Origin of the sequence: Burkholderia territorii (assembly GCF_902833055.1) — a bacterium.
Lineage (GTDB): Bacteria > Pseudomonadota > Gammaproteobacteria > Burkholderiales > Burkholderiaceae > Burkholderia > Burkholderia territorii.
On the sequence record NZ_CADFEJ010000004.1, the window covers coordinates 336524 to 392683 of the forward strand.

The following is a 56160-nucleotide window of genomic DNA, read 5'->3' on the forward strand; positions in this document are numbered from 1 at the left end:
GATGCGATTCGACGGCGCACGGGCGGGCTGGCGCGAAACGCCCCGGCCCGGCTGCACGCTCGATCAGCGCGACTGGCTGACGCGCGGCGGTTCGCTGACCGCGCATCTGGCGCGGCTCGGCAGCGTGAGCGTGCGCGTGACGCGCGAGGCCGTCGATTGCCCGTGGTTCGACGAACCCGATGCGCTCGACAGTGCGCCGCGCGCGCCGATGTGGGTGCGCGAGGTGATCCTGTCGGTCGACGGCATCCCGTACGTCGCCGCGCACAGCATCGCGCCGCTCGCGGCCAGCAAGGGTGTATGGCAGGCGATGCGGCGGTTGCGCACGCGGCCGCTCGCGGAGCTGCTGTACAGCGATCCGCAGGTCGAGCGCTCGACGCTCGTCAGCCGGCGCGTGATCGCCGGTCATCCGCTGTATGCGCTCGCGAGCCATGCGTTGCAGGGCGCGCGGGCGCCGCACGCGTTCGCCGCGCGGCGCTCGGTGTTCCAGCGCCACGGCAAGCCGCTGATGGTCACCGAGTGCATGCTGCCTGCGCTGTGGCGCCATCTCGATGCGCACGGCGACGGGCCACGATCGGCCGGGCCGCGATCGGCCGGCCCGCGCGGAGCGACGTGATGCTGCGAGGCTTTCCGCCCGTCGTCGGGCCGCACACGCATACGATGATTCTCGGCAGCTTTCCGGGCGAGGCGTCGCTCGATGCCGCGCAGTACTATGCGCATCCGCGCAATCAGTTCTGGCGGTTGCTCGGCGCGGTGCTCGGCGAGCCGGGGCTGCACGAGCTCGTGTACGACGCGCGGCTCGAGCGCGTGCTTTCGCACGGCATCGGCATCTGGGATGTCCTCGATGCGTGCCATCGACAAGGCAGTCTCGATTCGGCGATCCGCAATGCGAAGCCGAACGACTTTGCATCGTTGCGCGAGCATGCGCCGTTGCTGAGGAAAGTGTGTTTCAACGGCAAGACGGCAGGGCGGTTTGCCGACGTGATCGGCCAGGCGGGATACGACACGCTCGTGCTGCCGTCGTCGAGCCCGGCGAATGCGATGCTGTCGTTCGAGCAGAAGCTGGCGCAGTGGCGGGCGATTCGCGACTGACGCCGATCCCGACCGCTCTCCGGTCGCGCGCGAACGCCGCGCCGGCGCTCAGTCGTCCTTGCCCCATCTCCACCCGGGCTTTTCGCCCTTGATCCAGCAAACGGCAGTCAACAGCGCGACCAACACCACGATGCAGGCGCCGTACGCAATCGGCGACCGGTTGGGCGGCACCAGCCACGCGCTCGCGATGATCCCGATCGCGAACAACAACAGCACGACCCAGCCCTGCCACGCCACCGGCAATCCCCATCCCCAACCGTAGCGCTTCGCCGGAAACCAGATCCGTTTGCCGTTCGAGTTCATGCGTCCTCCTTCGGTCACGGGTGCAGCGTAGCGCGAACCGGTTTCGAAGTCATGCAGTGCAGTGCAGAGAAGGGCAGGGTATGCGGCGCGGCCGCCATCCCGCACCAATGCTATCCTCTCGTCCGCTCATCCAGCGTCACCCAGCGAGATTCAATCATGACCCGACTGATCAAGCGCGCGTCCGCCGAGGCGCGCGCGTTCAAGCAACGCAAGCCGTCCGCCTACAACGGCTCCGAAAAGCTCCAGCCGCCGCGCGTGAAGCGCCGCCCGGAGATCGACGAACACGACGACGTGCCCGTCCTCGACGCGCCGCGCAAGCCGCGCTTCGCGCCCGTCACGTTCTCGGAAGAGCGCGGCGTGCGTTTCCTGCACTTCGGTACCGAATGGGTGCAGGGTGCGATGCGGATCTCGAAGCCGCTGCACATCGAGCTCGAATACGCGCAGCAGATGATGGCATGGCTGCTGTTTCTCGAAACGCCCGCGCGAATCGTCCAGCTCGGGCTCGGCACCGGCGCGCTGACGAAGTTCTCGCACCGTTTCCTGCCGAACGCGAAGGTCGAAGCCGTCGAACTGAACCCGGCCGTGATCGTTGCTGCCCGCACGATGTTCGCGCTGCCGCCCGACGATGCACGCCTCGTCGTGCACGAAGCCGACGCATGGGATTTCGTCAACGACCCGGCCAACCGCGGCACGACGGGCGCACTGCAGATCGACCTGTACGACGCGACCGCGCGCGGCCCGGTGCTCGACAGCGTCGCGTTCTACCGCGCGGTGCGCGGCTGCCTTGCCGACGCGGGCATCGCGACGATCAACCTGTTCGGCGACCATCCGAGCTTCGTGCGCAACATGAAGCATCTGAACGCGGCGTTCGACCATCGCGTGATCGCGCTGCCGGAAGTGCACGACGGCAACCGGATCGCGATCGCGTTCTCGGGCCCCGCGCTCGACGTATCGTTCGCGCAGCTCGAAGCCCGCGCGAAACTGATCGAGGACACGCTGAAGCTGCCCGCGCGCAAATGGGTGAAAGCTTTGAAAGAAACGATCGGCGCACGCGAATCCTCGTTCGCGATCTGACGCTCATGCGCCGGCCGCATGCCGGTGCAACCGCTGGACCTGGGGGCGGATCACCTCGGGTTCGCCCCTGCTTGACCGCTCGCTCGCGGCTCCTATACTGGCGCGAAGCCAGGGGAGCCGCAGCTTACCCGTTTTGCCCCTCCTCTCGCCGCCGTACCCGCTTGACAAGATCGATAACCGGGAAAGATGAGGAGACGTCATGGCTCACGATGCCGACGCCAGCCGGGCCGCCAAGCGCTGGCTCTGGCTGCTGGTGCTGCCGCTGACCGCGATGGTCTGGGTGCCGTCGTACAGCAAGATCGAACCGCAATGGTTGGGTTTTCCGTTCTTCTACTGGTACCAGTTGCTGTGGGTGTTCATTAGCGCGGTGATCACCGCGTTCGTGTATTTCAAGACCAAGAACGCGTGGAAGGCGAGCGGCCCGCAAGGAGGTGCGCGATGAACCTCGGCGCCACCTTCGTCTTCGTCCTGCTCTTCATCGGCGTCACGATCCTCGGTTTCCTGGCCGCGAACTGGCGGCGCGGCGATCTCGCCCATCTCGACGAATGGGGTCTCGGCGGACGCCGCTTCGGCACGATCGTCACGTGGTTCCTGCTCGGCGGCGACCTCTATACGGCCTATACGTTCGTCGCGGTGCCCGCGCTCGTGTTCGGCGCCGGTGCGATGGGCTTCTTCGCGTTGCCGTACACGATCCTGATCTACCCGTTCGCGTTCGTCGTGTTCCCGAAGCTGTGGAGCATCGCGAAGCGGCACGGCTACGTGACCGCCGCCGACTTCGTGAACGCGCGGTACGGCAGCCGCATGCTCGCGCTCGCGATCGCGGTGACGGGCATCCTCGCGACGATGCCGTACATCGCGCTGCAACTCGTCGGCATCGAAGTCGTGATCGGTGCGCTCGGCTTCGACACGACGGGCTTCGTCGGCGACCTGCCGCTCATCATCGCGTTCGCGATCCTCGCCGCCTACACGTACACGTCGGGGCTGCGCGCGCCCGCGATGATCGCGATCGTGAAGGACGTCCTGATCTACATCACGATTGCCGCCGCGGTCATCGTGATTCCGGCGAAGCTTGGCGGCTTCGGGCACATCTTCGCGTCGGTGCCGCCGGCGAAGCTGCTGCTGAAGGCGCCCGACGCGGCGAGCCTGAACGGCTACAGCGCTTACGCGACGCTCGCGATCGGCTCCGCGCTCGCGCTGTTCCTGTATCCGCACTCGGTCACGGCGATCCTGTCGTCGGCGTCGGGCAACTCGATCCGCCGCAACATGGCGATGCTGCCCGCGTACTCGTTCGTGCTCGGCCTGCTCGCGCTGCTCGGCTACATGGCGCTCGCGTCCGGCGTGAAGGACATGCCGCAGTACGTGCCGTACTTCAAGGCGTTCGGCCCGAACTTCGCGGTGCCCGCGCTGTTCCTCGAGTATTTCCCGTCGTGGTTCGTCGGCGTCGCGTTCGCGGCGATCGGCATCGGTGCGCTGGTGCCGGCGGCGATCATGTCGATCGCGGCCGCGAACCTGTACACGCGCAACATCCATCGCGAGTTCGTGAACCGCAACATGACGCACGATCAGGAGACGCACGTCGCGAAGCTCGTGTCGCTGATCGTGAAGGTCGGCGCGGTGGCGTTCATCCTCGGGCTGCCGCTGACCTACGCGATCCAGCTGCAGCTGCTCGGCGGGATCTGGATCATCCAGACGCTGCCCGCGATCGTGCTCGGCCTGTACACGCGGCTGCTCGACCATCGCGGCCTGCTGGCCGGCTGGGCGGCAGGTATCGTGTGCGGCACGTGGATGGCGGTGTCGCTGAAGCTCGCGAGCTCGATCTTCACGATCCACCTGTTCGGCCTCGCCATTCCCGGCTATGCGGCCGTGTGGTCGCTGGTCGTGAATCTCGTGGTGTCGGTGGTGGTAAGCGTGCTGGTGCGCGCGATCGGCATGGCGCATGCGGAGGACCGCACGCGGCCGGAGGATTACCTCGACGTCGTCGAGAGTTGAACGGGCGGCGCGGCGGTGTGCCGCCTGCTGCTTGCCGCGCATCGTGCAGCAAAACGAACGCCCGCCACTGCGAAGTGGCGGGCGTTTTTGCAGGCGTCAGCTTTGCGCGCGTTTCGCGAGATCCTCGCGTTGCGACAGGTCCTCGACGTTGACCATCCAGTGCACGCCGAAGCGATCCTTGGCCATGCCGAAGCCGAGCGCCCAGAACGTCTTGCCGAACGGCATCGTCACTTCGCCGCCGTCGGCGAGCGCGTTGAACAGCTTCTGACCTTCTTCGACCGTCGCCGGGTTCAGCGACAGCGAATAGCCGGCGTGCGTGCCGCCGCCCGGCTGGCTGCAATCACCGTCCGAGCACATGATCATCGAGTCGCCGATCGTGAAGCTCGCATGCATCACCTTGTCGCTCATCTCCGGCGACATCGGGTAATCGGGATTCGGCGGCGCATCCTTGAAGTGCATCTTGAACATCGTCTTCGCGCCGAGCGCCTTTTCGTAGAACTGAAGGGCCTCTTCCGCACGGCCGTAGAACGTCAGGTACGGTTGGACTTGCATCGTTGTCTCCTGTTGACCGGGCCGGCGTGCCGGTGCCTGCCCGGGTACTTCCGAAGTTGACCGGGAAGAGCGCGCCGGGATGCGGCCGGCGCACTCGTGACGTGGATTGTAGTGCGCGCGCTTGACGATGGAATGAAAAATAAAAACGGCCGCGAACACGAGGTTCGCGGCCGTTCGGCGCGCGTGCTGACGGCTGTTGTCAGGCCTGCTGACAGTTCAACTGACAGCCGTCACGTGCGGCACGGCTCAGCGCAGTGCATCGATCAGCTTCTCGAGCTTCACCGCGTCGGCGGCGAATACGCGGATGCCTTCGGCCAGTTTCTCCGTTGCCATCGCTTCGTCGTTCAGCTGGAAGCGGAACGACGCCTCGTCGATCGCGACGCGCTCGGTCGGCTTGTCCTGCAGCGCATCGGGCGACAGCTTGCGCCCCACCGTGTCGGTGCTTTCCTGCAGCTTCTGCAGCAAATCGGGGCTGATCGTCAGCAGGTCGCAGCCCGCGAGCTCGGTGATCTGGCTCGTCGTGCGGAAGCTCGCGCCCATCACTTCGGTGTTGTAGCCGAACGTCTTGTAGTACGTGTAGATGCGCCGCACCGATTGCACGCCCGGATCGTTCGCACCGCCGTTCTTCGCTTCGTCCCACTCGGCGCCGGCTTGCTTCTTGTACCAGTCGTAGATGCGGCCGACGAACGGCGAGATCAGCTGCGCGCCGGCTTCCGCGCATGCGGCGGCCTGAACGAGCGAGAAAAGCAGGGTCATGTTGCACTTGATCCCTTCCTTCTGCAGCACCTCGGCGGCGCGAATGCCTTCCCACGTCGACGCGAGCTTGATCAGGATGCGCTCGCGGCCGATGCCGGCGGCTTCGTACAGCTTGATGAGCTCGCGGCCCTTGTCGATCGAGCGCTGCGTGTCGAACGACAGGCGCGCATCGACCTCGGTCGACACGCGGCCCGGGATCAGCTTCAGGATCTCGGTGCCGAATGCGATCAGCAGGCGGTCGATGATGAAATCGGTGTTTTCGTTGCGATGATCGCGGACGGTTTTCTCGAGAATCGGCTTGTACGCGTCCTTCTGGACGGCCTTCAGGATCAGCGACGGATTCGTGGTCGCATCCTGCGGCTTGTATTGCGCAAGCTGCTGGAAATCGCCCGTGTCGGCGACGACGGTCGTGTACTGCTTCAGCTGGTCGAGTGCGGTAGTCATGGCGATTCGGGAGGAGGGCGCAAGGCGCCGGGGTTCTCACGGGCCGCGCGAGCGCGGCGGCGAAGCGAGGCGGCGCCCGGCGCCGCCTCCGATCCACTATTTTAGGCCCGAATCGCGTCGCGCACGTTTTGGGCGAACCGTTTGCGGTGCGGGCCCGCGCCATGCGGCGACTACGCGGGGCGCCGTGCATTCAGGATCACCTGCGTGACGATCCCCGCGACGAGCCCCCAGAACGCCGAGCCGATCGACAGCAGCGTGAGGCCCGATGCGGTGACCATGAACGTGACGAGCGCGGCTTCGCGCTGCTTCACGTCCTGCATCGCGTTCGCGAGCCCGCTCATGATCGAGCCGAACAGCGCGAGCGCGGCGACCGACACGACGAGCGCCTTCGGCAGCGCCGCGAACAGCGCGGCGATCGTCGCGCCGAAGATCCCGGCGATCAGGTAGAACGTGCCGCACCACACGGCGGCGGTGTAGCGCTTCGCGTGATCCTCGTGCGCCTCGGGGCCCGTGCAGATCGCCGCGGTGATCGCCGCGAGGTTCACGCCGTGCGAGCCGAACGGCGCGAGCAGCAGCGATGCGAGGCCGGTGGTCGCGATGAGCGGCGACGACGGCGTCGAATAGCCGTCGGCGCGCAGCACCGCGATGCCCGGCACGTTCTGCGACGCCATCGCGACGACGAACAGCGGAATGCCGATGCTGACGATCGATGCGACCGAGAATGCGGGCATCGTGAACACGGGTTGCGCGAGCGCGATCTGGAAGCGGCTGAAGTCGAGCAGGCCGAGGCTGCCGGCCACCGCGGTGCCGACGAGCAGCGTCGTGACGATCGCATAGCGCGGCGCGAGCCGCTTGACGATCAGGTAGGTGAAGAACATGGCGAGCACGAGCGCGGTCTGGAACTGCGCGGCACGGAAGATCTCGATGCCGATCTCGAACAGGATGCCCGCGAGCAACGCGGCCGCGATGCCGGCCGGAATGCGCCGCATCAGCGTGTCGAACAGCCCGCTCACGCCGACCGCGGTCAGCAGCAGCGCGCACACGACGAACGCACCGATGGCCTCGGCATACGGCACACCGGGCAGCGACGCGATCAGCAGCGCGGCGCCGGGCGTCGACCACGCCACGACGACGGGTGCGCGAAAGCGCAGCGACAGGCCGATGGTCGTCAGCGCCATGCCGATCGACAACGCCCAGATCCACGACGAGATCTGCGCGTCGGTGAGGTGCGCGGCGCGGCCGGCCTGGAACATCAGCACGAGCGAGCTGGTGTAGCCCGTCATCATCGCGACGAAGCCGGCGACGAGCGCGGAGACGGACGTATCGGCGAAAAAGCGGCGGCCGCCGGCGCGGCCCGCGCTCGCGGTAGGCGAAGGGTTCATGCTATCTCCGGAGGAGGCCGCTGGGACGCGGCCTTCGTTTCTGCAGGGTGGGTTCGTTATTTGCTGAGTGCGCGCATCGCGGTTTCGAGGCCCGCGAGCGTGAGCGGATACATGCGCTGGCCGAGGAGGTCGCGGATCACCGCGACCGATTGCCGGTACTCCCATAGCCGCTCGGGCTCGGGGTTCAGCCACGCATGGTGGGGGAATTGGTCCGCGAGGCGGCGCAGCCAGACGGCGCCGGCTTCCGGGTTGTTGTATTCGACCGAGCCGCCCGGTTGCAGCACCTCGTACGGGCTCATCGTCGCGTCGCCGACGAAGATCAGCTTGTAGTCGGGCGTGAACTTGTGCAGCACGTCCCACGTCGCGGTGCGCTCGGAATGGCGGCGGCGGTTGTTCTTCCACAGGTGGTCGTACACGCAATTGTGGAAGTAGTAGAACTCGAGATGCTTGAATTCCGCCTTCGCGGCCGAGAACAGTTCCTCGGTGCGCTTGATGTGGTCGTCCATCGAGCCGCCGACGTCGAGCAGCATCAGCACCTTCACGTTGTTGTGACGCTCGGGCACCATCCGCAGGTCGAGCCAGCCGGCGTTCGCGGCGGTGCTGCGAATCGTGCCCGGCAGATCGAGCTCTTCGGCCGCGCCTTCGCGCGCGAAGCGCCGCAGGCGCCGCAACGCGACCTTGATGTTGCGCGTGCCGATCTCGACCGAATCGTCGTAGTCGCGGTACGCGCGCGCCTCCCACACCTTGACCGCGGTGCGGTTGCCGTTCGACGGGCCGCCGATGCGCACGCCTTCCGGGTTGTAGCCGCCGTGCCCGAACGGCGACGTGCCGCCGGTGCCGATCCACTTGTTGCCGCCTTCGTGGCGTTCCTTCTGCTCGTCGAGCAGTTCCTTCAGGCGCTCCATCAGCTTGTCGAGGCCGCCCATCGCTTCGATCTGCGCCTTTTCCTCCGGCGACAGTTCGCGCTCGAGACGCTTCTCGAGCCAGTCGAGCGGAATGTCGAACGCGTCGGACGGCAGCGCGGACACGCCATGGAAGTACGCGCCGAACGCCTGGTCGAACTTGTCGAAGTACTGCTCGTCCTTCACGAGCGTCATCCGCGCGAGGAAGTAGAACGCGTCGATCGACGGCGAGATCAGCCCGGCCTTCAGCGATTCGAGCAGCGTCAGGTATTCCTTCACCGAGACGGGCAGCTTGGCTGCGCGCAGCGCGTAGAAGAAATTGAGCAGCATGGCCGGGCCTTCGCGGGTGGGTTACCGGTTGTGCCGGTTCATGTAGACGAGGCGCTCGAGCAGGCTCAGATCCTGCTCGTTCTTCAGCAGCGCGCCGGCGAGCGGCGGCACGATCTGCTTCGCGTCGGCGCCGCGCAGCGCGTCGGCCGGGATGTTCTCGGCGAGCAGCAGCTTCAGCCAGTCGAGCAGTTCGGAGGTCGACGGCTTCTTCTTCAGCCCAGACACGCCGCGCAACTCGAAGAAGCTCTGCAGCGCCGCGTGCAGCAGCTCTTCGCGGATGTTCGGGAAGTGGACCGCGACGATCTTCTGCATCGTCGCCGCATCGGGGAACTGGATGTAGTGGAAGAAGCAGCGGCGCAGGAACGCGTCGGGCAGTTCCTTCTCGTTGTTCGACGTGATGATCACGAGCGGGCGGTGCTTCGCGCGTATCGTCTCGCGCGTCTCGTACACGTGGAATTCCATGCGGTCGAGCTCGCGCAGCAGGTCGTTCGGGAATTCGATGTCGGCCTTGTCGATCTCGTCGATCAGCAGCACGCTCGGGCGCTCGGCGTCGAACGCCTGCCACAGCACGCCCTTCACGATGTAGTTCGCGATGTCCTTCACGCGCTCGTCGCCGAGCTGCGAGTCGCGCAGCCGCGATACCGCGTCGTATTCGTACAGCCCCTGCTGCGCCTTCGTCGTCGACTTGATGTGCCACTGCAGCAGCGGCATGCCGAGCGCGGCCGCCACTTCCTCGGCGAGCATGGTCTTGCCGGTGCCGGGCTCGCCCTTGATCAGCAGCGGGCGCTGCAGCGTCAGTGCGGCGTTGACCGCGAGCTTCAGGTCGTCGGTGGCGACGTAGTGCGAGGATCCTTCGAAACGCATGGCGGCGCTCTTTCCTGGTCGCAAAAAAACCCAGTATAAGTCAGAAGGGCTGTCCGGTTGGCCCGCTGCCGCGTATCGTTGCGGGGCTGCGGCGGGGCGGACCGGGGTGCCATATGGACGCGTTCCCCGCCGACGCGGTACAATCTGGCCGTTTTTTTTGGCCTGCGTGGCGATCCGATAAGCAAAACGGCGCGGGCCGTTGCCGCTTCGGCGCCAGTTTCCCCTCAAGCTAGGTTACAAGAGCTATGAACAAATTTGTCGGCAAACACGTCGTTGTCGCAGCGCTCGTGGCGCTCGCGGGCAGCGCGCAGGCGGCCGGTGTGGTCGGCAACCCGAAGGACGGGGCGAGCAAGGCCGCCATGTGCATCGGTTGCCACGGCATCCAGGATTACCGCGCGGCGTACCCGGAGGTCTACCGGGTGCCGGTCCTCGGCGGCCAGAACCAGCAATACCTCGAGAACGCGCTGAAGGCCTACCGCAAGAAGGATCGTCACTTCCCGTCGATGAACGCGATCGCCGGTTCGCTGACGGATCAGGACATCGCGGATCTGGCGGCCTACTACGCCGCCCAGAAGGCCGACACGAAGGACAATCCCTACAAGTAAAGCGCGCGCCGCCGATTCTTACCGGCGGGACAGGAGCATTCATGAACAACGCATTCAAGACGGCAGCGGTTGCACTGGCGGCCGGCCTCGCGATCGGTACCGCGCATGCGGCGGACACCGTGAAGGGCAAGGAACTGGTCGAGTCGCACAACTGCGCGGCCTGCCACGGCGCGCAGCTGAACAAGCCGATCAACGCAGAGTATCCGCGCCTCGCCGGCCAGCACGCCGACTATCTCGTATGGGCGATGCGCCAGTACCAGATGGGCCTGACGAACCCGCTGCTCGGCCGCAACAACGCGATCATGCAGGCGCAGGTGCAGAACCTGTCGGTCAACGACATGAAGGACATCGCGGCCTACATCGAGTCGCTGAAAGAGACCGATCTCGTCTTCAAGAAGTAAGCGCGCCGGGCCTTGCCGGTCCGTGCAGCCAGCGTACCCCGCCGCGGCGGGGTATTTTTTTGTCCGCGGCGCTTAGTCGCGCGACGCGCGGCGCAGGATGCGCTGCAGGTACGCGTCCGTATCGGGCGGCGTGCCGGTACGTTGCGCTTCCCAGATCGTCTCGCCGAGGCATTCCATGATCATGTGCTGCGCCTCGTGGGTCGAGTCGAGCTTCGCGGCCAGCTTGTCGTGCGCGGCGCGGATGCCGGGCGGCTGGTCGATCGACAGCTGCTCGCTGATCGCGAGGTGCATCGACAGGTGCAGGAACGGGTTCGTGCGGCCTTCTTCGGGCGTGTAGTTGCGCGCGGCGGCGCCGTCGGCGTCCGCGAGGTCGTCGTGGTATTCGGGATGCTCGACGATCCAGTCGGCTGCCATCGCTTCCAGCGGCGTCAGGATCTCGCCGGCGCGCTGCTTGCGCCAGGTCTCGGTGAAAAAGCGACGGACCTCGTCGCGACTCGGATTGAACATGGTGGGGACGCGTGGTGATTCGGGCGGCGTCATGCCGCGTCGCGCATTGTACGCCGGGTCGGCGCACGGCGCTGGCGGCGGGTGATGCCTGGGCGGGCGGCTTGAGGCTGCCAGCCGGCGGAGCGCGCCGCGTGAACCGGCGGCGACGTCGATCCGCATTGGCCAGCGCGTGCCGCGGCGCCGCGCAACGGGTAAGCGCGGGCTAGGCCGGCGGCCGCCGGGCCGCTACACTCCGACGATTGCCGTCGTCGCGCTCACACCGTTCCATCATGTCCGCCACCGTTCGCTCATCGTCCGCCGCGCTGCAGGGCGCGTTCTATGTCGCGCTGTCCGCCGCCGCATTCGGCGCGATGGCAATCTTCGGCCGCTACGCGTATGCGGCCGGCGTCGACGTGCTCGGGCTGCTGATCGTGCGCTTCGCGATCGGCGGCGCGGTCCTTGCCGCGATCGCCCGGCACCGCCGCGTCGCGTGGCCGCGCGGTCGTGCGCTCGCGCCGCTCGTGGCGATGGGCGCGCTCGGCTACGTCGGGCAGTCGTTTTGCTATTTCAGCGCGCTCCAGCATGCGCAGGCGAGCCTCGTCGCGCTGCTGCTGTACCTGTATCCGGCATTCGTCACGCTGCTGGCCGCGTGGTGGCTCGGCGAGCGTCTCACGCGCGCGAAGGCGGTCGCGCTCGTGCTCTGTGTCGCCGGTTCCGCGCTGATGGTGGGCGGCGGCCACGGCGAGCCGCTCGGCATCGCGCTCGCGCTGGCCGCCGCGGTGATCTATTCGCTGTACATCGTCGGCGGCACGAAGGCGACGCGCGGTGTCGATCCGCTCGCGACCACCGCGATCATCTGCCTGTCGGCGACCGCGACGCTCATCGCGATCGCGATCGTGCGGACCGCCGCGTTCGGCGTGCCGCCGCGCTGGCCGGCGACGCCCGCCGGCTGGGCGTCGATGCTGGCGATCGCGCTGGTGTCGACGGTGGCCGCGATGCTCGCGTTCTTCGCAGGGCTCGAGCGGCTGGGCGCCGCGCGCACGTCGATGCTGTCGACGCTCGAACCGGTCGTGACGGTCGCGCTCGCGGCGCTGCTGTTCGGCGAGGCGCTGTCGCCGTTGCAGTGGGCGGGCGGCGTCGCGATCCTCGCGGCGGTGCTGGCGCTCGTGCGTGCGGGCGGTGCGGCCGCCGACGACGCGACGGCGACATCCAACGCATAGCAGGGAAGGGAATCCGGCGGGTGCTCAACGGCGCGTGGTGCGCGGGGCACCGGGCACGCCGGGCGCGTGATGCGTGATGCATGGCGCGCGTCACGCGCCCGCCGCTCACTCGTTCGGCGGCGGTGTCTTCGGCCGGAATTCGCACAGCGGCTCGATCGCGCAGTGCCAGCATTCGGGCTTGCGGGCCTTGCACACATAGCGACCGTGCAGAATCAGCCAGTGATGTGCGTCGTGCAGGAATTCCTTCGGCGTGAACTTCTCGAGCGCGGCCTCGACGGCTCGCACATCCTTGCCCGGCGCAAGCCCCGTACGATTCGCGACGCGGAAGATATGCGTGTCGACCGCGATCGTCGGCTGGCCGAACGCGGTATTCAGCACGACGTTCGCGGTCTTGCGGCCCACGCCCGGCAGGCTTTCGAGCGCTTCGCGATCGGCCGGCACCTCGCCGTCGTAGCGTTCGAGCAGGATGTTGCACGTCGCGATCACGTTCTTCGCCTTGGTGCGGTACAGGCCGATCGTCTTGATGTAGTCGGCGACGCCTTCTTCACCGAGCGCGACGATTTGTCGCGGGGTGTTCGCCACCGGGAACATCTTGCGCATCGCCTTGTTGACCGACACGTCGGTCGCCTGCGCCGACAGCATCACCGCGATCAGCAGCTCGAACGGCGTCGTGTATTCGAGCTCGGTGGTCGGATGCGGATTGAGGCTCTGCAGCGTTTCGTAGATCGCGCGTCGTTTGGAGGCGTTCATGAACGGTTCTTGTCGGGCGCCGTGCTCGGGCTGTTCCGGTCGTCGTTGTTCGGGGCGTCGTGATCGTTGCCGGCGGCCTCGGCGTCGCGCTGCGCCTGCTGTTCGGCGAGCCGCTTGCGGCGGGCTTCGGCCGCGTCGATCTGCGCCTGCACGGCCGCGCTCACGCCTTCGGTGTTCTTCGGCCCGGCGCCTTGCTCCGACAGTTCTTCCTTCTTCTTGCGAGCGCGCTCGAGCGCGGCGGCGATGATCGCGCGCTTCTTCGCTTCGGCGTCGTCGGCCGCGGCGCCTGGCTGTGCGGCGGCCGGCGCCGCCTTGGCCGAGCCCGCACTGGCCGCGCGGCGGGCGGCGGCGCGCGCTTCGGCGGCCTCGCGTTCGCGACGCTGGCGGGCGAGCCGCCGATCGTGGCGTTCGCGTGCGGCGTCCGCTTGTTCCTGCGACCATGCGTCCCAGCCGGTGCGCTCGCCGGTGACGGGAACCATCGCGATGCAGTCGACCGGGCAGGGCGGCACGCACAGGTCGCAGCCCGTGCACAGCGATTCGACGATCGTGTGCATCTGCTTCGGTGCGCCGACGATCGCGTCGACCGGGCATGCCTGCATGCACAGCGTGCAGCCGATGCACAGGCTTTCGTCGATGAACGCGACGGCGCGCGGATGCTCGGTGCCGTTGACGGGGTTCAGCGGGATCACGGGCTTGCCGAGCAGCTTCGCGAGGCGTGCGATGCCTTCGGCGCCGCCCGGCGGGCACTGGTTGTAGTTCGCGTCGCCGGCGGCGATCGCGTCGGCGTACGGACGGCAGCCGTCATAGCCGCACTTCGTGCATTGGGTCTGGGGAAGCAGATCTTCGATGCGATCCGCGAGGGTCTTGGAATCGGTCACGGTGACAACGGGCGCAGCAGCGCCGAATGGCTCTCGGCCGCGTATGCCTGCGGCCGGAAAGGTTTGCCAAACCTTGATTATCGCCGATTTCCCGCATTGCGCTGGACGCTGTCTGTGCGCATAATCGAACCGCTTTTTTGCAGGGGCTCAGCAGGGGGGCGGCCGCATGCGGTGCGCTCGTTCCAGGGCAGCCGGCGCCGAGGCGGTGGGGGTGCCGGTCCGGATCACGCGGCTCACATAGCAAAACGCCACCATGAATCAGCCAAAAATCAAAAGAGATCCTGAAGGTACCCGCCGCCGCATCCTGATGGCGGCCGCCGAAGAGTTCGCGAGTGGAGGGCTGTTCGGCGCACGCGTCGACCAGATCGCACGCCGGGCCGAAACCAACGAGCGCATGCTCTATTACTACTTCGGCAGCAAGGAGCAGCTGTTTACGGCCGTGCTCGAACACGCGTTCTCCGCGCTGACCGACGCCGAACGCGTGCTCGATCTCGATGGCGTCGCGCCGGTCGAGGCCGTCACGCGGCTCGCGCACTTCGTGTGGGATTACTACCGCGATCATCCGGAGCTGCTGCGGCTCATCAACAACGAGAACCTGCACGAAGCGCGCTACCTGCACAAGTCGACGCGGATCCGCGAGATGATGTCGCCGATCGTCGCGAAGCTCGGCAACGTGCTAATGCGCGGCCAGAAGGCCGGTCTGTTTCGCAGCGACGTCGATCCGCTGCGCTTCTACGTGACGCTGTCGGGGCTCGGCTACTACATCGTATCGAACCGCTTCACGCTCGCTGCGACACTCGGCCGCGACTTCAGCGAAGCCGACGAGCGCGCGGAGATGGTCAGGATGAATACCGAGGTGCTGCTCGCGTATCTGTTGCGACGCTGAGCCCGCGCGCCAATTGGCGGGCCACGCCGGGCCGCCGGATAGAAAAACGCCGCCGTGCGCGAGCAACGGCGGCGTTTTTGCGTCCGAACGCGGTGCGTCAGGCGGCCTTGCGCGCGCGAACGGGTTTGGCGCGCGTGCCGCCCGCGCGTTTCGCGGCCGGTGCGGCCTTCGCGGTGGCCGTCTTGGCGGGCGCAACGGTCACGGCCGGCGCCTTCGCGCGCGTGCGCTTCGCGGCGGTCGCGCGCGCCGTCGACTCGTGCTGCGGCGTGGCGGCCGGCGCGGCACCGATCGTGGTGGCGTCCTGCGCATCGGCAGGCAGCTTCGCCGCGCCGTTCTTCGGTTCCGGCGCGTGCTCGCGGATGAAGTCGCGCAGTTGCGGATAGATGATCGTGCGCCAGCGGCGGCCCGAGAAGATCCCGTAATGACCGCACTTCTCGGCGGTCAGGCTGCGGCGGTCGTCCTGCGGGATGCCGGTGCACAGCTCGTGCGCGACGTGTGTCTGGCCGCTGCCCGAGATGTCGTCGAGTTCGCCCTCGATCGTCATCAGCGCGGTGTGCTTGATGTCCTGCGGGCGCACGCGCTCGCCTTCGACGTCCCATGTGCCTTCCGCGAGCCGGAATTCCTGGAACACGACGCGGATCGTCTCGAGGTAGTACTCGGCCGCCATGTCGAGCACCGCGTTGTACTCGTCGTAGAAGCGGCGGTGTGCCTCGGCGTCATCCTCGTCGCCGCGCAGCAGGCTCTGGTAGAAGTCCCAGTGCGATTGCGCGTGGCGTTCCGGATTCATCGCGACGAAGCCCGTGTGCTGCAGGAAGCCCGGATAGACGTGGCGGCCTTCGCCCGGATAGTTCGCGGGCACCGTGTGGATCACGTTGTTCTCGAACCACGCGGTCGAGTGTTGCGTTGCGAGCGAGTTCACCGACGTCGGGCTGCGGCGCGCGTCGATCGGGCCGCCCATCATCGTCATCGTGAGCGGCGTGTCCTCGCCTCGGCTCGCCATCAGCGAGATCGCCGCGAGCACCGGCACGGTCGGCTGGCACACGGAGATCACGTGCAGGTTGCGTGCGCCGATGTGGCGGATGAATTCCTGGATGTACGCGATGTAGTCGTGCAGGTGGAACGGGCCGACTTCGACCGGCACCATCCGCGCGTCGATCCAGTCGGTGATGTACACCTTGTGATCCTGCAGCAGCGTGCGCACGGTGTCGCGCAGCAGCGTCGAGTGGTGGCCCGACAGCGGCGCGCAGACGAGCACGACCGGCTCGTCCTTCAATTGCGTGACGGCATCGGCGTCGTCCGAATAGCGTTTGAAGCGCAGCAGCCGGCAGAACGGCTTCTCGATGATCGTCTGCTCGACGATCGGGATGTTGTGGCCGTCCTTGACGATCTGATGAATGTTGAATTCGGGCTTCTCGTAATCCTTGCCGAGCCGGTACATCAGCTCGTACGCGGCGGCCATCCGCGTCGCGCCGGGCATCAGCGAGAACGGGCTGGACGGATTGGCGAACGATTTGGAGGCGGCCTGGGCCCAGGCCGTGAGCGGGCTCAGCATCGCCCGCTGGAATTCGTGCAATTGGTAAAGCATGCAGACTACTCCCGCGTGGGGGACGGTGCGCAAGGGCGGCGTGGGGCGTCGCGGCGTGCCGTGTGGGTCAGCGACCGGCCATGTTGCAGTGCAGCCGGACAATCGAATCGATCATATCGGACAACGATCGGTGGTGCAATGCAACATTTCCCGGATTTTTCATCAAACTTTTGCGAATTGACGATCTCTGAAGAAGCCGCTCCGCCCCCGCTCAGCGTCCCGTCGCCACGGCCGGCGCCGGCTGGCCCGCCGCGCGCGCCATGGCGTCCTCGTGGTGCATCAGGTTCATCGCGGTATGCACCAGCGCCACGTGCGAGAACGCCTGCGGGAAGTTGCCGACGAGCCGGCCCTCGACCGGGTCGTATTCCTCGGCGAGCAGCCCCAGGTCGTTGGACAGCGCGAGCAGGCGGCTGAAGAGCCGGTGCGCGTCGTCGATCCGGCCGAGCAGCGCGTAGTTGTCGACCAGCCAGAAGCTGCACGCGAGAAACGTGCCTTCGCCGGGCGGCAGGCCGTCGTCGTACTCCGTCGTTCGGTAGCGCATCACGAGGCCGTCGTGCAGCAATTCCCGCTCGATCGCATCGACCGTGCCGACGATGCGCGGGTCCTCCGGCGGCAGGAAGCCGAGCAGCGGCATCAGCAGCACGCTCGCGTCGAGCTCGTCGCTGCCGTAGCTCTGCGCAAACGCCTGTTTGCCTTCATGCCACGCGTTGTCGCAGACGTCGGCATGGATCCGGTCGCGCAGCGCGCGCCAGCGGTCGAGCGACGCGGGCAGCCGGAACATCTCCGCCGACTTGATCGCGCGGTCGAACGCGACCCACGCCATCACCTTAGAGAACGTGAAATGGCGGCGGCCGCCGCGCGTCTCCCAGATGCCCTCGTCGGGCTCCTGCCAGATTTTCTCGAGATGGTCGAGCAGCGAACACTGGACGGACCACACCGTGTCGTCCGCCTGCAGGCCGCCGACGCGCGCGAGGTGCAGCGCTGCCATCACTTCGCCGAATACGTCGAGCTGGAGCTGGTTCGCGGCACCGTTGCCGACGCGCACCGGTTTCGAGTCCTGGTAGCCGGGCAGCCAGTCGAGCTCCATTTCCGGCAGCCGGCGCTCGCCGGCGATCCCGTACATGATCTGGATTTGCTCGGGCGAGCCGGCCATCACGCGGCCGAGCCACGTGCGCCACGCGCGCGCCTCGTCGTAGTAGCCGCCGCGCATCAGCGCGAGCAGCGTGATCGTCGCGTCGCGCAGCCAGCAGTAGCGGTAGTCCCAGTTGCGGTTGCCGCCGATCTTCTCCGGAAGCGACGTGGTGGGCGCCGCGACGATCCCGCCGGTGGGCTCGTACGCGAGCGCCTTCAGCGTGATCAGCGAGCGGCGCACGGCGGCCGCGTAGCGGCCCTGCACCTGGCAGCGGCCCGACCATTCGAGCCAGTAGTTCTCGGTGCGGGCGAGCATCGACAGCGGATCGCGCGCGGGCGGCAGCCGCAGGTGCGACGCCGCATAGCCGAGCGAGAACGGCACGCGCTCGTCGGCGTTCACGGTGAATTCGGCGAGCGTGTGAAGGTTCTTGCCGGTGAGCGGCACAGGCGTGCGCAGCACGACCGTATCGGGACCGGCGATTGCCTTCATCCCGCTTTCACGCGTGAGCTGCGTGACCCACGGGATCGAGAAACCGTAGTCGAAGCGCAACACGAGTTCCATGCGCATCTTCATCGTGCCGTGCCGGCCGACGACGATCCGCACGAGTTCCGACCAGCCGTTGCCGGGCGGCATGAAGTCGATCACAGTGACGGCGCCGTCCGCGCTTTCGTAGTCGGTTTCGAGGATCAGCGTGTCGCCGCGATAGCGGCGCGTCGTGTGCGTGATCGCGGCGTCGCTGGCCGGCGCGAGCAGCCAGCGGCCGTGCTCCGGCGTGCCGACCAGCGCCGCGAAGCAGGCGCCCGAATCGAAGCGGGGCCAGCAGAGCCAGTCAACGGAGCCGTCTTTCGAGATCAGCGCGGCGGTGTGGCCGTCGCCGACGAGCGCGTAGTCTTCGATCAGGGCGGGCATGGGCAAGCGGTCCTTGGGTATTCGAGTTCACAATGCAGGCTGCGGCGCTCTGGCTTCACGCTGCGGCGTCGCGCCCCGTATACTCGGCCAGGCGGCGGCGGAGCGCGTGAACGGCCGGCGTTTCGTCCTATCTCAACACTTGAAGCGACTCGATGCAAGGAGGATTCAATGCCCAGCCGTTTACGCGAGCGTGACGCACGCGCTTCGACACGAGGGTTCCCGCTTGGGCTCGCTCACTGGATGAAAGGTTTCGCGATCGTGCTGTCCTTGTCCGCGACCCATGCGTTCGCCCAGCAATCCCAGGCACCGGCCGACGGCGTCTACAACCTGCTCGTCGGCACCTATACGGGACACGGCAGCGACGGGATCTACGTGTACCGCTTCGATACGAAAACGGGCGGTGTCGCGCCCGTGTCGTCGGCCAAGACCGTGAATCCGTCCTATCTGTTGCCGAGCCGCGACGGTCGCACCGTCTACGCGGTCAACGAACTGCCCGGCGACAACGGCCCGGCGACGCAGCGCGGCGGCGTCAGCGCGTTCGGCTTCGATCCGAAGACGGGCGCGCTCACGTTCATCGACCGCGTGTCGTCCGAAGGGAACGATCCTTGCTATCTCGCGCTGTCGCCGGACGGCAAGTACCTCGTCACGGCCAACTACTCGGTCGCGGCCGATCCGGGCGGCAGCTTCGCGGTGTTCCCGGTCCGCGACGGCGGGGCGGTCGGCACGGCGGTGTTGACGGTGCACCACGAAGGCACCGGGCCCGTGAAGGGGCGCCAGGACGGCGCGCACGTGCACTCGACGGTGTTTTCGCCCGACGGCCGTTACCTGTTCGTGCAGGATCTCGGCGCGGACAAGATCTACGGCTACCGCTACACGGTCGATGGCAGCCGCGGGCTGATCAGCCCGACCGACACGCGCTACACGCCGGTGAAGCCCGGCTCCGGCCCGCGTCACATGGTGTTCAGCGCCGATGGCCGGTTCGCGTACGTGACGAGCGAGCTCAACGCGTCGGTCGAGGTGTTCGGCTACCACGACGGCAAGCTGACGCCGATCGAGACGCTGCCGATGACGGTGCCCGGCTTCAAGGGCAAGGTCGGCGGCGGCGCGATCCACCTGTCGCCGGACGGCCGCTTCCTGTACGCGAGCAACCGCGGCGACGTGAACGACATCGTGATCTACGCGGTGAACAAGGCCGACGGCCGGCTGAAGACCGTCGGGCATCAGTCGAGCCTCGGCAAGACGCCGCGCGAATTCCTGATCGATCCGACCGGCAAGTGGCTGATCGTCGGCAACCAGGACAGCGACACGTTCTACGTATTCAGCCGCGACGTCGAAACGGGTCTGCTCGGCCCGAATCCTCAGAAGGTGGCGGTCGGCAGCCCGGTGGACTTCAAGCTGGTGCCGGTGGCGCAGTAATCGCGCGGTAGATATCACGCGGCAAATGGAAAAGGGCGCTGCCGAGGCAGCGCCCTTGTTTCGTCCGGGCGGCCGCTTGCGCGCAACGCCCGTATCGGCCGTGGGCCGCCGTGCTCAGTCGGCCGCGGCCGGCACGAGCACCTCGCGGCTGCCGTTGATGCCCATCGACGACACGAGGCCGGCCGCTTCCATCTGCTCGACGAGGCGCGCGGCGCGGTTGTAGCCGATGCGCAACTGGCGCTGCACCGACGAGATCGACGCGCGCCGCGTACGCACGACGAACGCGACCGCTTCGTCGTACAGCGGATCGGCTTCCGCATCCGGCGCATCGCCGAACAGGTCCTGCGTCGCGCCGTCGGCCGCCGGGCCGTCGAGAATGCCTTCCTCGTACTGCGGCTCGCCGAACTGCTTCAGGTATTCGACGATCCGGTGCACTTCCTCGTCCGCGACGAACGCGCCGTGCACGCGCTGCGGATAGCCCGTGCCCGGCGGCAGGAACAGCATGTCGCCCTGGCCGAGCAGCGATTCGGCGCCCATCTGGTCGAGAATCGTGCGCGAGTCGATCTTCGACGACACCTGGAACGCGACGCGTGTCGGGATGTTCGCCTTGATGAGGCCGGTGATCACGTCGACCGACGGGCGCTGCGTCGCGAGGATCAGATGGATGCCGGCCGCGCGTGCCTTCTGCGCGAGACGGGCGATCAGCTCCTCGATCTTCTTGCCGGCAACCATCATCAGGTCGGCCAGCTCGTCGATCACGACGACGATCAGCGGCAGTTTCGACAGCGGCTCGGGGTCGTCGGGCGTCAGCGAGAACGGGTTGCCGATCTTCTTTTCCTTCGCCTCCGCGTCACGGATCTTCTGGTTGAAGCCCGCGAGGTTGCGCACGCCGACGGCCGACATCAGCCGGTAGCGCTTTTCCATTTCGCCGACGCACCAGTTCAGCGCGTTCGCCGCGAGCTTCATGTCGGTGACGACCGGCGCCAGCAGGTGCGGGATGCCTTCGTAGACCGACAGCTCAAGCATCTTCGGGTCGATCATGATGAGCCGCACGTCCTCGGGCGTCGCCTTGTACAGCAGCGACAGGATCATCGCGTTGATCGCGACCGACTTGCCCGAACCCGTCGTGCCGGCGACGAGCATGTGCGGCGCTTTCGCGAGATCGGTGACGACCGGGTGGCCCGTGATGTCCTTGCCCATCGCGATCGTGAGCTGCGACGCCGAATGCTGGTACTGGCGCGATTCGAGGATTTCCGACAGGCGGATCATCTGGCGTTTCGCGTTCGGCAGCTCGAGGCCCATGCAGGTCTTGCCCGGAATCGTCTCGACGACGCGGATCGACGTGAGGCCGAGGCCGCGCGACAGGTCCTTCATCAGGCCGACGATCTGGCTGCCGCGCACGCCGAGCGCCGGTTCGATCTCGAAGCGCGTGATTACCGGGCCCGCCGATGCGCCGACCACGGTCACCGGCACCTTGAATTCCTGCAGGCGCTGCTCGATGACCTGGGCCGTCTGCGCGAGGTGTTCCTCGGTGATCGTTTCGACGTCGTCGGACGCGGGTTCGAGCAGGTCGAGCGTCGGCAGTTCGACGTTGAACGACGCAGGCGCGTGGAATTCGAATGCGTTCGGGCGCGGCTGGCGCGCGGGTGCGGCCGACGCGTCCGGGGCCGGGGCGCTCGATTCGACGGGGGCCGACGGTACGGCGGGCTCGGGGAGTGTCGTGCCCGCAGGCGGTACGGCCGTGACGGCCGGGATGGCGATGCCGGTTGCCGCGGGTGGCGTGCCGGTGCCGGGCGTCGGCGCGCTTGCCGATGTGGCAGCAGGAGCCAGCGGGGTGGTGAACGGCTGGGCCTGCGGCGCCGGCGCGGACGCGATGGGTTGCGCCTGTGTCGCCGTGCCGATGAATCCGCCGGGTGCCGGGAAGGTCGGCATTGCCGAGACGGATTCGGTCGCGGAGGTCGCGGAGGTCGCGGAAGTCGCGGAAGTCGCGGAAGTCGCGGAAGTCGCGGACGCGGCCGATGCCGTCGCGGGGGCGGTCGTGGCGAAGGAACTCGGCGCGCTTCCCGTCGCGGCGGGTGTGCCGCCGAACGCGGCGGGTGCAGCGGCAGCGATCGTGCTCGTCGGGGCCAGTGTGCTGGAAGACGGCGCCGGAACGACCGCAGCGGCGGCGACAGGCGTAGTACCGGCGGCGGCCTGCGCTGCGCCGTTCGACGTGGCCGGCATGCCGGGCGACCAAGCGTCAGGCGTGCGGTGCGTTGGTGCTGCCGAAGGCGTCGCCGATGCGGTCGACGTAGCGGTAAAGGTGCTGCCCGACGGAGCGATAGATGCGACCGCAGGCGATCCCTGCGCGTGCTGCGTGTTTTGCGCGGGTTGCGATGCGATTGCGCTGAAGGACGTGCCGGTCGATGCGGCGGCCGTCGCGGCTGCCACGGTCGGCACGGTCGCCGACGACTGCGACGTGGCCGGACCGGAGGCAGTCATCGCGGGCGTCAGGGCAGACGTCGTTGCCGCCATGCCCGGCGCGGCCGCAGAAGGGTGTGTCGCGGTCACGCCCGAGGCTGCGTTCGCAACCGTCGGAGCGGACGTCGTCGCGGAGGCGGACGGCTGCGCAGTGGGCTGGGCCGCGGCACTCGTCGAATGCGTGTGGGCGTTTGCCGGCGTGATCGCGGCACCGGGCGCCGATGACGCCGCAGCCGGCACGTGGCCGCTGGAAACGTAGGAGGTCCCTGTGGCGCGTGCCGGCGCGGTCGGCTCGGGCGATGCAACGGACGCCACAGATGCTGGCGGTTGCGACGGCGACCAGGAGGCGGTGCTCGTCATGGCGGGCAACGACGGCGTCGCGGCGGCAGGTGTGCTGTTCGATGCGTTCACCGGTGTCGGTGCGTCATAGCCCGGCGCGCTGCCGACGCGCGACGATGCGGAAGATGCCGGAATCGTCTGCGCCGCAGAGGAGGGTTCTACTGACAGCGGTTTCGACCACGATGCGGACGCCGTGACATTGACGGACGCAGGTTCCGCGATCGTGGAGGGCGACGCAGCTGGTGCGGGTTGCACGGCGCGTTGCGTGTCGGCAGCCGACGGTGCCGCTTCTCCGGCGGGCGCTGTTGCAGGATGTGAGGCCGTTCCCGTTACGGTGTCGGCCGGTGCGGAGTTCGACGTGTCCGCAGCCGCCGGTGTCGCTGCTGCCACGGGCGTTGCATCGGCAAGCGGCGACGTCGCTGCTGCTGCGATCGACGAAGCGGGCAGGGGAGCGGTCGGTGCCACCTGCTGGACAGGCTTCACGACGTCCTGAGCCGCGAGTGTGTCTTGTTTCGTATCGACGGATACGGCGGTACCGGCGGACGGCGTGGATCGCGACTCGTCGTGACCGACTGCGACCGTTGCCGCGTCCTTCACATCGGCGACGCCGCTCGTCGCGTGTGCGCTAGGTGTGACGGCGGCCGGATGCGTATCGACATCCTTGCTCGTCGCCACCGACGCAGCCGCGTCGGACAGCGGCGCAGCGATCGGGCTTTGATGCGCTGCGCCGAGGTCGGAAACGGGCGGGCTGACGCTGTCTTCCCAGGGTGCAAAGTCGATCGGGGAATCGAATACCGGCGTGGCGGGAGCATCGGCGTCATCCCGATGCTCGCCGTGCGCATCACGCGTAGGTGCATCGGTCTCGACGCCGGGATCGGGCACGGCATGCTGCACAGCCTCGCCGAATGCCGGCGCGCCTGCATTGATGACCGGCGCGTGCGCGCTCGGCTCGACCGGCATGAATGCATCCAGCACGATCGGTGCGTCGTCGTATGCCGGCGCGGCTTCATGCACGTCAGGAAGGCCTGCGTCGCGGGGCACGGCATGATGCGCGCCCGCTGCAATCCCGCCGGGTACGGCGATCGATGCCGCGACCGGCGCCGCTGCTGCTGCCGATGCCGATGCCGATGCCGCTGCCGCTGCTGCTGCCGATGCCGATGCCGATGCCGATGCCGATGCTGACTCCGCGACGCTCGCTGTCGCCGCCACCGCCCCGGCCATCGTCGCCGCGGCGGCCTTCGCCGGCACCGCATCGGGCGCCCGCACATCGTCCAGCGTCGCCCATTGCGCGGTGCTGGCCTCGATCGAGCGCAACGTGTCGTGAACGCTCGGCGCCGGCGTGATCGGCTCCGCGGGCTGCTGCACCCATGCGTAGAGCGGCGCGCGCGCCGGGACCGGCGGCGCGGGGCGGCGCCGTGCCGCGTCCTGCGACTGGCCGGGCGCGCCGCCGCCCGTCACCGGGCGTGCGGGCGTGCGCGGCGGCGTCGCTGCGGCCGGGCGCGGCGTGACCGCCGTGCGCGGTGCGGTCGGCTGCTTCAATGCGGCTGCGGCCGGTCGCGCGGCGGTCGGTTGCGGCCGAACGGGCTCGAACCCGGCCGGAAGCGGGGCCGGATTCGGGCGCGGCATCTGAGCATTCGCGGCGGCCCGCGCGAGGCTGGCCGTGCTGCCTGTCGTCGGGGGCGGCATGGCGCTCGTCGTGCCCGCCGCGGGCGGCGGCATGCGATGAGCCGAGGTCGGCTTCAGCCAGCCCGACGGCGCGACCGGCTCGGCGAGCGGACGCGGCGCAGCGTTGCCGCGCGGCTTCGGCCGCGCCTGCGGATCCGGTTTCCACAACGTCGGGCGCGAATAGCGGCCGTTCTGCCGCGGCGCCATCGAGTTGACGGTGTGTGCGGTGGTCGGCTGCACGATGTCGTCGTCGCGATGCAGCGCGTTGCGCGGCAGGTCGGCGACACCGCGCACGTCGTCGTCGCCGATGTCGCGCGCGAGCTTGACGCCGAACGACGTGTCGACCCACGCGGCGAACTGGCGCCAGCCGATGCCGGTCAGCCACGGCAGGCCCGCGAAGAACAGGACGACCATCGCGACCGGCGTGCCGATCGGGCCGAGCACATGCGCGAAGCCGTTCGAGAACGCGTGGCCGAGCGCATTCGTGTCGGGGCCCGACAGCGGGCTCGTCAGCGTGCAGCTCGCGACGAACACGGCCGCGAAGCCGAGCCAGAGGCGAATCGAGCCGCGCCCGGCGAGCCCGGCGCCGCCGGGCAGCATCGCCTGAACGAGACGCCAGATGAGAAGGAGGAACCAGACGGCGGAGATGCCGAACCAGCCGAAGACAACCGTGTGCATGCTTTGATGAAACAGGAAGAGGGCGGGGGCGCGCGGGGCGCGACCCGCCGAGTTTAACCGGCCGGCGAACAGGACTCCAACGCAGCGTGACGGCGTCGACACGCTGCCGGGCGGCGCGACGCGTTCGCGCGGGATTCGCGCGTGGCGAAGGCGGCCGGGCGGCCTTCGCCCGCGCGCTGCATCAGGGGCTCCGGCGCGTGAAGGTCAGCGTCGCGCCAGCCTCGGTCACGATCTGCAGTTGCTGCGGCTCGCGCATCTGCACGCCGGTCTTCGCGATGTGCTCGAGCGCATCGAGATACGCGTGCTCGAGCTGACCGCCGAGTGTGTTCGGGCATGCCATCCGCGTGCCGGCGAGCGGCCCGAAACTCAGCAGCCCGTTCTTGAGCGCATAGGTGCCCATGTAGCGGTTGCAGCCCGAAAACCCGCTGGCGCGCCGCACGCCCGATTGGGCGGACAGCGCGAGCTTGATCGGTTCGCCGTTGTCGCCGTGCGGAATCGTGCGCGGCGTGCCGTCGGGGTTCACCCAGCTCGTGAGCTCCCAGCTCGTATCGTCGAGCAGCTGGACGGCGGCGGGGTTGTACGGATCGGGTGCGGGGGCGGCGGAATCGGGGTGGGTCGGCATTGCGCAGGCGGCGAGAAGCGTGGCAAGCGTCAACGCGCAGAGCGGCGCGCGCAACGGGCGCAGCAGGCCGATGCGTGCGCGTGCGGCGGCGGACAGGTGGGACATGAGCCTCGTTCCTCATCGGATTCTGATCAAGGCGTAAGAGTAACGCACCCGCGCTGCGCGAGGCGAGCCGACACTTCGCGCGCGAAAACGTTCGCAACCTTCCGGCCGGCCTCGCGCGGCAACGCGGCGACGCGACGAAACCGGCCGGTCCGGCACGGAGGCGCGTGTTAACATCGAAGCCGTTTTCGTCCTCCAACAGAACCAGCGGGAAATCACATGCAGATCGGTCAGCGGCTCGGTACGCCGCTTTCACCCTCGGCCACGCGCGTCATGCTGCTCGGCGCGGGCGAGCTCGGCAAGGAAGTCATCATCGCGTTGCAGCGGCTCGGCGTCGAAGTCGTCGCCGTCGACCGTTATCCGGACGCGCCGGGCCACCAGGTCGCGCATCGCGCGCACGTGATCGACATGACCGACGCGGCCGCGCTGCGCGCGGTCGTCGAGGCCGAGCGCCCGCACCTGATCGTGCCGGAGATCGAGGCGATCGCGACCGATGCGCTCGCGGCGATCGAGGCGGCCGGGCTGGCCGAGGTGATTCCGACCGCGCGCGCGACGCAACTCACGATGAACCGCGAGGGCATTCGCCGTCTCGCGGCCGAGGAGCTCGGGCTGGCGACTTCGCCGTACGCGTTCGCGGAGTCGTTCGACGCGTTCAGCGCGGCCGTCGCGAAGATCGGCATGCCGTGCGTCGTGAAGCCGGTGATGTCGTCGTCGGGCAAGGGGCAGTCGGTCGTGCGGACCGAGGCCGACGTGAAGCCTGCGTGGGATTACGCGATGGCCGGCGGCCGCGTGAACCACGGCCGCGTGATCGTCGAGGGCTTCATCGACTTCGACTACGAGATCACGCAGCTGACCGTGCGCGCGATCGATCCCGCGACGCTCGACACGCGCACCTACTTCTGCGAGCCGGTCGGGCACGTGCAGGTGGCCGGCGATTACGTCGAATCGTGGCAGCCGCAGCCGATGAGCGCCGTCGCGCTGGAAAAGTCGCGCGAGATCGCGCACAAGGTGACCGAGGCGCTCGGCGGGCGCGGGCTGTTCGGCGTCGAACTGTTCGTGCGCGGCGACGAAGTGTGGTTCTCCGAGGTGAGCCCGCGGCCGCACGACACCGGCCTCGTGACGCTGGCGTCGCAGCGCCAGTCGGAATTCGAACTGCACGCGCGCGCGATTCTCGGGCTGCCGGTCGATCCGGCGCTCGGCTCGCCGGCCGCGTCGGCGGTGATCTACGGCGGCCTCGACGAGCGCGGCATCGCGTTCGAGGGCGTGCGCGACGCACTGGCCGTGCCGGGCGTCGACCTGCGCCTGTTCGGCAAACCGGAAAGCTTCGCGAAGCGGCGCATGGGCGTTGCCGTCGCGACCGGCGCGACCGTCGACGAAGCCCGCGAACGCGCGAAGCGCGCCGCGGCGGCCGTGCGGCCGGTGTCGGCGCGCTGACGCGATCAGGAGAGCACGATGGCATCGACATGGCGGCGGATCGGCCGTTTCGGCAAGGTGGGCGCCGCACTGGCGCTGATCGCGAGTCTCGCGGGGTGCGGCCTTGCGGCCGCGCCGTGCCGGGTCGCCTCGGCCGGGCTGAAGATCGTGCCGCTCGTCGGCCATGTCGCGGCCGCGCCGACCGACGCGTGCGCCGACGTCATCGATCCCTGAGCGTCGGACGCTCGACCGATGATCAACGATAACCGCGCGCCCCGCGAGGGCGCGTTTCCACCCGTCTTCTGAGAGGACCTGCATGATTCGCCAAACCTTCGCCGCGCTCGCACTGGCCGGCACCGCCGTCTCCGTCGCGCATGCCGCGCAACTGACCGTCGAGGAGATCGACGCCGATGCCCGCGTGCAGACCGTCTATCAGTGCGCGAACCAGAAGCAGCCGGTGCGCGTGTCGTACTGGCGCGCGGGCAACGGCCAGAGCTTCGCGCTCGTGCCGGTCAACGGGCAGCAGCAGCTGTTCGTCGATACCGTTTCGGCGTCGGGCGTGCGCTACCAGGCCGGGCGCTATACCTGGTGGACGAAGGGCAAGGAAGGGACGCTGCGCGACGAGATTGCCGACCAGAATGCGGCTCCGCTGCTCGGCGACTGCGTGCAGGTCGAGAAGAAGAAAAAGAAGAAGGGCTGAGCGCCGCGCGCGTTTCGCACGCGCCGCGCGGGCGTGCCGATTGCCGCGATCGATGCGGGCCGCCGGGTTCGATCCCGGGCCCGGCCGAGCAGGCGACGCTCGGGTTCGTCGGCCGCTTGCCGATTTCCCTGAAGCACAGGTCCGGCATGTGGCCCGATTTTTCTCATCGGCCGATCGGCATAGCCCGGTCGCTCGACGCATTTCCCCGCGCCCGGGCCGGCCGGAGGTCGCCGCGAACCGCCGCCGGGGGCGTTCGCGGCGTTGTCACGGACAGATTGCTGCGCAGTGCTACAATACGGCCCTTTCCGCCGGCATTCGCGCCGAACGGAGTCCGCACGGCCTGTGGCGCCCGATGTTCGAAATGAACCGGTCCCAAGCGCCAGAGCGGCGCCGCGCGGCGCGCCGCGGCTCCGTCTACTTCCGAAATGTGATGAGCGCAGGCCCGGCCGGCCTGACGCACGATGTCCCCGCCGCGCCTTTTGAGCGAAACGCCACCATGTCCGATTCTGTCGCCAAGCCAGTCGACGCAACCTTCGATCAATTCGGCCTTGCCGCCGATATCCTGAAAGCCATTGCGGAGCAGGGCTATACGACGCCGACGCCGATCCAGGCGCAGGCCATTCCGGTCGTGCTCGCCGGCCGCGACGTCATGGGCGCCGCGCAAACGGGCACCGGCAAGACCGCGAGCTTCTCGCTGCCGATCCTCCAGCGGCTGCTGCCGCAGGCCAACACGAGCGCGTCGCCCGCGCGCCATCCGGTGCGCGCGCTGATCCTCACGCCGACCCGCGAGCTCGCCGACCAGGTCGCCGCGAACGTGCATGCGTACGGGAAGCACACGTCGCTGCGCAGCGCGGTCGTGTTCGGCGGCGTCGACATGAACCCGCAGATGGCCGAGCTGCGCCGCGGCGTCGAGATCCTGATCGCGACGCCGGGCCGCCTGCTCGACCACGTGCAGCAGAAGACGGCCAACCTCGGGCAGGTGCAGATGCTCGTGCTCGACGAAGCCGACCGGATGCTCGACATGGGCTTCCTGCCGGACCTCCAGCGCATCCTGAACCTGCTGCCGAAGGAGCGTCAGACGCTGCTGTTCTCGGCCACCTTCTCGCCGGAAATCAAGAAGCTCGCATCGACCTACCTGCGCAATCCGCAGACGATCGAAGTCGCGCGCAGCAATTCGACCAACGCGAACGTCACGCAGATCGTCTACGACGTCGCCGAAGGCGACAAGCAGGCCGCGGTCGTGCAGTTGCTGCGCGATCGCGGGCTCAAGCAGGTGATCGTGTTCTGCAACAGCAAGATCGGCGCAAGCCGGCTGGCGCGCAACCTCGAGCGCGACGGCGTGGTCGCGTCGGCGATCCACGGCGACAAGTCGCAGATCGAGCGGATGCAGGCCCTCGACGCGTTCAAGCGCGGCGAAATCGAGGCGCTGGTGGCGACCGACGTGGCCGCGCGCGGTCTGGACATCGCCGAGCTGCCGGCCGTGATCAACTTCGACCTGCCGTTCAACGCGGAAGACTACGTGCACCGGATCGGCCGCACGGGCCGTGCGGGCGCGACGGGCGATGCGCTGTCGCTGTGCAGCCCGAACGAGCGCAAGCAGCTCGCCGAAATCGAGAAGCTGATCAAGCGGCCGCTCGACGTGCAGACGCTCGTGCTCGACAAGCCGGCGCGCCATCGTCACGACGAGCGTGGCGGCGAGCGCGGTGGTGAGCGGGGCGGCGAACGTGGCGGGCGCCGCGAGCGCGACGAGCACCGCGGCACGTCGGCGCGTCGTACGGGCGGTTCCGAGCGCGGCGGCCATCACCGTCGTCACGAGGCGCCGGTCGACGATTTCTTCCTGAAGCCGTATGAACCGTCGGCGCCGGCGCAGCAGCCGGAAGAGTCGAAGTCCGCGCAGCAGCCCGAAAAGAAGGGCCCGAAGCGTCAGGTCGCCGCGCTGCTCGGCGGCTTCGGAATGCCGCGCAAGCCGTCGGCGTAAGCGGGCGGTTCAGCCAGTCGGCGCGGCGCGCGAGTGTTGCCGCGGAAACGGGTGCATGCGATGAGCATGTGCCCGTTTTTCATTGGGTGGGAGGAATCGCGAAGAGGCGGGCCAGAAGAACGACGCGTTGCCGCTTCGATCGGGGCGGTCCGGCGCATGCGTCGGTGCCGCGTCGTCAGCGGGGCGCGGTTCCGCTCGACACGGCGCTGACGGATGCCGCAGCGCGGGCGAGACAGCCCGGTGTCGCGCGAGCGAATCAGCCGGCGCGCGGCCCGAAGCGGCGCGCCCACGCATCGGTCGCGGCCGTGTAGAACGCGTCCATCGTGTCGCACGACGGGTCGCCATCCATCGCAAGGCCGAGATGCGCGGCAGCGGCGCGCAGCGCCGGCAGCGGATCGTTGCGCTCGAGCGCGATCGCGCCGGTCTGCTTGCTGAGTTTTTCCCCGTTCGCATCGACGACGACGGGCACGTGCAGGTACGCCGGCGTCGGCACGCCGAGACAGCGCTGCAGGTAGATCTGGCGCGCGGTCGAATCGAGCAGGTCGGCGCCGCGCACGACGTGCGTGATGCCCGCGTCGGCATCGTCGACCACGACCGCGAGCTGGTACGCCCATTGGCCGTCTGCCCGCTTCAGCACGAAATCGCCGACGTCGGTCGCGAGGTTCTGCGCTTGCGTGTGCTGCCAGCGGTCGTCGAACGTGACGATCGCATCGTCGCCGTCCGGCACGCGCAGTCGCCATGCGCGCGCGGGCTTGCCGTGCAGGCCGGTGCGGCAGGTGCCCGGGTACGCGAGCGTCGTGTGGCGCTCGTGCGCGGCCCGCAGCGAATCGGCGATTTCCTTGCGCGTGCAGCCGCACGGGTAGACGAGCCCCGCATCGACGAGCCGTTCGAGCGCGGCCGCATAGTTGGCCTCGCGCGTGCTTTGCCACACGGGCGGCTCGTCGGGCGTCATGCCGAAATGCGCGAGCGTCGCGAGGATGTCGTCGGCGGCGCCGGGCACCGTGCGCGGGCCGTCGATGTCCTCGATGCGCACGAGCCACGCGCCGCCATGCGCACGCGCGTCGAGCCAGCTCGCGAGCGCACCGACCAGCGAGCCGAAATGCAGCGGGCCGGTGGGCGACGGCGCGAAGCGGCCGCGGTAGCCGTTCATCGGGGCGCGAAGCGACGCGCGCTTACGCGGCGCTGGCTGCCTGCGCGCAGGCCGGGCACGACTTGCCGGGCACGTAGCTCGGCGATTGCTGGGCTTCCGGCGTGACGACCGCGCGGCACGCGAAGCACGTGACGTTGGCGGTCGGCTGCAGCTGCGGGTTCAGCGCGGTGCGGTAGTCGAACACGAAGCAGTCGCCGTGATAGTGCGCGCCGCCGACTTCCTCGAAATACTTCAGGATCCCGCCCTCGAGCTGGTAGACATTCTCGATGCCGATTTCCTTCATGTGGATCGCCGCCTTCTCGCAGCGGATGCCGCCCGTGCAGAACGACACGACCGTCTTGCCCTCGAGATCGGCGCGGTTCGCGTCGATCACTTCCGGGAACTCGCTGAACTTGTCGATCCGGTAGTCGAGCGCGTCGTCGAACGTGCCGACGTCCACTTCGAACGCGTTGCGCGTGTCGAGCATCACGACCGGGCGGCCGGCATCGTCGTGGCCGCGGTCGAGCCACGCCTTCAGCGTGCGCGCGTCGACCGACGGGGCACGGCCGAGCTCCGGCTTGATCGCGGGCTTCTTCATCGTGATGATCTCGCGCTTCAGGCGCACGAGCATCCGGCGGAACGGCTGCGAGTCGGACAGGCTCTCCTTGAACTGCAGCGTCGCGAACTTGCCTTCGAACAGCGGATCGTGGCGGATGTAGTCGATGAACGCGTCGGTCGCCTCGCGCGGGCCGGCGATGAACAGGTTGATGCCTTCCGGCGCGAGCAGGATCGTGCCGCGCAGGCCGAGTTCGTTGCAGCGGGCGGTGACGAGCGGGCGCCATTGCTCGGTCGCGTCGAGCGACACGAAGTGGTAGGCGGCAAGGTTGACGATGGTCATGATGGTCCGACGGGAAAACGGCCGCGGCCGTGCGCCGGGCGCACGGCGGCCCCGCAAAAAAGGGTGCGAAGCCGGGGCGATGATTCGAAAACCCGTATTATCCCGCAAACTGCGCATGCGCCGGCACCTGACCGTTCGGCCGACGTCGCGCGCATCGGCCGAACGGCCGGGCGCGGGGATTTTTTGGGCAGCCGGCGCGACGACGCGGCTACAATATCGCCCATGTCAGATCCCCGCTTCGTCCATCTTCGCGTTCACTCCGAATTCTCGATTGCCGACGGCATCGTGCGTCTCGACGACATCGTCAAGGCGGCGGCCGCGGACGGTCAGGGCGCGCTCGCCCTCACCGATCTCGGCAACGCATTCGGCCTCGTCCGTTTCTACCAGGAAGCCCGCGGCAAGGGCATCAAGCCGATCGCCGGCTGCGACGTCTGGATCACCAATCCGGACGATCGCGACAAACCGTCGCGCCTGCTGCTGCTGGTGAAGGACAAGACCGGCTACCTGAATCTGTGCGAGCTGCTGTCGAAGGCGTGGCTTACGAACCAGTATCGCGGCCGCGCGGAGCTCGACGCGAGCTGGCTCGAGGGCGAGCTCTCGCAAGGGCTGCTCGCGCTGTCGGGTGCGCAGCAGGGCGATATCGGGCTCGCGCTCGCGGCCGGCAACGAGGAAGCCGCGCGCCGTCACGCCGACCGCTGGGCGAAGGTCTTCCCCGGCGGCTTCTACATCGAGCTGCAGCGTTACGGCCAGCCGGGCGCCGAGGCGTACATCCAGCAGGCCGCGACGCTCGCCGCGTCGCTGAAGCTGCCGGTCGTCGCGACGCATCCCACGCAGTTCATGACCGACGACGACTTCACCGCGCACGAGGCGCGCGTGTGCATCTCGGAAGGCGACATGCTCGCGAACCCGCGGCGCCAGAAGCGCTTCACGACCGAGCAGTACTTCCGCACGCAGGACGACATGGTCGCGTTGTTCGCCGATATCCCGTCGGCGGTGGCGAACACGGTCGAGATCGCGAAGCGCTGCAACCTGAAGCTCGAGCTGGGCAAGCCGAAGCTGCCGCTGTTCCCGACGCCGGACGGCATGTCGCTCGACGACTACCTGGTCCAGCTGTCGAAGGAAGGGCTCGAGAAGCGCCTCGAACAGCTGTATCCGGATGCGGCGGAGCGCGAAGCGCAGCGCGACACGTACTACAAGCGGCTCGAGTTCGAGTGCGGGACCATCACGAAGATGGGCTTCCCGGGCTACTTCCTGATCGTGGCCGACTTCATCAACTGGGCGAAGAACAACGGCGTGCCGGTCGGCCCGGGCCGCGGCTCGGGCGCCGGTTCGCTGGTCGCGTACGCGCTCGGCATTACCGATCTGGACCCGCTGCGCTACAACCTGCTGTTCGAGCGATTCCTGAACCCGGAACGCGTGTCGATGCCCGACTTCGACATCGACTTCTGCCAGCACGGCCGCGATCGCGTGATCCAGTACGTGAAGGAAAAATACGGCGCGGACGCCGTGTCGCAGATCGCCACCTTCGGCACGATGGCCGCGAAGGCCGCCGTGCGCGACATCGGCCGCGTGCTCGACCTCGGCTACATGTTCACCGACGGCGTCGCGAAGCTGATCCCGTTCAAGCCGGGCAAGCACGTGACCATCGCCGACGCGATGAAGGAAGAGCCGCAGCTGCAGGAGCGCTACGACCACGAGGACGAAGTGCACCAGCTGCTCGACCTCGCGCAGCGCGTCGAAGGCCTGACGCGTAACGTCGGGATGCACGCCGGTGGCGTGCTGATCGCGCCCGGCAAGCTGACCGATTTCTGCCCGTTGTACACGCAGGGCGACGACGGCGGTGTCGTCAGCCAGTACGACAAGGACGACGTCGAAGCGGTCGGTCTCGTGAAGTTCGACTTTCTGGGCCTCACGACGCTGACCATCCTCGACTGGGCCGAGCGCTACATCCGCCGTCTCGATCCGTCGAAGGCGGACTGGTCGCTCGCGCAGGTGCCGCTCGACGATCCGGCGTCGTTCCAGATCCTGAAGAAGGCCAACACGGTCGCCGTGTTCCAGCTGGAAAGCCGCGGGATGCAGGGCATGCTGAAGGATGCGCAGCCCGACCGCTTCGAGGACATCATCGCGCTCGTGTCGTTGTATCGTCCGGGCCCGATGGACCTGATCCCGAGCTTCTGCGCACGCAAGCACGGCCGCGAGAAGGTCGACTATCCGGATCCGCGCGTCGAACCCGTCCTGAAAGAGACCTACGGGATCATGGTCTATCAGGAGCAGGTGATGCAGATGGCGCAGATCATCGGCGGCTACTCGCTCGGCGGCGCGGACTTGCTGCGTCGCGCGATGGGCAAGAAGAAGCCCGAGGAGATGGTCAAGCACCGCGAGATCTTCGCCGAGGGTGCGGCGAAGAACGGCCTCACGCGCGAGAAGTCCGACGAGATCTTCGACCTGATGGAGAAGTTCGCGGGCTACGGCTTCAACAAGTCGCACGCGGCGGCCTACGCGCTGCTCGCGTATTACACCGCGTGGCTGAAGGCGCACCATCCGGCCGAATTCATGGCGGCCAACATGACGCTCGCGATGGACGACACCGACAAGGTGAAGATCCTGTTCGACGACTGCGTCGTGAACAACCTCACCGTGCTGCCGCCGGACATCAACCAGTCGCACTACCGCTTCGAGCCCGTCGCGGAGCCCGACGGCAAGCGCTCGCGCACGATCCGCTACGGTCTCGGCGCGGTGAAGGGCAGCGGCCAGAACGCGATCGAGGAGATCCTGCGCGCGCGCGAGGAAAAGCCGTTCACCGACCTGTTCGATTTCTGCGAGCGGATCGACCGGCGTGTGGTCAACCGCCGCACGGTCGAGGCGCTGATCCGTGCCGGCGCGTTCGATTCGCTGAACGCGAATCGCGCGCAGATGCTCGCGTCGGTGCCGCTCGCGATGGAAGCGGCCGAGCAGGCCGCGGCGAACGCGATGCAGGCCGGCCTGTTCGACATGGGCGCCGAGTCGCCGCACGCGCATGCGCTCGTCGACGAACCCGCGTGGGACGACAAGCGCCGCCTGCAGGAAGAGAAGGGCGCGCTCGGCTTCTACCTGTCCGGCCACCTGTTCGACGCGTATCGCGACGAGGTGCGTCGCTTCGTGCGGCAGAAGCTCGGCGACCTGAAGGAAGGCCGCGACAAGCTCGTCGCCGGCATCATCGCGTCGCTGCGCACGCAGATGACCCAGCGCGGCAAGATGTTGATCGCGCTGCTCGACGACGGTTCGGGCCAGTGCGAGATCACAATTTTTAACGAACAGTTCGAGGCGAACAAGGCGCTGTTCAAGGAAGACGAACTGCTGATCGTGCAGGGGCAGGCGCGCAACGATGCGTTCACCGGCGGCATCCGTTTCACCGCCGACACGGTGATGGATCTCGAGCGCGCGCGCAGCCGCTACGCGCAGGCGGTGCGGCTCACGATGAACGGCAACGCGGATGCGGCGGCGCTGCGCCGCGTGCTCGAGCCGCACGTGTCGAAGGACGATCCGGCGGCCGCGCAGGCGGCAGAGGCGCCCGCGCCGCGCGGCGGCGGGCGCGACGGCGGCCGTCGCCCGCAGGCGCCGCTGCCGGGGCTCGCGGTCCAGGTTCATTACAGCAATGCACGCGCGCAGGGTGAAATGCGTCTCGGCGACGCATGGCGCGTCAAACCGAGCGACACGCTGCTCGCGGAATTGCGCGCGACGTTCGACGGCAGCATCGTCGAAATCACGTACTGAGCGGTCCCCGGCTGGCGGTCGTCTGCACGGCCCGCCGCGTCGCCACTGGGCGGTGCGGCGGGCCGTTTTCATTTCGTCGGGCGCTTGGGGCCGTCATCCGGACGCTATACAATCCGTCGCGCGCAACGCAATTGCGGCGCCGGGCGTGGTCAGTTCACCGCCCGGCGGCGACCTCGCACGCGCGAACAAACGGTACGGTTCGGCGCCGCACGCGATGCGGCGCGATGCCGCGACCGACCACGCGACGAGGCCGGCACGGGGAAGGACGCCACGATGCCCGGCCGGTACGCGACGATAAAAAAACCGACAGCACGACCACAACAATGGCCAACGGGAAACCGACGGGGCGGATCCTCGTGATCCGGATTGATTTTCTGGGCGACATGCTGTGCACGACCGCTTTTCTCGGCGCGCTGAAACAGCGCTGGCCCGGCGCGGAGCTGCACGTGGTCGCGAATCGCTACAACGCGGCCGCACTCGCCGGCAACCCGGACGTGCACACGGTGCACACCTACGTGTACAGCCGTCAGTGCGAGCGCAACGATCGCCCGGGGCGGATGCGCGCGTTCTTCGAACGGCTGCGGCTCGTGCGCCGGCTGCGCCGCCTGCGGTTCGATCTCGTGGTCGTGCCGAACGGCGGCATGCATCGCAGCAGCATCCGGTTCGCCCGGCAGCTCGGCGTGAAGGATTGTCGCTGGCACGATGCCGATTCCGAATTCGACGATCGCAAGCCGGAACACGTCGCGTCGCGGCCGATGTGCCACGAGGCGCTGTCGGGATTCCGGCTCGTGCCCGAGCTCGGCCGCACCGATCTCGACGGTCTCGCGCTGTCCGTCTACCCCGATCCCGCGCTGCAGGACACGTGGTATCGGCTGCTCGGGCCGCGCACGAAACCGCGCGTCGGCTTCTTCGTGTCGAACAAGGCGGCCGAGCGGCGCTGGCCGGCCGATCGATGGCGAGACCTCGGCCGGCGGCTCGCACCGTTCGCCGACGTGATCGTGTTCCGCGACCCAGCCGTGTCGGCCGAGGCCGACCGCGACGCGTGGCTGGACGTGAACGCACGGCACGTCGCGCCGTCGTCGGTCGCTGAACTGATGGCCGCCGCCAGCCTGCTCGACGTGATCGTGTCGGCCGACAGCGCGCCCGTGCATCTCGCGTCGGCGCTCGGCGTGCCGGTCGCCGCACTGTTCGAGGACCGTCCCGAAAAATACCTGCGCTGGCATCCGCTCGGCGTGCCGCACATGATCCTGCGGGCCGGCGCGACGGTCGACGCGATCGGCGTCGACGCGCTCGAGCGCGCGGTGCTTCATCTGTTGATACCGGCCGGACGGCCCGACGACGCGATGGGCGACGCGACGCCCCGTGCAGCGGCCACGTTCGCGGCACCCGGCGTCGAAGCAATCGCTTCGTAGCCCGGGCAACGCGGGCGGCGACGGCATTGTCGGCACTGCCGTCGGAAGGGCAGGAGGGCGCGCGCGATGGCAGCGGGCCCGCCGCGCCCCGCGTGTGACTGCCTGCCGCGATGCCGGACGGGCGCGCGCAGCAGCGTGCCATGGCGTGTAGCTGACGCCGGCACCGGCGCCGGACGCCACGCCACCGGCCGCAAAATCCTGTACATTGCGAGCCTTGTCCAGCCAGCTAGTCGGAACGATCGCCGTGGCCCTGTTTTCTTCCGCCCGCCCGCCCAGAACCATCCTCGTCGCAGCCCCGCGCCGTATCGGCGACGTGCTGCTGACGACGCCGCTCGTGCGTTCGCTGAAGGCGCGCTGGCCCGACGCGCAGATCGACATGCTGGTGTTTCGCGGCACCGAGGGCGTGCTGGAGCACAACCCCGACGTGCGGCGCGTGATCGTCGTCGCGCAGCGCGCCGGGTTCCGCGAGCGGCTGCGCGACGCGCTATCGATGTGGCGCCGCTACGATCTCGCGTGCGCGGCGCTCAGCTCCGACCGGCCGCGCTTCTACAGCTGGTTCGCCGGCCGCAAGCGCGTGGGCCTCGTCGATCCGAACCGCGTCACGTGGCTGACTCGAATGATGCTGAACGGCATCGCGATCAATCATCACGAGTCCGCGCACACGGTCGTCAGCACGCTTGCGCTCGCCCCGGTGATCGGCATCGAGCCGGTATCCGAGGTGGTCGCGCCGGGCATCGGCGACGATCCCGCGCGGCGTGCGCGATTCGACGCATGGCTCGCCGAATCGCCGGCGATCCGCGAAGGCAAGCCGCTCGTCGTGCTGCATCCGTATCCGATGTTCCGCTACAAGCAATGGCGGCTGGAGGGCTGGGTCGAGATGATCGAATGGCTGCGCGCGCAGGGATTCGCGATCGCGCTGTCGGGCGGGCCGGCCGATCGTGAGCGCGAATACGCGGAGCAGATCGCGGCCGAGGCAGGCGGCGACGTGCTGAATCTGGTCGGCCGCCTGACGTTCGGCGAAAGCGCGGAACTGGTGCGGCGTGCGCGGCTCTTCATCGGTCCCGATACGGGGGCGACGCACGTGGCCGCCGCGACGGGCACCGACACGATCGCGCTGTTCGGTCCGTCCGATCCGGTGCGCTGGGGGCCGTGGCCGCAGCACTGGCCGGCGACCGAGAACCCGTGGGCGCTGCGCGGCTCCGCGCGGCACGGCAACGTGTGGCTGCTGCAAGGCGAGGGCGATTGCGTGCCGTGCCGGCACGAAGGCTGCGAGCGCCATGTCGACAGTCGTAGCGACTGCCTCGTCAATCTCGGCGCGCAGCGTGTGAAGGCGGCGGCAGCCGAGATGCTCGGGCTGACTGCGCCGGGCGCCAGCGACGTGGTCATCGACACGTCGCGATTGCATCGCGCGCGTTCCGACTGACGCGTGAAGGCCTTGCGTTACCTGATTTGAAAAAAGCGGCGGTGCGGCGACGCATCGACCGCGAGCGGCCGCGCTTGCGGCGGCAACGTCCGTGCGCCGCTTTGAAGCGTGCGATGCCGAACGTGCGGCAGGCGGCACCGCGGATCGCGCGCCGCCCGCCGCATGACGGTTACGCGCTGCGCCGGATCGCCGACGTCTCGCGGGGCAGCGCTTCGGTTCGCGCGCCGCAGCCGAGCAGGATCCCGGCGAGCAGCACCAGCAGATGCCCTTCGGCGAAATCGAGCAGCAGCGAATTCGCGAGGCTGCCGATCGCGAAGATCGCGAGCCACGCGAGCAGCAGCTGCCGCGAACGCGGATCGAGCGCGCGGCTGCCGCGCGCGATCTGCACGATCAGGTTCAGGAACAGCAGCACGCCGAGCGTGCCGAGCTGCACGGCCATCAGCAGGTATTCGTTGTGCGGATTCGACGTGAGCTGCCCTTCGGCGGCCGTCTTGCCGGCCGTGAGCTTTTCGAACTCGAATTCGAGGCCGCCCGCGCCGTAGCCGATCACGGGGCGCAGGCGATACAGCTCGAGTCCCTTCTTGTACCACTCGAGGCGCAGCCCGGTCGACGTGACCGCATCGGTCTGCCGATACTGCTGCACTTCCGACACGACCTTCACGAGCCGGCCGTTGTGCACCGTGCACGCAGCGACGACGAGTGCGGCGCCCGCCAGCACCAGTGCCCCGGCGGCAAGCCCCGCGCGCAGCGCCGACTGGCGGCGCAGCAGCAGCACGAAACGCACCGCGACGACGAGCATCAGCAGCAGCGCGATGACCTGCCCGGTGCGTCCTTGCAGCATCACGAACACGTTGATCAGCGACCATGCGGCGACGGCGGCATACGCGGTGCGCGACAGCGCGGCGCGGGCCGACAGCGCGAGGTCGGCCGCCTGATAGAACAGCAACGCGCCGAACATGCCGGCCGCGATGTGGTTCTTGAACACCCATGCGCGCGACAGCGGCAGTTCCGTCGCGTGCGCGGGCCCGATCGCGGTCAGTCCGAGATAGTTGGTGGTCGACAGCAGCAGGATCACGCACAACGTGCCGAACCATGCTCGCCGCACGATCGGCGCCCAGTTCGAGTGACGGAACGCGAGCACGGCAAACGGCACCAGCAGCAGCTTGTCGTACTTGGCGACCCAGTTCCACGCCTTCGGATGCGGCGCGACCGTATAGGCGACGCTCGCGGTCAGCGCCGCGAGGATCAGGAGCGCCGCGAGCGACGCCGGTTCGGTGACGAACGTGCGCAGGTCGCGCCAGAATTCGGGGGAGATGACGAGCGCGGCCGCGAACAGGCCGCAGAACACGTTGGTCAGCGCGGTCGAGACGGGCACCATGCACAGCGCGATGACGGCGAAGGCGCGAGCGGCGGTCAGGCGCCGCGTGGCGGGAGCGGAAAACGAAAGCATCGGAACCTGTCGAATGGACGAATGCGGGATGCGGGCACCGTGCTGCGCGCCGCGCGTCCCGGCGGCACCGCGCGGGACGAAGCGCGCAGTATACGCGAAGCCGCGCGCGTTTCCGTGCCGTTTTCGGGGTCCGATCAGCTGAAGGCGCGCTTGAGCCGGGAGCGCAGCAGCGCGCGCTTCAGGCGCCCTTCGACGGCCGGCGTGTCGAGCACGAGTCGCGAGCCCGCCGGCTCGCCGCGATGCAGGTAATAGCGGTCGAACGTGGCCTGCGTCATGCCCCATTTGTTGAGGAACTGACGGCGGCCGTCGTTCTTGACGATCTTGCCCGTGCTCTTCTGCTGGAAGTGATAGACGAGGCTGTCGCCCACACCGAGGAAGATCCGGCAGCCGGCGTCCCAGAATTTCATCGAGAAGTCGTTGTCGCTGCTCATTCCCGGCGACAGCTCGCTGCTGTAGCCGCCGATGCGGTTCCACCAGTCGCGGTGCACGAGCGTCGGCGGCCAGGTCGAGCCGAGCCAGTCCGCGCGCGCGAGCCGCGGCGTGGCCGCGACTAGGCCGGCCGCATCGAACTGTTCGGCGTCGCGGCCGAAATTGCTGACCACGACGCACGGGTTGCGCGTGTCGACCGGCTCGACCATCGTGCCGGACAGCATGAACAGGTCGGTCGGCATCTGCTCGATGCGCCGCACGAGCGCCGCGTCCCAGCCGGGGCAGCAGTACATGTCGTCGTTCATGTAGACGACGTAGTCGCGCGTCGCGCGCGCGGCGGCCAGGTTCACCGCGTGGCAGATGCCGATGTTGGCCGGCGACGCGGTGTGCTCGATGCCTTCGCTGCGCACCCAGTCGAGCGTGCCGTCAGAGCCGTCGTTCACGTGTACGATGATCTGATGGTCGTACGCCGAATGACGGCGCAGGCTGTCGACGACGAGCTTGAGGTACGGCAGGTTGTTCCAGGTCGGGATGATGATGGAGAACATGGCGGTCGGATTCGGTGGTCGTCGTGTCGGCGGCGCGTGGCGCGGCGCCGCACTCGGGCGCGCATGGCGCGCGGGCAGCCCGGCATTGTAACGCCGGGCCGGCCGCATGCCGGCGGCGTCTGGGTCGGGGCAGGGCGGCGCGCGCTCAGCGAGCCGGCTCGTGGCCGAGCTTCAGGAACCGGTAGTACACCGTTTCCGCGTTGAATACGGCGATCATGAAGCCCGCGCGACCGTCGAGAAACCCGCGCCGCAGCAGGTAGGTCCGCACGAATGCCCATGCGCCGCGCGCGAGTGCCTTGCCGAAGCCGCCGCGCTGGCCGGCCGCGCGGCGCTGGCGCGCACCGGCCGTCGAATACGCGTCGAGCTTGCGCACGACGGTCTCGAAATCCTCGTAGGAATAGTGCATCAGCTTGCCCGGCAGCCGCTGCGCGGGCGTGTCGAATACCAGGCGTTCGTGCACCAGGTCGTCGGAGAAGCGGGCCGCGCCGCGCCGGAACAGGCGCGGCACCCAGTCCGGATACCAGCCGCTATGGTGGATCCACTGGCCGCAGAAGCTCGACAGCCGGTCGAGCGCATAGACTTGCGCGGCTGGCGCGCGAATGGCCTCGCGGATCGACTGCGCGAGCTCCGGGCTGACCACCTCGTCGGTGTCGAGCGACAGGATCCAGTCGGTGTCGAGGGCAGCGAGCGCGCGGTTCTTCTGCGGGCCGAAGCCCGGCCAGTCGCGCTCGACGATCACGCGGGCGCCGTGCGCGCGGGCGATCGCGACGGTATCGTCGGTGCTACCGCCGTCGATCACGACGATGTCGTCGGCGAAGGTCAGCGCGTCGAGGCACTGCGCGAGCCGCGCGGCCGCGTTGAGGGCGATGAGGGCGACGCCGAGGGTGGGTTCTGCCATGAAATCGTCGAAAAGGCGGAGAAAACGGTGAGCGGCAGTATACCCGCGCGCCGGCCGGCGGCCGCTTCGGCGACGGCCATGCCGGCGGAGGCGGTACAGCTATAATGTTGGGCCTTTTTCGGCACCCGCCGGACGGGATGAATTCCGGGCAGTCACGCCCCGGGCGCCGCGTCGCGGCTCAAGAAGGATTGCCTTGGAAACCCAGAACACTCTTCGCAAACCGATGGACGGCACCGGTACGTCGCCGCTCACGGTCCTCAAGCGCCTGTGGCCGTACATCCGGCCGCTCATCGGCATCGTGCTGCTCGCCGTGATGACGATGGGTGTCGTCGCGGCCACGGAAGCCGGGATCCCGGCACTGCTCAAGCCGCTGCTCGACCACGGCTTCGGCTCGCACGGCAGCGATCGCGCCAAATGGTACGTGCCGATCGCGGTGATCGGGCTCGCGCTGGTGCGCGGCGTGTCGCAGTACACGTCCAACTACCTGCTCAACTACGTGTCGAACCGCATCCTGCTGCAACTGCGGCTCGAGATGTTCCAGCGGATGATCCATACGGGCGCATCGTTCTTCCAGCGCGAAACCGCGAGCACCGTGATCAACGCGATCGTGTTCGAGGTCAACCAGATCCTGTCGGTGCTGACCGGCGTGATGGTCACGCTCGTGCGCGACTCGCTGACCGTGGTGTTCCTGCTCGGCTACCTGTTCTACCTGAACTGGCGGCTCACGCTGATCGTCGCGGTGATCCTGCCGGGCATCGGCTGGCTCGTCAGCAAGATCAACCGCCGCCTGCGCCGCCTGAACCGCGAGCACCAGACGCTCACCAACGAGCTGTCGTACATCGTCGAGGAGACGGTCGGCGGCTACAAGGTCGTGAAGGTGCACAACGGCGAAGCGTACGAGATGGATCGCTTCACGACGATGAGCAAGCGCCTGCGCGGCTACGCGATGCGCATGACGATCTCGGGCGGGCTCGCGCAGCCGCTGACGCAGTTCCTCGCGTCGATCGCGCTCGCGGTCGTGATCACGATCGCGGTCGTGCAGTCGTCCAACGACCAGACGACGGTCGGCGGTTTCGTCGCGTTCGTCACGTCGATGCTGCTGGTCATTTCGCCGCTCAAGCACCTGATCGACGTCAACCAGCCGCTGCAGCGCGGGATGACGGCCGCCGAGCTGATCTTCGGGCTCATCGACGAGCCGGCCGAGCCGCAAGGCGGCGGCCGCGCGCTGCCGCATGCCCGCGGCGAAATCGAATTCCGGGACGTGTCGTTCGACTACGGTGCCTCCGAGCGGCCGACGCTCGACCGCATTTCGTTCAAGGTCGCGCCGGGCGAGATGATCGCGCTCGCGGGGCCGTCGGGCAGCGGCAAGACGACGCTCGTCAACCTTCTGCCGCGCTTCTTCGATCCGACGGGCGGCGCGATCCTGGTCGACGGCGTACCGGTAGCCGACTACGACATCCACGCGCTGCGCGGCCAGATGGCGATGGTCAGCCAGGACGTCGTGCTGTTCAACGACACGATCGCCGCCAACGTCGCGTACGGGCAGACGCCCGATCGCGCACGCGTGCAGGCGGCGCTCGAGGCCGCGAACCTCGCCGACGCGGTTGCCGCGATGCCCGACGGGCTCGACACGCTCGTCGGCGGCAACGGGATGCGTCTGTCGGGCGGCCAGCGGCAGCGGCTCGCGATCGCGCGCGCGATCTACAAGGACGCGCCGATCCTGATCCTCGACGAGGCGACCTCGGCGCTCGATTCGGAATCCGAACGCCACGTGCAGGCCGCGCTCGAACGGTTGATGGAAGGGCGCACGACGCTCGTGATCGCGCACCGGCTGTCGACGATCGAGCGCGCGGACCGGATCCTCGTGCTCGAAGCCGGCAAGATCGTCGAGACGGGCAGCCACGACGAGCTGCTGCGCCATGGCGGGCTGTACGCGCACCTTCACCGGATCCAGTACCAGCAGCAGGCGGCGTGACGCCGGATCGCCCGCGCCGTGTGCTAGTCTTGCTCGCGCAGGTCCGGTTTCGTTGTTTCCGGTTCGACGTGACGACACGGAGGGAAGGGCAATGAAGAAGATGCACGGCATCATGCTGGCAGCGCTGGTTGCTGCGGGTTTTGCAGCGCCGGCCGCGATGGCGCAGGATCACGACAACTACGACAAGCACGGAGACCACGGCGGCCCGGGCATGCGGCACGGCCACGGCCCGAAGCACATGCCGCCGGGCCAGGCGATGCATCGCGAGGACGACGTGCCGCCGCGCTGGGCCGATCAGCCGCGTCGCGAGTGGCACAAGGGCGACCGTCTCCCGGACGAATTCCGCGATCGCCAGTACGTGGTCGACGACTGGCGCGGCTACCGCCTGAGCCCGCCGCCGCGCGGCTATCACTGGGTTGGCGTCGGCGGCGATTACCTGCTCGTGCAGATCGGCTCGGGCATCGTGCTGCGGGTCGGTCCGTAACGCCTGCCGCCTATCGTCGATTCATCCGGCTGCCGGGGCGTGCGTTCCGGCAGCCGCGTCATTTCTCCTTCCGCTCGTCCGCCGCGCGGCGGAACCAACGCCGCTCGATCCGCGACATCGCCCAGCACACGGCCAGCGCGCAGACCGTGCCCAACGCCACTTGCCCGAGCCGCATCAGCGGAATGTCCCATAGCGGGCCGTTGCCCGGAAACAGCAGCACGATCGTCGCGGTCACGCCGCCAAGCCGCGCCGCGCTGCCGACGTTCAGGCACCAGCAACTGACGATCGTGACCGCGACCGCGATCGCATAGGCGAAGAGGCGGTCGCCGCCGAGCGCGGCACCGGCGAAGCCGACCAGCCCGCCGATCATCGCGCCGATGAACTGGTCGCGCGACAGCGACATCGTGTCCGAGTAGTTGTGCTGCGTGACGGCGATGGCGGTGACCGCCGCCCACACGGCCTGCTCGGTGTGCAGCGCGCGGCCGATCGCGTACGCGAGGCACGCGCCGCAGACGGCTTGCAACGCCATCAGCGCGCCTTGCGTGAGCCGCTCGCCGAAGGTCAGCCCCTTGAACAGATCGAAGATCGACTGCTGGATCTGCTGGCGGGCTTCGTTGAGTGTCCTGATCGTATCCATCGTGTCGGCCGGGAAGCGGGGGCGAGCGTGTGTCAGTGTGCCTGTTCCGACGGTGTCGCGGCCGGCTCGCCGGCGGTCGCATCGCCGTTCTCGACGCGCGTTTCCGGCATCGCGAGCCAGACCAGCAGCACCGCGAGCGCGCCGGCGGCGGCGAGCCCGAAGAAGCTGACCGCGTTACCGAAGTGATCGGCGACAAAGCCGGCCACGGCCGTGCTGAGCGTCGCGCCGATGCCGGCCGCGAGACCGAACAACCCGATGCACAGGTTGTAGCGGCCCTTGCCGCCCGCGACGTCGGCCGCGATCAGCGGCAGCATCACGCCGAACACCGCCGCGCTGATGCCGTCGAGCATCTGCACCGGCACGAGCAGGTACGGGCTGCTCACGCCGGCGAACAGCAGCGCACGCACCGGCAGCGCCGAGAAGCCGAGCAGCAGGATCGGCCGGCGCCCCCAGCGCTGCGCGGAGCGGCCGACCCACGGCGACAGCATCGCGACGATCGCCTGCGGCACGATGATGCACGCGGCGATCACGAGCTGCACGTTCTCGCCCATGCCGGCCGTCACTTCGCCGGCCGCGAGGTTGAGCATCGCGGCGTTCGACAGGTGGAACAGCACGACGCATGCCGCGAAGATCAGCATCCGGCGATCGCGCAGCAGCTCGAGCAGCGTCTCGCGTTCCTCGCCTTCGTCGTGCGCGTCGGGTTTCGACGCATGCGGGATCACTTCGTGTGTCGGCTGGATCATCGCGAGCGCGAACAGCGCGGGCAACGCCAGCACCGCGGTCAGCCAGAACACCGCGCGCGCGGAGAAATACTCGCCGGTGAGTCCCATCAGGCCAGCCGCGATCGCGCTGCCGATCGATGCCCAGCGCGCGTTGCGGCCGAGCCGGTCGCCGAGATCGGCGCGGCCGACCAGCGAGAACGAGATCGCGGCCATCGCGGGCACGAGCATGCAGCTCGCGAAGCCGTGGAACACTTCGGCCGCGATCACCGGCACGATCGTCGGGCTCGACGCGAGCAGCACCGCGGACAGGATGATGGCCGCGATCGCCCACGCGGCCGCGCCTTTCTTGTTCTTCAGCGCATCGACTGCGGCGCCGCCCGGCACCTGGCTGACCATCGCGCTGATCGTGCCGATCGACAGCACCATGCCGATCTCGCCCTGCGTCCACTTGTGCGATGCGAGGTAGGACGCGATGAACGGACCGAAACCGGTTTGAACGTTTGCAACGAAAAAGTTGAGCCAGTCGAGGGCCCGGAGACTGCGAACGCTGACGGAATGCTTGATCGTCATCGGGCGGCACTCGCAGGCGAAGCCGGCGCGGCGGCGACAGCCGGCGGCGAAACCACGACGATCGGCTTGTCGGCCACGTACGGCGGCGCCGCCTTGATCTGCGCGTCGTTCAGGTCGAGTTGCGGACGCAGCGCCTTGTCGCGCGTGACGAAGCGCAGCGCGCCCCAGCTCGCGGCGATCGAGCGGCGGTCGGTGTTGACGAGCCCGCCGAGGTCGAGCACGACGGCCTGCGGTTGCGCGCCGCGGTCGATCAGCACGTCGACGACCCGGCCGATCTTCGTGCCGTTCGGGCGTTCGACGTCGCTGTCGAGCAGCGTCAGTCGCGTCGCGGGCGACGCCGCGGCCGAGCCCGACAGCGGCACGGCCTTGGGCCGGGCGGCCGGCGGCAGGTCGCCCGACGGGACGTCGAGCACGATCGGCTCCTGTTTGCCGCCCGGCGTGAAGCGGAACACGTTCCACGGGAAGACGACCTTGCGGTCGCCGACACCCATGAAGCCCTGCAGGTTGACGATCATCTCGCGCGGTTTGCCGCTTGCGTCGGTGACCATGTCGACCGCGCGGCCGATCACCTTGCCGTTGCGGCGCGCGACTTCGCTGTCGAGCAGCGCATGGATCTGCGAGCGCTCGAGCGGGCGTGTCGCGATGAGCGGCGGCGGGGGCGGCGGAGGCGGCGTCGGCGATTCGGGGCGCTGCACCGGCTTCGGCTTCGTCACTTCACGGTGCGGCTTCTTCGGCGCTTCCGGTTCCTCCGGCTGGACGAGCGGCGGCACGGGCGGCATCGTCAGCGGTTCGCCGGCGGTTTCCTCGACGGGTTCGACGAGCGCCTCGCTGATCGGCGCGGGCGGATTCTGCGTTGGCAGCAGCCCGCAGCCGGACAGCAGCGCGGCGGCCGAGAGAGCCAGCAAGACCGTCGAGGACGGGAACGACATGCGGGGTGCGGGAAACGGAGGTCCGCCGCTCATTGATACTCACTCCATGGGTCGGGGCCGCGCGCAGGCGCGCGGCTGGCGATGGATGGCGGGTGCGGGCGGCGCACCGCGCGAGGTGAGAGTTTAACGTGTCTTCCTTTCAGGACCGATTTCTGCGGAGGATTGGGCGCGCGATGGCGGGGAAATGGCGGGGATCGAGCGCCGAAAGTGCGTTGGCGAGGGCGCCAAAGAACACGGCGCCCGACCGTCGACGACGGAGCGGGCGCCGCATGAGGCGCGGAGCAACCGGAACGTCAGGCTTCCGGATACCACGCGTCGCTGAATTCGCTGACCTGGACGTCGGTCAGCTCCGGACGCGCGGCCAGCCATGCGCGCACGTTCTCGCGGTCGGCATCGGTCGTCGTGCCGCGCGGCGCGCCGGAGATCACGTAAGCGCCGATTCCTTCGTCGGCGGACGCGACGGTCAACAGCCCGTTGGCTTCGACGAAATCGATGAATGCATCGATCAACTGGCCGCGTTCGAGATCGGACAGCTCGTTGCGGTATTGCGCGGTCGCGTTGAACGCGAGTTCCTGGAACTCGGCGATGTGCAGTTTCTTGCGCTGGCGGCGGTTGTGGCGTTTGCTCATGGTGTGGGATGAACGAGAAGAGGAAAGAGACAGCGGCAGCGCGCGCGTCTGCGACATGCGCGAGCGGCCGGTGCCGCGTTGGATCGCCGCGCGGCAGAGCGTGCGGCGGGCAGACGGAACGTCACATCAGCACGATATCGTACTGCTCCTGGCTCAGGTTCGACTCGACCTGCAGCGATACCGGCTTGCCGATGAAGTCGATCAGCATCGCGAGATGCTGCGACTCCTCGTCGAGGAACAGATCGATCACCTGTTGCGCCGCGATCACGCGGAATTCGCGCGGGTTGAACTGGCGCGACTCGCGCAGGATTTCGCGCAGGATGTCGTAGCACACGGTGCGCGACGTCTTCACCTGGCCCTTGCCCTGGCAAGTGGGGCAAGGCTCGCACAGCACGTGCGCGAGCGATTCGCGCGTGCGCTTGCGCGTCATCTCGACGAGCCCGAGCTGCGAGAAGCCGTTGACCGTCACGCGCGTGCGATCGCGCGACAGCGCCTTCTTCAGCTCCGACAGCACCGCGTCGCGATGCTCGGCGTTCTCCATGTCGATGAAGTCGATGATGATGATCCCGCCGAGGTTGCGCAGCCGCAGTTGCCGCGCGATCGTATGTGCGGCCTCGAGATTGGTCTTGAAGATCGTGTCGTCGAAGTTGCGCGCGCCGACGTAGCCGCCGGTGTTCACGTCGATCGTCGTCATCGCCTCGGTCTGGTCGATCATCAGATAGCCGCCCGACTTCAGGTCGACACGGCGCGACAGCGCGCGCTGGATCTCCGTCTCGATGTTGTACAGGTCGAACAGCGGCCGCTCGCCGGTGTAGTGGTGCAGCTTCGGGCTCACCGCCGGCGTGAACTCGCCCGCGAATTCCGCGAGGCGCTGGTAGGTTTCGCGCGAATCGACCTGGATGCGTGTCGTGTCGTCGTTCGCGAAATCGCGCAGCACGCGCTGCGCGAGATCGAGATCCTGGTACAGCAGGCTCGTCGCGGGCAGCCGCTGCGCCTGGGCGACGATCGTCGCCCACGTCTTGCGCAGATACGTGACGTCGGCCGCCAGTTCGTCGGATGTCGCGTCCTCGGCGATCGTGCGCACGATGTAGCCGCCTTTCTCGTCCGGCGGAATCACGGCGGTCAGCCGTGCGCGCACGGCCTCGCGCTCGGCCTCGCTCTCGATCTTCTGCGAGATGCCGATGTGCGGCTCCTGCGGCAGGTACACGAGCGTGCGGCCCGCGATGCTGACCTGCGTCGACAGTCGCGCTCCCTTCGTGCCGATCGGATCCTTGATCACCTGGACCATCAGCGTCTGGCCTTCGAACACGGTCTTCTCGATCGGCTGATGCGGCGCGCCCGACTGCGGCTCGCCCGCGAGGCGCGGATGCCAGATGTCCGCGACATGCAGGAATGCCGCGCGCTCGAGGCCGATGTCGATGAACGCCGACTGCATGCCGGGCAGCACGCGCACGACCTTGCCGAGGTAGATGTTGCCGACACGCCCGCGCGACAGCGTGCGCTCGACATGAAGCTCCTGCACCGCGCCTTGCTGCACGAGTGCGACCCGCGTTTCCTGCGGCGTGAGGTTGATCAGGATTTCTTCGTTCATGGTGGCATTCAGAAGTCGACGCGCGCGGCGCGCAGCAGTGCCGCGGTCTCAAAAAGGGGCAGACCCATGATACCCGAATGGGAGCCTTCGATTCGCTCGATGAATTCGGCCGCGCGCCCCTGGATCGCGTAGGCGCCGGCCTTGCCGAACGGTTCGCGGGTGTCGACGTAACGTTCGAACGCCTCGCGCGGCGCGGCCGCGAAGCGCACCGACGAGCGCGACAGCGCGGGCGGCAGCAGTTCGCCGTCGGCGCCGATCACCGCGACGGCGGTGAGCACTTCGTGTTCGCGGCCCGCGAGGCGGGTCAGCATCGCGAGCGCGTCGCCGGCGTCGGCCGGCTTGCCGAGGATCGCGCCGTCGATCGTCACGGTGGTGTCCGCAACCAGCACCGGCGCCGCCGGCTTGCCGCTCGCGACGAGACGCGCACGCGCGGCCTCCGCCTTCGCGACGGTCACGCGTTGCACATACGCATCGGCGGCTTCGCCGGGCAATTCGGCTTCGAGCGCCTCGGCATCTTCGTCGGGGCGCGGCAGCAGCAATTCGAAGCGCACGCCGATCTGCTGCAGCAGTTCTTGCCGGCGCGGGCTTTGCGAAGCGAGGTAAAGGGTCGGGAAAAGGGCGGCAGGCGTGCTGGACGGCATGGTGTCGTTATCTCGTTGAGCGCGCGCGGCGCGCGTCCCGAGGACGACGCGTCATGCGCGGTGATAAGGGTGATTCTGCGTGATGCTCCACGCCCGGTAAAGCTGTTCGGCGAGCAGCACGCGCACCATCCCGTGCGGCAGCGTCATGCTCGAGATGCGCAGCAGCAGGTCGGCGCGCGTCTTGAGTTCCGGATCGAGTCCGTCGGCGCCGCCGATCACGAACGCGACGTCACGGCCGTCCTGCTGCCAGCCGGGCAGCGCCTGCGCGAGCTGCATGGTGGTCCAGTCGCGGCCGCGCTCGTCGAGCGCGACGATGCGCGCGCCCTTCGGCAGCGCGGCCTCGATCTTCTGCCGCTCGGCCGCCATCACGCTTTCCGCGCTGCGGCCGCCCGAACGCAGTTCGGGCTTGATCTCGCGCAGCTCGATGCGCAGCTCGGGCGGCATCCGCTTCGTGTATTCGTCGAAGCCGGACGCGATCCAGCCGGGCATCTTGTGGCCGACCGCGAGGATGAAAAGCTTCATCGGGACGACTCGCTGCGGCTCAGCGGCGGCGGGCCGCCGTCTTGCGCGCAGCGCGTGCGGGCGCTTCTTCCTCGTCGTCCTCGTCTTCGCCGGCCGTCGCGACGCCGTTCGCGCCCTTGCCGCCGCCGAGCTTCATCCGCACGGGCTTGTCGCCCCAGATTTCCTCGAGGTTGTAGTACTGGCGCAGGGCCGGTTGCAGGATGTGCACGATTGCGTCGCCGCAGTCGACCAGCACCCATTCGCCCGTGTCTTCGCCTTCGGAGCTGACGATGTCGCCGCCGGCTTCCTTGACCTTGTCGCGCACGCTCGACGCGAGCGCCTTGGTCTGCCGGTTCGACGTGCCCGACGCGACGATCACGCGGTCGAACAGTTCGGTCAGGTGGCTGGTGTTGAACACCTTGATGTCTTGCGCCTTGATGTCTTCGAGAGCGTCGACGATCACGCGCTGCAGTTTGCGGATATCCATGGAATCAGGAATGGTAGAGACGATGTTGAAGAATATAGGCCCAGACGGCGGCCGGCACATGCTCGGCCAACGCATCGGGCATTTGCGCGTGACGCGCGATGCATTCGCGCAGGTGCGCACGGATGTCGGTTGCGGCGATATCGAACGCCAGCGTCGTGTCGATCAGCAAGTGGCCGGCCGGCGTCGCCTTCAGCACGTCGGCGCCGGCCTGACGCCGTGCGATTTCGCGTGCGACGTCGGGCGACGCCGCGCCGAGGTCGAATCCCGGGCGCGTCGCCGCGCAGACGTGCGCGTAGTCGAACAGCCGGCGCCAGTCGCGCCACGTGTCGAGCCGCACCAGCTGGTCGGCGCCGATCAGCAGCGACAGCGACGCCTCGGGGCCGATCCGCTCGCGCCAGCGCGCAAGCGTCTCGACGGTATAGGTCGGCCCCGCGTGCTCGATCTCGTCGGTGGCGACGGTGACCGTCACGCCGGGCAGCGACAGCGAACCGGCAGCGGCGCGCGTCATCGCGAGCCGATGCTCGGCGGCCGACACATCGCGCTTCTGGTACGGCTGTCCGGCGGGCAGCAGTGCGAGCTCGGTCAGGCCGAGCACGTCGGCGAACCGGCGCGCGAGCGCGAGGTGGCCGTCGTGGATCGGATCGAACGTGCCGCCCAGCAGGCCGATGCGACGTAACGGCGGGTGCGGCTGCGGGGCGGGGCGGGCGGTGGTGTCCAGAAAAACGTCCTGTTCTTGGGGCAGCGGGACGCGGCGGGTTCAGACCCAGTCGCGCGGCACGAGGAACTCGCTCAGGCGCGCTTCGGGCGAGCCCGGCTCGGGTTGCCAGTTGTAGCGCCAGTTCGCGACCGGCGGCATCGACATCAGGATCGACTCCGTCCGGCCGCCGCTTTGCAGGCCGAACAGCGTGCCGCGGTCGAACACGAGGTTGAATTCCACGTAGCGGCCGCGCCGGTAAGCCTGGAAGTCGCGTTCGCGCTCGCCGTACGGCAGCGCGACGCGGCGTTCGACGATCGGCAAATACGCGTTCAGGAACGCGTCGCCGACGCCTTGCATCATCTCGAACGAGCGTTCGAATCCGGGCTCGGAGAAATCGTCGAAGAAGATCCCGCCGATGCCGCGCGTCTCGTTGCGGTGCTTCAGGAAGAAATACTCGTCGCACCAGGTCTTGAAACGCGGATAGAGCTCGGCACCGAACGGATCGAGCGCGTCCTTGCAGGTCTGGTGGAAATGCCGCGCGTCGTCCTCGAACGGATAAACGGGTGTCAGATCCATGCCGCCGCCGAACCAGAAGATCGGCGCCTCGCCCGGCTTCGTCGCGATCAGCATCCGCACGTTCATGTGCACGGTCGGGCAGTACGGGTTGCGCGGGTGCAGCACGAGCGACACGCCGAGCGCCTCGAAGCCGCGGCCGGCCAGCTGCGGGCGCGCGGCGCTCGCCGACGGCGGCAGCGCGTCGCCCGCGACGTCGGAAAAGCCGATCCCCGCGCGCTCGAACACGCGGCCGCCTTCGAGAATCCGCGTGCAGCCGCCGCCGCGCAGGCGCTCTTGCGGCCCGCGCTGCCACGCGTCGGTCGCGAGCGGCGTGCCGTCGAGCGCGCCGAGCGCGTCGGCGATGCGTGTCTGCAGGCCCTGGAGGTACGTGCGCACGCGGGCCACGTCGTAGGTCGAATCGGTCATGTCTGAACTGGGTGCCGCCGCGCGAAGCGGGGGCCGTAAAAAAGGCATCTGCCGGGCATTCTATCGAACCCCGGCAGAGGAGGCCGCCGCTTGCGACGGCAAGGCGGCGGTCACGGCGTCACGCGCTCTTGCGGTTCAGCGCGCGGAAGCCGATGTCGCGGCGGTACTGCATGCCTTCGAAATTGATCTGGTTGATCGTGTCGTACGCATGCTGCTGCGCTTCGCGCACCGAATCGGCGAGACCGACCACGCACAGCACGCGGCCGCCCGACGTGACGAGCTTGTCGCCTTCGGCGAGCGTCGTGCCCGCATGGAACGTGACGGCCTGCTCGGTTTCGGCCGGGATGCCGTTGATGCGGTCGCCCTTGCGCGGCGCGTCCGGATAGCCGTGCGCGGCCAGCACGACGCCGAGCGCGGTGCGGCGGTCCCAGTCGAGCTCGACCGTGTCGAGCGTGCCCGCGATTGCCTGCTCGACGACCTTCGAGAAATCGCTCTTCAGGCGCGCCATGATCGGCTGCGTCTCGGGGTCGCCCATCCGGCAGTTGAACTCGAGCGTGCGCGGATTGCCATCCTTGTCGATCATCAGGCCCGCATACAGGAAGCCCGTGAAGCGGATGCCGTCCTTCTCCATCCCGCGCACCGTCGGCATGATGATTTCGCGCATCACGCGCGCGTGCATCTGCGGCGTGACGATCGGCGCGGGCGAGTAGGCGCCCATGCCGCCCGTGTTCGGGCCGCGGTCCTCGTCGAGCAGGCGCTTGTGGTCCTGGCTCGAAGCCAGCGCCAGCGCGTGCTTGCCGTCGACCATCACGATGAAGCTCGCTTCCTCGCCGTCGAGGAATTCCTCGATCACGACGCGCGCGCCGGCATCGCCGAGCTTGTTGCCCGACAGCATCATGTCGATCGCGGCATGCGCTTCTTCCAGCGACATCGCGACGACGACGCCCTTGCCGGCCGCGAGGCCGTCGGCCTTCACGACGATCGGCGCGCCCTTCGCGTCGATGTACGCGTGTGCGGCGGCGGCGTCGGAGAAGGTTTCGTAGTCGGCGGTCGGGATGCCGTGGCGCTTCATGAACGCCTTCGCGAAATCCTTCGAGCTTTCGAGCTGCGCGGCTTCGCGGGTCGGCCCGAAGATCTTCAGGCCGCGTGCGCGGAACAGGTTGACGATGCCGGCCGCGAGCGGCGCTTCCGGCCCGACGAGCGTGAACGCGACGCCTTCGCTTTCCGCGAAATCGGCGAGCGCGTCGAGCGACGTGATGTCGACGTTCTTCAGACGCTCGTCCTGCGCCGTGCCGCCATTGCCGGGCGCGACGTAGACCATCTGGACACGCGGCGACTGCGCGAGCTTCCACGCCAGCGCATGTTCGCGGCCGCCGGAACCGACGACGAGTAGTTTCATGGGATTCCCCGCAGACTAGAAAACAGGGCGGCCGGCGCGCTCAGGCGCGCCGGCCGCGAAATCGGTCGGGCCGCCGCCGCGACGATGCGCACGGCGGCCGGCATCTCATTCCTCGACGATGACGGCGTTCGTATACACCTCCTGCACGTCGTCGAGGTTCTCGAGCGCGTCCAGGAGCTTCTGCATCTTTGCCGCGTCGTCGCCGGTGAATTCGACTTCGTTCTGCGGCTTCATCGTCACTTCGGCGAGCTCGGCCTTGAAGCCCGCCGCTTCGAGCGCGTCCTTCACGGCCGAGAAGGCCTGCCAGTCGCACAGCACTTCGATCGAGCCGTCGTCGTTCGTGCTGACGTCGTCCGCGCCGGCTTCGAGCGCCGCTTCCATCAGCGCGTCTTCCGACGTGCCGGGCGCGAACAGGAACTGACCGACGTGATCGAACATGAACGCGACCGAACCGTCGGTGCCCATGTTGCCGCCGAACTTCGAGAATGCGTGACGGACTTCCGCGACCGTGCGGGTGCGGTTGTCGGTCAGCGTGTCGACGATGATCGCCGCGCCGCCGATGCCGTAGCCTTCGTAGCGGATTTCTTCGTAGTTCGCGCCGTCCGCGCCGCCGACGCCGCGGTCGATCGCGCGCTTGACGTTGTCTTTCGGCATGTTCGCGTCGGCCGCCTTGTCGACGGCGAGACGCAGACGCGGGTTCGAGCTGGCGTCGCCGCCGCCGAGGCGGGCCGCGACCTGGATTTCCTTGATCAGGCGGGTCCAGATCTTGCCGCGCTTCGCGTCGGCCGCTGCCTTCTTATGCTTGATGTTGGCCCATTTCGAATGACCAGCCATACCTTTCTCCGTGCCCGGGCGCGCTGCGCGGGCGATTGTGCCAATGTGTCGTTGAATCGGCGGCCGTCTGGGCGGGCGTGATGCCGCGGGGCCGCGCGTGTCGAGTGGATCGTGATTTTATCACGCGGCGACTGTCGCTTCGGGGCCGCCGTGCATGGCCGAACGGCCGGGAGGGCCGCCCGGCGCGCCGGGCCGCGCGGCCCGGCCGCGGCACGCGTCAGTTCTTGGTGCCGAACAGGCGGTCGCCCGCGTCGCCCAGGCCCGGCACGATGTACGCATGCTCGTTCAGGTGCGAGTCGAGCGACGCGACGAACAGCTTCACGTCCGGGTGCGCGTCCTGGAACACCTGCACGCCCTCGGGAGCCGCGACCAGCGCGACGAACATGATGTTCGCGGCCGGCACGTTGCGGCGCTTGAGCACGTCGACCGCGTGCACGGCCGAATAACCGGTCGCGACCATCGGATCGCACAGGATGAAGATGCGATCCTCGAGATCGGGCAGGCGCACCAGGTATTCGACCGGGCGGTGATCCTCGGCGCGATAGACGCCGATGTGGCCGACGCGCGCGGACGGCACCAGGTCGAGCAGGCCGTCCGACATCCCGATGCCGGCGCGCAGCACGGGCACGATCGCGAGCTTCTTGCCCGCGATCACCGGCGCGTCGACCGCCACGAGCGGGGTTTCGACCCGCTTCGTCGTGATCGGCAGGTTGCGGGTGATCTCGTAGCCCATCAGCAGCGTGATCTCGCGCAGCAGTTCGCGGAACGTGCGCGTCGACGTGTCCTTGTCGCGCATGTGGGTCAGCTTGTGCTGGATCAGCGGGTGATCGGTGATGAAGAGATTCGGGAAACGGCTGTCCTGTTTCATGACGGGGTGCCTTGGCGGCAAAAGGGGATCGGGGGCGGCGCCAGGCCGACCATCGCTTGTGGCCGCAATTTTACCAAGGCGCGCCACGTGATCCGGATATTATCGACGTCTCACGAAAATCCGCGCGCCGTGCGCGCCCGTACCCGACCGCTCGCCCGTTCCGGCAACGCGGCGGGGGCTCGGCCGGCGCGCGTCGCCACAAGGGAATCGACGATGGATCTCGGCATCGCAGGAAAGACCGCGCTCGTGTGCGCGGCGAGCAAGGGCCTCGGTCGCGGCTGCGCGGAAGCGCTGGCCGCCGAGGGCGTGAATCTCGTGATCGTCGCGCGCACGCGCGACACGCTGGAGCAAACCGCGCAGGAGAT

General features: G+C 68.4%; 51 protein-coding genes (1 of these 51 running past the window's edge). 20 read left to right on the forward strand and 31 right to left on the reverse strand.

Annotated features, from left to right (window positions below; translation table 11 throughout):
• Position 1: 1 nt before the first annotated feature.
• Positions 2 to 613 (forward strand): chorismate--pyruvate lyase family protein, encoded by a 612-nt coding sequence (locus HW466_RS11420; RefSeq protein WP_174905716.1) that lies wholly within the window; start codon positions 2 to 4, stop codon positions 611 to 613.
• A complete protein-coding gene (locus HW466_RS11425) occupies positions 613 to 1089 on the forward strand; it encodes a DNA-deoxyinosine glycosylase (RefSeq protein WP_059770807.1) in 477 nt (158 codons plus the stop codon). Before HW466_RS11420 ends, HW466_RS11425 begins: the two co-directional genes overlap by 1 nt.
• Positions 1090 to 1137: 48 nt before the next feature.
• Here HW466_RS11425 and HW466_RS11430 read toward each other — a convergent pair whose 3' ends face one another.
• Complete coding sequence (locus tag HW466_RS11430) at positions 1138 to 1392, reverse strand: hypothetical protein (RefSeq protein WP_059448655.1); 255 nt, start codon at positions 1390 to 1392, stop codon at positions 1138 to 1140.
• A gap of 156 nt (positions 1393 to 1548) precedes the next feature.
• Here HW466_RS11430 and HW466_RS11435 point away from each other — a divergent pair, with 156 nt between their 5' ends.
• The 3 genes from HW466_RS11435 (at position 1549) to mctP (ending at position 4455) form a co-directional block, all read left to right on the forward strand.
• Positions 1549 to 2466 (forward strand): class I SAM-dependent methyltransferase, encoded by a 918-nt coding sequence (locus HW466_RS11435; protein ID WP_060348170.1) that lies wholly within the window; start codon positions 1549 to 1551, stop codon positions 2464 to 2466.
• Positions 2467 to 2665: 199 nt separating this feature from the next.
• Positions 2666 to 2908 (forward strand): DUF3311 domain-containing protein, encoded by a 243-nt coding sequence (locus tag HW466_RS11440; RefSeq protein WP_151004945.1) that lies wholly within the window; start codon positions 2666 to 2668, stop codon positions 2906 to 2908.
• Entirely contained in the window at positions 2905 to 4455 is a 1551-nt protein-coding gene (mctP, locus tag HW466_RS11445; RefSeq protein WP_059448658.1) for a monocarboxylate uptake permease MctP, read from the forward strand. The genes HW466_RS11440 and mctP overlap by 4 nt, the downstream gene beginning before the upstream one ends.
• Before the next feature lie 96 nt (positions 4456 to 4551).
• Here mctP and HW466_RS11450 read toward each other — a convergent pair whose 3' ends face one another.
• From HW466_RS11450 to HW466_RS11470, 5 genes are all read right to left on the reverse strand, one after another.
• Positions 4552 to 5007 (reverse strand): VOC family protein, encoded by a 456-nt coding sequence (locus HW466_RS11450; protein WP_059547080.1) that lies wholly within the window; start codon positions 5005 to 5007, stop codon positions 4552 to 4554.
• Between the two features lie 246 nt (positions 5008 to 5253).
• Positions 5254 to 6207, reverse strand: coding sequence for a transaldolase (gene tal / locus HW466_RS11455; RefSeq protein ID WP_151004943.1), 954 nt, complete (start codon positions 6205 to 6207; stop codon positions 5254 to 5256).
• A gap of 170 nt (positions 6208 to 6377) precedes the next feature.
• Positions 6378 to 7589, reverse strand: a complete 1212-nt coding sequence (locus HW466_RS11460; RefSeq protein ID WP_059502699.1) for a benzoate/H(+) symporter BenE family transporter — start codon at positions 7587 to 7589, stop codon at positions 6378 to 6380.
• A gap of 56 nt (positions 7590 to 7645) precedes the next feature.
• Positions 7646 to 8821: a vWA domain-containing protein gene (locus HW466_RS11465; RefSeq protein ID WP_059448662.1), complete on the reverse strand. Its 1176-nt coding sequence runs from the start codon at positions 8819 to 8821 to the stop codon at positions 7646 to 7648.
• A 21-nt stretch (positions 8822 to 8842) separates the two neighbouring features.
• Complete coding sequence (locus HW466_RS11470; RefSeq protein ID WP_059502697.1) at positions 8843 to 9685, reverse strand: AAA family ATPase; 843 nt, start codon at positions 9683 to 9685, stop codon at positions 8843 to 8845.
• Between the two features lie 245 nt (positions 9686 to 9930).
• On the opposite strand from HW466_RS11470, the gene HW466_RS11475 reads away from it, so the two are divergent.
• Both HW466_RS11475 and HW466_RS11480 read left to right on the forward strand, forming a co-directional pair.
• Positions 9931 to 10290, forward strand: coding sequence for a c-type cytochrome (locus HW466_RS11475; protein WP_011885616.1), 360 nt, complete (start codon positions 9931 to 9933; stop codon positions 10288 to 10290).
• Positions 10291 to 10331: 41 nt separating this feature from the next.
• On the forward strand, positions 10332 to 10691 hold the full coding sequence (locus HW466_RS11480; RefSeq protein WP_059448664.1) for a c-type cytochrome: 360 nt from the start codon (positions 10332 to 10334) through the stop codon (positions 10689 to 10691).
• Positions 10692 to 10763: 72 nt separating this feature from the next.
• Here the strand turns inward: HW466_RS11480 and HW466_RS11485 are convergent, their stop codons facing one another.
• Positions 10764 to 11231: a DUF1841 family protein gene (locus HW466_RS11485; RefSeq protein ID WP_390885647.1), complete on the reverse strand. Its 468-nt coding sequence runs from the start codon at positions 11229 to 11231 to the stop codon at positions 10764 to 10766.
• A gap of 236 nt (positions 11232 to 11467) precedes the next feature.
• Here HW466_RS11485 and HW466_RS11490 point away from each other — a divergent pair, with 236 nt between their 5' ends.
• Positions 11468 to 12397, forward strand: coding sequence for a DMT family transporter (locus HW466_RS11490; protein WP_174905717.1), 930 nt, complete (start codon positions 11468 to 11470; stop codon positions 12395 to 12397).
• Between the two features lie 105 nt (positions 12398 to 12502).
• Here the strand turns inward: HW466_RS11490 and nth are convergent, their stop codons facing one another.
• Entirely contained in the window at positions 12503 to 13147 is a 645-nt protein-coding gene (gene nth, locus HW466_RS11495; RefSeq protein ID WP_059468177.1) for an endonuclease III, read from the reverse strand.
• Positions 13144 to 14025, reverse strand: coding sequence for an electron transport complex subunit RsxB (rsxB, locus tag HW466_RS11500; RefSeq protein ID WP_059547072.1), 882 nt, complete (start codon positions 14023 to 14025; stop codon positions 13144 to 13146). Before rsxB ends, nth begins: the two co-directional genes overlap by 4 nt.
• A gap of 253 nt (positions 14026 to 14278) precedes the next feature.
• Here rsxB and HW466_RS11505 point away from each other — a divergent pair, with 253 nt between their 5' ends.
• The gene (locus tag HW466_RS11505) at positions 14279 to 14911 is read left to right on the forward strand and encodes a TetR/AcrR family transcriptional regulator (RefSeq protein ID WP_059448668.1); all 633 of its coding nucleotides are present in this window, start codon (positions 14279 to 14281) and stop codon (positions 14909 to 14911) included.
• Positions 14912 to 15008: 97 nt separating this feature from the next.
• Here the strand turns inward: HW466_RS11505 and HW466_RS11510 are convergent, their stop codons facing one another.
• Together HW466_RS11510 and HW466_RS11515 are read right to left on the reverse strand one after the other, a co-directional pair.
• The gene (locus tag HW466_RS11510) at positions 15009 to 16496 is read right to left on the reverse strand and encodes a polyhydroxyalkanoate depolymerase (RefSeq protein WP_059799197.1); all 1488 of its coding nucleotides are present in this window, start codon (positions 16494 to 16496) and stop codon (positions 15009 to 15011) included.
• Positions 16497 to 16707: 211 nt separating this feature from the next.
• Positions 16708 to 18537, reverse strand: a complete 1830-nt coding sequence (locus HW466_RS11515) for a glycoside hydrolase family 15 protein (RefSeq protein ID WP_059770816.1) — start codon at positions 18535 to 18537, stop codon at positions 16708 to 16710.
• 168 nt (positions 18538 to 18705) lie between these two features.
• Here HW466_RS11515 and HW466_RS11520 point away from each other — a divergent pair, with 168 nt between their 5' ends.
• On the forward strand, positions 18706 to 19953 hold the full coding sequence (locus HW466_RS11520) for a lactonase family protein (RefSeq protein ID WP_081053846.1): 1248 nt from the start codon (positions 18706 to 18708) through the stop codon (positions 19951 to 19953).
• A gap of 114 nt (positions 19954 to 20067) precedes the next feature.
• Here HW466_RS11520 and HW466_RS31885 read toward each other — a convergent pair whose 3' ends face one another.
• Positions 20068 to 25095, reverse strand: a complete 5028-nt coding sequence (locus HW466_RS31885; protein WP_239006196.1) for a DNA translocase FtsK — start codon at positions 25093 to 25095, stop codon at positions 20068 to 20070.
• 181 nt (positions 25096 to 25276) lie between these two features.
• Positions 25277 to 25822: an META domain-containing protein gene (locus HW466_RS11530; protein WP_151006716.1), complete on the reverse strand. Its 546-nt coding sequence runs from the start codon at positions 25820 to 25822 to the stop codon at positions 25277 to 25279.
• A 216-nt stretch (positions 25823 to 26038) separates the two neighbouring features.
• On the opposite strand from HW466_RS11530, the gene purT reads away from it, so the two are divergent.
• The 4 genes from purT (at position 26039) to HW466_RS11550 (ending at position 29910) form a co-directional block, all read left to right on the forward strand.
• Complete coding sequence (gene purT, locus HW466_RS11535; protein WP_060348163.1) at positions 26039 to 27253, forward strand: formate-dependent phosphoribosylglycinamide formyltransferase; 1215 nt, start codon at positions 26039 to 26041, stop codon at positions 27251 to 27253.
• Between the two features lie 18 nt (positions 27254 to 27271).
• Positions 27272 to 27466, forward strand: a complete 195-nt coding sequence (locus HW466_RS11540) for a DUF6726 family protein (RefSeq protein ID WP_059448675.1) — start codon at positions 27272 to 27274, stop codon at positions 27464 to 27466.
• 82 nt (positions 27467 to 27548) lie between these two features.
• Positions 27549 to 27932, forward strand: coding sequence for an MliC family protein (locus HW466_RS11545; protein WP_151006843.1), 384 nt, complete (start codon positions 27549 to 27551; stop codon positions 27930 to 27932).
• Between the two features lie 496 nt (positions 27933 to 28428).
• On the forward strand, positions 28429 to 29910 hold the full coding sequence (locus tag HW466_RS11550) for a DEAD/DEAH box helicase (RefSeq protein WP_462101091.1): 1482 nt from the start codon (positions 28429 to 28431) through the stop codon (positions 29908 to 29910).
• Between the two features lie 256 nt (positions 29911 to 30166).
• On the opposite strand, the gene gluQRS is transcribed toward HW466_RS11550, so the two are convergent.
• On the reverse strand, positions 30167 to 31060 hold the full coding sequence (gene gluQRS / locus HW466_RS11555; protein ID WP_174906096.1) for a tRNA glutamyl-Q(34) synthetase GluQRS: 894 nt from the start codon (positions 31058 to 31060) through the stop codon (positions 30167 to 30169).
• 22 nt (positions 31061 to 31082) lie between these two features.
• On the reverse strand, positions 31083 to 31937 hold the full coding sequence (locus HW466_RS11560; RefSeq protein ID WP_059502680.1) for a sulfurtransferase: 855 nt from the start codon (positions 31935 to 31937) through the stop codon (positions 31083 to 31085).
• Positions 31938 to 32159: 222 nt separating this feature from the next.
• On the opposite strand from HW466_RS11560, the gene dnaE reads away from it, so the two are divergent.
• The 3 genes from dnaE (at position 32160) to HW466_RS11575 (ending at position 38525) form a co-directional block, all read left to right on the forward strand.
• Positions 32160 to 35690: a DNA polymerase III subunit alpha gene (dnaE, locus tag HW466_RS11565; RefSeq protein WP_176316080.1), complete on the forward strand. Its 3531-nt coding sequence runs from the start codon at positions 32160 to 32162 to the stop codon at positions 35688 to 35690.
• A 323-nt stretch (positions 35691 to 36013) separates the two neighbouring features.
• Positions 36014 to 37102, forward strand: coding sequence for a glycosyltransferase family 9 protein (locus tag HW466_RS11570; RefSeq protein ID WP_151007035.1), 1089 nt, complete (start codon positions 36014 to 36016; stop codon positions 37100 to 37102).
• Positions 37103 to 37346: 244 nt separating this feature from the next.
• The gene (locus tag HW466_RS11575) at positions 37347 to 38525 is read left to right on the forward strand and encodes a glycosyltransferase family 9 protein (RefSeq protein ID WP_059770830.1); all 1179 of its coding nucleotides are present in this window, start codon (positions 37347 to 37349) and stop codon (positions 38523 to 38525) included.
• Positions 38526 to 38694: 169 nt separating this feature from the next.
• Here HW466_RS11575 and HW466_RS11580 read toward each other — a convergent pair whose 3' ends face one another.
• The 3 genes from HW466_RS11580 to HW466_RS11590 all read right to left on the reverse strand — a co-directional run bounded on the left by HW466_RS11580 (position 38695) and on the right by HW466_RS11590 (position 41850).
• On the reverse strand, positions 38695 to 39975 hold the full coding sequence (locus HW466_RS11580) for an O-antigen ligase family protein (RefSeq protein ID WP_059547042.1): 1281 nt from the start codon (positions 39973 to 39975) through the stop codon (positions 38695 to 38697).
• Between the two features lie 134 nt (positions 39976 to 40109).
• A complete protein-coding gene (locus tag HW466_RS11585; protein ID WP_059547038.1) occupies positions 40110 to 40952 on the reverse strand; it encodes a glycosyltransferase family 2 protein in 843 nt (280 codons plus the stop codon).
• 145 nt (positions 40953 to 41097) lie between these two features.
• Positions 41098 to 41850 carry a glycosyltransferase family 2 protein gene (locus HW466_RS11590; protein WP_060118706.1) on the reverse strand — a complete coding sequence of 251 codons (753 nt, stop codon included), beginning with the start codon at positions 41848 to 41850 and terminating at the stop codon, positions 41098 to 41100.
• Between the two features lie 223 nt (positions 41851 to 42073).
• Here HW466_RS11590 and msbA point away from each other — a divergent pair, with 223 nt between their 5' ends.
• Both msbA and HW466_RS11600 read left to right on the forward strand, forming a co-directional pair.
• The gene (msbA, locus tag HW466_RS11595; protein ID WP_059448685.1) at positions 42074 to 43825 is read left to right on the forward strand and encodes a lipid A export permease/ATP-binding protein MsbA; all 1752 of its coding nucleotides are present in this window, start codon (positions 42074 to 42076) and stop codon (positions 43823 to 43825) included.
• 91 nt (positions 43826 to 43916) lie between these two features.
• A complete protein-coding gene (locus HW466_RS11600) occupies positions 43917 to 44309 on the forward strand; it encodes an RcnB family protein (protein ID WP_059502665.1) in 393 nt (130 codons plus the stop codon).
• A gap of 58 nt (positions 44310 to 44367) precedes the next feature.
• Here HW466_RS11600 and HW466_RS11605 read toward each other — a convergent pair whose 3' ends face one another.
• The 13 genes from HW466_RS11605 to upp form a co-directional block, all read right to left on the reverse strand.
• Entirely contained in the window at positions 44368 to 44946 is a 579-nt protein-coding gene (locus HW466_RS11605) for an FUSC family protein (protein WP_059448687.1), read from the reverse strand.
• Between the two features lie 32 nt (positions 44947 to 44978).
• Complete coding sequence (locus HW466_RS11610) at positions 44979 to 46238, reverse strand: MFS transporter (RefSeq protein ID WP_059448688.1); 1260 nt, start codon at positions 46236 to 46238, stop codon at positions 44979 to 44981.
• Positions 46235 to 47200 (reverse strand): PRC-barrel domain containing protein, encoded by a 966-nt coding sequence (locus HW466_RS11615; RefSeq protein WP_059547028.1) that lies wholly within the window; start codon positions 47198 to 47200, stop codon positions 46235 to 46237. The genes HW466_RS11610 and HW466_RS11615 overlap by 4 nt, the downstream gene beginning before the upstream one ends.
• A gap of 260 nt (positions 47201 to 47460) precedes the next feature.
• Positions 47461 to 47796: a YggL 50S ribosome-binding family protein gene (locus HW466_RS11620; protein ID WP_059791557.1), complete on the reverse strand. Its 336-nt coding sequence runs from the start codon at positions 47794 to 47796 to the stop codon at positions 47461 to 47463.
• Positions 47797 to 47917: 121 nt separating this feature from the next.
• Positions 47918 to 49387, reverse strand: a complete 1470-nt coding sequence (rng, locus tag HW466_RS11625; protein ID WP_059448692.1) for a ribonuclease G — start codon at positions 49385 to 49387, stop codon at positions 47918 to 47920.
• Between the two features lie 8 nt (positions 49388 to 49395).
• The gene (locus HW466_RS11630) at positions 49396 to 50028 is read right to left on the reverse strand and encodes a Maf family protein (RefSeq protein WP_059448693.1); all 633 of its coding nucleotides are present in this window, start codon (positions 50026 to 50028) and stop codon (positions 49396 to 49398) included.
• 51 nt (positions 50029 to 50079) lie between these two features.
• A complete protein-coding gene (gene rlmH / locus HW466_RS11635; RefSeq protein WP_151006047.1) occupies positions 50080 to 50550 on the reverse strand; it encodes a 23S rRNA (pseudouridine(1915)-N(3))-methyltransferase RlmH in 471 nt (156 codons plus the stop codon).
• Positions 50551 to 50569: 19 nt separating this feature from the next.
• Positions 50570 to 51016, reverse strand: a complete 447-nt coding sequence (rsfS, locus tag HW466_RS11640) for a ribosome silencing factor (RefSeq protein ID WP_059502656.1) — start codon at positions 51014 to 51016, stop codon at positions 50570 to 50572.
• Between the two features lie 4 nt (positions 51017 to 51020).
• Positions 51021 to 51758, reverse strand: a complete 738-nt coding sequence (locus HW466_RS11645; protein ID WP_147956467.1) for a nicotinate-nucleotide adenylyltransferase — start codon at positions 51756 to 51758, stop codon at positions 51021 to 51023.
• 15 nt (positions 51759 to 51773) lie between these two features.
• Entirely contained in the window at positions 51774 to 52694 is a 921-nt protein-coding gene (hemF, locus tag HW466_RS11650) for an oxygen-dependent coproporphyrinogen oxidase (RefSeq protein WP_059502652.1), read from the reverse strand.
• Between the two features lie 118 nt (positions 52695 to 52812).
• A complete protein-coding gene (purD, locus tag HW466_RS11655) occupies positions 52813 to 54093 on the reverse strand; it encodes a phosphoribosylamine--glycine ligase (protein ID WP_151006774.1) in 1281 nt (426 codons plus the stop codon).
• A 105-nt stretch (positions 54094 to 54198) separates the two neighbouring features.
• On the reverse strand, positions 54199 to 54927 hold the full coding sequence (locus HW466_RS11660) for a YebC/PmpR family DNA-binding transcriptional regulator (protein WP_059448698.1): 729 nt from the start codon (positions 54925 to 54927) through the stop codon (positions 54199 to 54201).
• A gap of 217 nt (positions 54928 to 55144) precedes the next feature.
• Positions 55145 to 55795, reverse strand: a complete 651-nt coding sequence (gene upp / locus HW466_RS11665; protein ID WP_006478229.1) for a uracil phosphoribosyltransferase — start codon at positions 55793 to 55795, stop codon at positions 55145 to 55147.
• Between the two features lie 213 nt (positions 55796 to 56008).
• Here upp and HW466_RS11670 point away from each other — a divergent pair, with 213 nt between their 5' ends.
• Positions 56009 to 56160, forward strand: the start of a protein-coding gene (locus HW466_RS11670; protein ID WP_151005272.1) for an SDR family oxidoreductase. The gene runs 628 nt beyond the window's last position; the window shows 152 of its 780 coding nt (coding positions 1–152); it begins with the start codon at positions 56009 to 56011; the stop codon falls past the right edge of the window.

Coding starts and splice junctions, on each gene's coding strand:
- HW466_RS11580 (WP_059547042.1), bottom strand. CDS start 39,975: ATGCTTTCGTTTTCCGCTCCCGCCACGCGGCGCCTGACCGCCGCTCGC.
- HW466_RS11490 (WP_174905717.1), top strand. CDS start 11,468: ATGTCCGCCACCGTTCGCTCATCGTCCGCCGCGCTGCAGGGCGCGTTC.
- HW466_RS11530 (WP_151006716.1), bottom strand. CDS start 25,822: ATGTCCCACCTGTCCGCCGCCGCACGCGCACGCATCGGCCTGCTGCGC.
- HW466_RS11615 (WP_059547028.1), bottom strand. CDS start 47,200: ATGAGCGGCGGACCTCCGTTTCCCGCACCCCGCATGTCGTTCCCGTCC.
- HW466_RS11435 (WP_060348170.1), top strand. CDS start 1,549: ATGACCCGACTGATCAAGCGCGCGTCCGCCGAGGCGCGCGCGTTCAAG.
- HW466_RS11620 (WP_059791557.1), bottom strand. CDS start 47,796: ATGAGCAAACGCCACAACCGCCGCCAGCGCAAGAAACTGCACATCGCC.
- HW466_RS11440 (WP_151004945.1), top strand. CDS start 2,666: ATGGCTCACGATGCCGACGCCAGCCGGGCCGCCAAGCGCTGGCTCTGG.
- HW466_RS11600 (WP_059502665.1), top strand. CDS start 43,917: ATGAAGAAGATGCACGGCATCATGCTGGCAGCGCTGGTTGCTGCGGGT.
- HW466_RS11505 (WP_059448668.1), top strand. CDS start 14,279: ATGAATCAGCCAAAAATCAAAAGAGATCCTGAAGGTACCCGCCGCCGC.
- HW466_RS11480 (WP_059448664.1), top strand. CDS start 10,332: ATGAACAACGCATTCAAGACGGCAGCGGTTGCACTGGCGGCCGGCCTC.
- HW466_RS11540 (WP_059448675.1), top strand. CDS start 27,272: ATGGCATCGACATGGCGGCGGATCGGCCGTTTCGGCAAGGTGGGCGCC.
- hemF (WP_059502652.1), bottom strand. CDS start 52,694: ATGACCGATTCGACCTACGACGTGGCCCGCGTGCGCACGTACCTCCAG.
- rlmH (WP_151006047.1), bottom strand. CDS start 50,550: ATGAAGCTTTTCATCCTCGCGGTCGGCCACAAGATGCCCGGCTGGATC.
- HW466_RS11420 (WP_174905716.1), top strand. CDS start 2: ATGCGATTCGACGGCGCACGGGCGGGCTGGCGCGAAACGCCCCGGCCC.
- HW466_RS11465 (WP_059448662.1), bottom strand. CDS start 8,821: ATGCTGCTCAATTTCTTCTACGCGCTGCGCGCAGCCAAGCTGCCCGTC.
- HW466_RS11585 (WP_059547038.1), bottom strand. CDS start 40,952: ATGTTCTCCATCATCATCCCGACCTGGAACAACCTGCCGTACCTCAAG.
- HW466_RS11510 (WP_059799197.1), bottom strand. CDS start 16,496: ATGCTTTACCAATTGCACGAATTCCAGCGGGCGATGCTGAGCCCGCTC.
- upp (WP_006478229.1), bottom strand. CDS start 55,795: ATGAAACAGGACAGCCGTTTCCCGAATCTCTTCATCACCGATCACCCG.
- rng (WP_059448692.1), bottom strand. CDS start 49,387: ATGAACGAAGAAATCCTGATCAACCTCACGCCGCAGGAAACGCGGGTC.
- HW466_RS11660 (WP_059448698.1), bottom strand. CDS start 54,927: ATGGCTGGTCATTCGAAATGGGCCAACATCAAGCATAAGAAGGCAGCG.
- HW466_RS31885 (WP_239006196.1), bottom strand. CDS start 25,095: ATGCACACGGTTGTCTTCGGCTGGTTCGGCATCTCCGCCGTCTGGTTC.
- HW466_RS11485 (WP_390885647.1), bottom strand. CDS start 11,231: ATGACGCCGCCCGAATCACCACGCGTCCCCACCATGTTCAATCCGAGT.
- msbA (WP_059448685.1), top strand. CDS start 42,074: ATGGACGGCACCGGTACGTCGCCGCTCACGGTCCTCAAGCGCCTGTGG.
- HW466_RS11570 (WP_151007035.1), top strand. CDS start 36,014: ATGGCCAACGGGAAACCGACGGGGCGGATCCTCGTGATCCGGATTGAT.
- HW466_RS11425 (WP_059770807.1), top strand. CDS start 613: ATGCTGCGAGGCTTTCCGCCCGTCGTCGGGCCGCACACGCATACGATG.
- HW466_RS11520 (WP_081053846.1), top strand. CDS start 18,706: ATGCCCAGCCGTTTACGCGAGCGTGACGCACGCGCTTCGACACGAGGG.
- nth (WP_059468177.1), bottom strand. CDS start 13,147: ATGAACGCCTCCAAACGACGCGCGATCTACGAAACGCTGCAGAGCCTC.
- HW466_RS11610 (WP_059448688.1), bottom strand. CDS start 46,238: ATGACGATCAAGCATTCCGTCAGCGTTCGCAGTCTCCGGGCCCTCGAC.
- HW466_RS11550 (WP_462101091.1), top strand. CDS start 28,429: ATGTCCGATTCTGTCGCCAAGCCAGTCGACGCAACCTTCGATCAATTC.
- purT (WP_060348163.1), top strand. CDS start 26,039: ATGCAGATCGGTCAGCGGCTCGGTACGCCGCTTTCACCCTCGGCCACG.
- HW466_RS11450 (WP_059547080.1), bottom strand. CDS start 5,007: ATGCAAGTCCAACCGTACCTGACGTTCTACGGCCGTGCGGAAGAGGCC.
- gluQRS (WP_174906096.1), bottom strand. CDS start 31,060: ATGAACGGCTACCGCGGCCGCTTCGCGCCGTCGCCCACCGGCCCGCTG.
- purD (WP_151006774.1), bottom strand. CDS start 54,093: ATGAAACTACTCGTCGTCGGTTCCGGCGGCCGCGAACATGCGCTGGCG.
- HW466_RS11470 (WP_059502697.1), bottom strand. CDS start 9,685: ATGCGTTTCGAAGGATCCTCGCACTACGTCGCCACCGACGACCTGAAG.
- dnaE (WP_176316080.1), top strand. CDS start 32,160: ATGTCAGATCCCCGCTTCGTCCATCTTCGCGTTCACTCCGAATTCTCG.
- HW466_RS11605 (WP_059448687.1), bottom strand. CDS start 44,946: ATGGATACGATCAGGACACTCAACGAAGCCCGCCAGCAGATCCAGCAG.
- HW466_RS11430 (WP_059448655.1), bottom strand. CDS start 1,392: ATGAACTCGAACGGCAAACGGATCTGGTTTCCGGCGAAGCGCTACGGT.
- HW466_RS11630 (WP_059448693.1), bottom strand. CDS start 50,028: ATGCCGTCCAGCACGCCTGCCGCCCTTTTCCCGACCCTTTACCTCGCT.
- HW466_RS11460 (WP_059502699.1), bottom strand. CDS start 7,589: ATGAACCCTTCGCCTACCGCGAGCGCGGGCCGCGCCGGCGGCCGCCGC.
- HW466_RS11515 (WP_059770816.1), bottom strand. CDS start 18,537: ATGCCCGCCCTGATCGAAGACTACGCGCTCGTCGGCGACGGCCACACC.
- HW466_RS11475 (WP_011885616.1), top strand. CDS start 9,931: ATGAACAAATTTGTCGGCAAACACGTCGTTGTCGCAGCGCTCGTGGCG.
- tal (WP_151004943.1), bottom strand. CDS start 6,207: ATGACTACCGCACTCGACCAGCTGAAGCAGTACACGACCGTCGTCGCC.
- HW466_RS11560 (WP_059502680.1), bottom strand. CDS start 31,937: ATGACCATCGTCAACCTTGCCGCCTACCACTTCGTGTCGCTCGACGCG.
- rsfS (WP_059502656.1), bottom strand. CDS start 51,016: ATGGATATCCGCAAACTGCAGCGCGTGATCGTCGACGCTCTCGAAGAC.
- HW466_RS11545 (WP_151006843.1), top strand. CDS start 27,549: ATGATTCGCCAAACCTTCGCCGCGCTCGCACTGGCCGGCACCGCCGTC.
- HW466_RS11590 (WP_060118706.1), bottom strand. CDS start 41,850: ATGGCAGAACCCACCCTCGGCGTCGCCCTCATCGCCCTCAACGCGGCC.
- mctP (WP_059448658.1), top strand. CDS start 2,905: ATGAACCTCGGCGCCACCTTCGTCTTCGTCCTGCTCTTCATCGGCGTC.